Origin of the sequence: Microbacterium sp. HMH0099 (genome assembly GCF_049384025.1) — a bacterium.
In the GTDB taxonomy this organism is placed as follows: domain Bacteria; phylum Actinomycetota; class Actinomycetes; order Actinomycetales; family Microbacteriaceae; genus Microbacterium.
In genome coordinates, this window is record NZ_JBMRJR010000001.1 from 696,229 (window position 1) to 752,695 (window position 56,467).

57 protein-coding genes and 3 tRNA genes (2 of these 60 running past the window's edge) are annotated in these 56,467 nt (G+C 69.6%); 39 read left to right on the top strand and 21 right to left on the bottom strand.

Annotated elements, in window-relative coordinates:
• From ACO03V_RS03090 to ACO03V_RS03105, 4 genes are all read left to right on the top strand, one after another.
• Positions 1-980: the 3' portion of an MFS transporter gene (locus ACO03V_RS03090; RefSeq protein ID WP_423136574.1), read on the top strand. Its footprint begins 262 nt before the window's first position; the window shows 980 of its 1,242 coding nt (coding positions 263-1,242); the start codon falls outside the window, past its left edge; its stop codon occupies positions 978-980.
• A gap of 9 nt (positions 981-989) precedes the next feature.
• A complete protein-coding gene (gene nucS, locus ACO03V_RS03095) occupies positions 990-1,685 on the top strand; it encodes an endonuclease NucS (RefSeq protein ID WP_423136575.1) in 696 nt (231 codons plus the stop codon).
• A 63-nt stretch (positions 1,686-1,748) separates the two neighbouring features.
• Positions 1,749-2,441 (top strand): HAD hydrolase-like protein, encoded by a 693-nt coding sequence (locus ACO03V_RS03100; protein ID WP_423136576.1) that lies wholly within the window; start codon positions 1,749-1,751, stop codon positions 2,439-2,441.
• Positions 2,434-3,567, top strand: coding sequence for a hypothetical protein (locus ACO03V_RS03105; RefSeq protein ID WP_423136577.1), 1,134 nt, complete (start codon positions 2,434-2,436; stop codon positions 3,565-3,567). The genes ACO03V_RS03100 and ACO03V_RS03105 overlap by 8 nt, the downstream gene beginning before the upstream one ends.
• Before the next feature lie 25 nt (positions 3,568-3,592).
• Here the strand turns inward: ACO03V_RS03105 and ACO03V_RS03110 are convergent, their stop codons facing one another.
• A complete protein-coding gene (locus tag ACO03V_RS03110) occupies positions 3,593-3,799 on the bottom strand; it encodes a cold-shock protein (protein ID WP_228162004.1) in 207 nt (68 codons plus the stop codon).
• A gap of 329 nt (positions 3,800-4,128) precedes the next feature.
• Between ACO03V_RS03110 and ACO03V_RS03115 the strand changes: the two genes are divergently transcribed.
• The 8 genes from ACO03V_RS03115 to ACO03V_RS03150 all read left to right on the top strand — a co-directional run bounded on the left by ACO03V_RS03115 (position 4,129) and on the right by ACO03V_RS03150 (position 11,453).
• A complete protein-coding gene (locus ACO03V_RS03115; RefSeq protein ID WP_423136578.1) occupies positions 4,129-4,746 on the top strand; it encodes a GntR family transcriptional regulator in 618 nt (205 codons plus the stop codon).
• A 70-nt stretch (positions 4,747-4,816) separates the two neighbouring features.
• Positions 4,817-5,257 carry a hypothetical protein gene (locus ACO03V_RS03120; protein ID WP_423136579.1) on the top strand — a complete coding sequence of 147 codons (441 nt, stop codon included), beginning with the start codon at positions 4,817-4,819 and terminating at the stop codon, positions 5,255-5,257.
• A gap of 173 nt (positions 5,258-5,430) precedes the next feature.
• The gene (locus tag ACO03V_RS03125) at positions 5,431-6,483 is read left to right on the top strand and encodes a phosphotransferase enzyme family protein (protein WP_423136580.1); all 1,053 of its coding nucleotides are present in this window, start codon (positions 5,431-5,433) and stop codon (positions 6,481-6,483) included.
• On the top strand, positions 6,480-7,772 hold the full coding sequence (locus tag ACO03V_RS03130; RefSeq protein ID WP_423136581.1) for an ABC transporter substrate-binding protein: 1,293 nt from the start codon (positions 6,480-6,482) through the stop codon (positions 7,770-7,772). Before ACO03V_RS03125 ends, ACO03V_RS03130 begins: the two co-directional genes overlap by 4 nt.
• Positions 7,769-8,698 (top strand): carbohydrate ABC transporter permease, encoded by a 930-nt coding sequence (locus tag ACO03V_RS03135; protein ID WP_367733901.1) that lies wholly within the window; start codon positions 7,769-7,771, stop codon positions 8,696-8,698. Before ACO03V_RS03130 ends, ACO03V_RS03135 begins: the two co-directional genes overlap by 4 nt.
• 9 nt (positions 8,699-8,707) lie before the next feature.
• Positions 8,708-9,616 carry a carbohydrate ABC transporter permease gene (locus ACO03V_RS03140; protein ID WP_367733900.1) on the top strand — a complete coding sequence of 303 codons (909 nt, stop codon included), beginning with the start codon at positions 8,708-8,710 and terminating at the stop codon, positions 9,614-9,616.
• Positions 9,617-9,983: 367 nt separating this feature from the next.
• Positions 9,984-10,457 carry a DinB family protein gene (locus tag ACO03V_RS03145; RefSeq protein ID WP_423136582.1) on the top strand — a complete coding sequence of 158 codons (474 nt, stop codon included), beginning with the start codon at positions 9,984-9,986 and terminating at the stop codon, positions 10,455-10,457.
• A gap of 141 nt (positions 10,458-10,598) precedes the next feature.
• On the top strand, positions 10,599-11,453 hold the full coding sequence (locus tag ACO03V_RS03150; RefSeq protein ID WP_423136583.1) for an EamA family transporter: 855 nt from the start codon (positions 10,599-10,601) through the stop codon (positions 11,451-11,453).
• 52 nt (positions 11,454-11,505) lie between these two features.
• Here the strand turns inward: ACO03V_RS03150 and ACO03V_RS03155 are convergent, their stop codons facing one another.
• Positions 11,506-12,669: an ROK family transcriptional regulator gene (locus ACO03V_RS03155; protein ID WP_367733896.1), complete on the bottom strand. Its 1,164-nt coding sequence runs from the start codon at positions 12,667-12,669 to the stop codon at positions 11,506-11,508.
• 140 nt (positions 12,670-12,809) lie between these two features.
• Between ACO03V_RS03155 and ACO03V_RS03160 the strand changes: the two genes are divergently transcribed.
• The 6 genes from ACO03V_RS03160 (at position 12,810) to ACO03V_RS03185 (ending at position 18,181) form a co-directional block, all read left to right on the top strand.
• The gene (locus tag ACO03V_RS03160; protein ID WP_423136584.1) at positions 12,810-13,847 is read left to right on the top strand and encodes a substrate-binding domain-containing protein; all 1,038 of its coding nucleotides are present in this window, start codon (positions 12,810-12,812) and stop codon (positions 13,845-13,847) included.
• Positions 13,848-13,921: 74 nt separating this feature from the next.
• Complete coding sequence (locus ACO03V_RS03165; protein WP_367733894.1) at positions 13,922-14,917, top strand: ABC transporter permease; 996 nt, start codon at positions 13,922-13,924, stop codon at positions 14,915-14,917.
• On the top strand, positions 14,914-15,675 hold the full coding sequence (locus ACO03V_RS03170) for an ATP-binding cassette domain-containing protein (protein WP_423136585.1): 762 nt from the start codon (positions 14,914-14,916) through the stop codon (positions 15,673-15,675). Before ACO03V_RS03165 ends, ACO03V_RS03170 begins: the two co-directional genes overlap by 4 nt.
• A complete protein-coding gene (locus tag ACO03V_RS03175; protein WP_423136586.1) occupies positions 15,672-16,550 on the top strand; it encodes a sugar phosphate isomerase/epimerase family protein in 879 nt (292 codons plus the stop codon). The genes ACO03V_RS03170 and ACO03V_RS03175 overlap by 4 nt, the downstream gene beginning before the upstream one ends.
• A gap of 22 nt (positions 16,551-16,572) precedes the next feature.
• On the top strand, positions 16,573-17,442 hold the full coding sequence (locus tag ACO03V_RS03180; RefSeq protein ID WP_423136587.1) for a sugar phosphate isomerase/epimerase family protein: 870 nt from the start codon (positions 16,573-16,575) through the stop codon (positions 17,440-17,442).
• Complete coding sequence (locus ACO03V_RS03185) at positions 17,432-18,181, top strand: nucleoside/nucleotide kinase family protein (RefSeq protein ID WP_423136588.1); 750 nt, start codon at positions 17,432-17,434, stop codon at positions 18,179-18,181. Before ACO03V_RS03180 ends, ACO03V_RS03185 begins: the two co-directional genes overlap by 11 nt.
• A gap of 69 nt (positions 18,182-18,250) precedes the next feature.
• Here ACO03V_RS03185 and ACO03V_RS03190 read toward each other — a convergent pair whose 3' ends face one another.
• Positions 18,251-19,225, bottom strand: a complete 975-nt coding sequence (locus tag ACO03V_RS03190; protein ID WP_423136589.1) for a DMT family transporter — start codon at positions 19,223-19,225, stop codon at positions 18,251-18,253.
• A gap of 71 nt (positions 19,226-19,296) precedes the next feature.
• Between ACO03V_RS03190 and ACO03V_RS03195 the strand changes: the two genes are divergently transcribed.
• A complete protein-coding gene (locus ACO03V_RS03195) occupies positions 19,297-20,184 on the top strand; it encodes a LysR family transcriptional regulator (RefSeq protein ID WP_423136590.1) in 888 nt (295 codons plus the stop codon).
• Between the two features lie 166 nt (positions 20,185-20,350).
• Here the strand turns inward: ACO03V_RS03195 and ACO03V_RS03200 are convergent.
• A tRNA-Leu gene (locus ACO03V_RS03200) sits at positions 20,351-20,434 on the bottom strand.
• A 150-nt stretch (positions 20,435-20,584) separates the two neighbouring features.
• Here ACO03V_RS03200 and ACO03V_RS03205 point away from each other — a divergent pair.
• From ACO03V_RS03205 to pknB, 7 genes are read left to right on the top strand one after another with little or no spacing between them, the layout of a single operon-like run.
• A complete protein-coding gene (locus tag ACO03V_RS03205) occupies positions 20,585-21,322 on the top strand; it encodes an FhaA domain-containing protein (RefSeq protein ID WP_367733883.1) in 738 nt (245 codons plus the stop codon).
• The gene (locus ACO03V_RS03210; RefSeq protein WP_387054965.1) at positions 21,319-21,849 is read left to right on the top strand and encodes an FHA domain-containing protein FhaB/FipA; all 531 of its coding nucleotides are present in this window, start codon (positions 21,319-21,321) and stop codon (positions 21,847-21,849) included. The genes ACO03V_RS03205 and ACO03V_RS03210 overlap by 4 nt, the downstream gene beginning before the upstream one ends.
• 9 nt (positions 21,850-21,858) lie before the next feature.
• Positions 21,859-23,097, top strand: coding sequence for a PP2C family protein-serine/threonine phosphatase (locus ACO03V_RS03215; protein ID WP_367733879.1), 1,239 nt, complete (start codon positions 21,859-21,861; stop codon positions 23,095-23,097).
• A complete protein-coding gene (locus ACO03V_RS03220) occupies positions 23,094-24,497 on the top strand; it encodes an FtsW/RodA/SpoVE family cell cycle protein (RefSeq protein ID WP_367733878.1) in 1,404 nt (467 codons plus the stop codon). The genes ACO03V_RS03215 and ACO03V_RS03220 overlap by 4 nt, the downstream gene beginning before the upstream one ends.
• A 43-nt stretch (positions 24,498-24,540) precedes the next feature.
• Complete coding sequence (locus tag ACO03V_RS03225; protein ID WP_423136591.1) at positions 24,541-26,001, top strand: peptidoglycan D,D-transpeptidase FtsI family protein; 1,461 nt, start codon at positions 24,541-24,543, stop codon at positions 25,999-26,001.
• Positions 25,998-27,788, top strand: coding sequence for a protein kinase domain-containing protein (locus ACO03V_RS03230; RefSeq protein ID WP_423136592.1), 1,791 nt, complete (start codon positions 25,998-26,000; stop codon positions 27,786-27,788). Before ACO03V_RS03225 ends, ACO03V_RS03230 begins: the two co-directional genes overlap by 4 nt.
• A 56-nt stretch (positions 27,789-27,844) precedes the next feature.
• Entirely contained in the window at positions 27,845-29,548 is a 1,704-nt protein-coding gene (gene pknB, locus ACO03V_RS03235) for a Stk1 family PASTA domain-containing Ser/Thr kinase (protein WP_367733874.1), read from the top strand.
• Here the strand turns inward: pknB and ACO03V_RS03240 are convergent.
• The 3 genes from ACO03V_RS03240 to ACO03V_RS03250 are packed head-to-tail and all read right to left on the bottom strand — an operon-like array spanning position 29,520 to position 31,113.
• Positions 29,520-30,176, bottom strand: coding sequence for an anthranilate synthase component II (locus ACO03V_RS03240; protein WP_423136593.1), 657 nt, complete (start codon positions 30,174-30,176; stop codon positions 29,520-29,522). The genes pknB and ACO03V_RS03240 overlap by 29 nt on opposite strands.
• A complete protein-coding gene (locus ACO03V_RS03245) occupies positions 30,173-30,328 on the bottom strand; it encodes a hypothetical protein (protein ID WP_367733871.1) in 156 nt (51 codons plus the stop codon). Before ACO03V_RS03245 ends, ACO03V_RS03240 begins: the two co-directional genes overlap by 4 nt.
• Positions 30,328-31,113 (bottom strand): class E sortase, encoded by a 786-nt coding sequence (locus ACO03V_RS03250; RefSeq protein WP_423136594.1) that lies wholly within the window; start codon positions 31,111-31,113, stop codon positions 30,328-30,330. Before ACO03V_RS03250 ends, ACO03V_RS03245 begins: the two co-directional genes overlap by 1 nt.
• 53 nt (positions 31,114-31,166) lie before the next feature.
• On the opposite strand from ACO03V_RS03250, the gene ACO03V_RS03255 reads away from it, so the two are divergent.
• Entirely contained in the window at positions 31,167-31,406 is a 240-nt protein-coding gene (locus ACO03V_RS03255; RefSeq protein WP_367733868.1) for a cell division protein CrgA, read from the top strand.
• 71 nt (positions 31,407-31,477) lie between these two features.
• Here the strand turns inward: ACO03V_RS03255 and ACO03V_RS03260 are convergent, their stop codons facing one another.
• Both ACO03V_RS03260 and ACO03V_RS03265 read right to left on the bottom strand, forming a co-directional pair.
• Positions 31,478-32,254, bottom strand: a complete 777-nt coding sequence (locus tag ACO03V_RS03260) for a rhomboid family intramembrane serine protease (RefSeq protein WP_423136595.1) — start codon at positions 32,252-32,254, stop codon at positions 31,478-31,480.
• Positions 32,255-32,419: 165 nt separating this feature from the next.
• Entirely contained in the window at positions 32,420-32,977 is a 558-nt protein-coding gene (locus ACO03V_RS03265) for a peptidylprolyl isomerase (RefSeq protein WP_367733866.1), read from the bottom strand.
• A 99-nt stretch (positions 32,978-33,076) separates the two neighbouring features.
• Between ACO03V_RS03265 and ACO03V_RS03270 the strand changes: the two genes are divergently transcribed.
• The 3 genes from ACO03V_RS03270 to ACO03V_RS03280 are packed head-to-tail and all read left to right on the top strand — an operon-like array spanning position 33,077 to position 35,482.
• Positions 33,077-33,652: a DNA helicase gene (locus ACO03V_RS03270; RefSeq protein ID WP_367733864.1), complete on the top strand. Its 576-nt coding sequence runs from the start codon at positions 33,077-33,079 to the stop codon at positions 33,650-33,652.
• Complete coding sequence (locus ACO03V_RS03275) at positions 33,649-34,128, top strand: aminoacyl-tRNA deacylase (RefSeq protein WP_367733863.1); 480 nt, start codon at positions 33,649-33,651, stop codon at positions 34,126-34,128. The genes ACO03V_RS03270 and ACO03V_RS03275 overlap by 4 nt, the downstream gene beginning before the upstream one ends.
• 58 nt (positions 34,129-34,186) lie before the next feature.
• The gene (locus tag ACO03V_RS03280; RefSeq protein WP_423136596.1) at positions 34,187-35,482 is read left to right on the top strand and encodes an acyltransferase family protein; all 1,296 of its coding nucleotides are present in this window, start codon (positions 34,187-34,189) and stop codon (positions 35,480-35,482) included.
• Positions 35,483-35,487: 5 nt separating this feature from the next.
• Here ACO03V_RS03280 and ACO03V_RS03285 read toward each other — a convergent pair.
• The 9 genes from ACO03V_RS03285 to dnaA all read right to left on the bottom strand — a co-directional run bounded on the left by ACO03V_RS03285 (position 35,488) and on the right by dnaA (position 45,646).
• Positions 35,488-35,560 (bottom strand) — tRNA-Ala (locus tag ACO03V_RS03285).
• 17 nt (positions 35,561-35,577) lie between these two features.
• A tRNA-Ile gene (locus ACO03V_RS03290) sits at positions 35,578-35,651 on the bottom strand.
• 71 nt (positions 35,652-35,722) lie between these two features.
• Positions 35,723-36,127 carry a DUF3566 domain-containing protein gene (locus ACO03V_RS03295; protein ID WP_367733861.1) on the bottom strand — a complete coding sequence of 135 codons (405 nt, stop codon included), beginning with the start codon at positions 36,125-36,127 and terminating at the stop codon, positions 35,723-35,725.
• Entirely contained in the window at positions 36,124-38,745 is a 2,622-nt protein-coding gene (gene gyrA, locus ACO03V_RS03300) for a DNA gyrase subunit A (RefSeq protein WP_367733860.1), read from the bottom strand. The genes ACO03V_RS03295 and gyrA overlap by 4 nt, the downstream gene beginning before the upstream one ends.
• A gap of 32 nt (positions 38,746-38,777) precedes the next feature.
• Positions 38,778-40,811, bottom strand: coding sequence for a DNA topoisomerase (ATP-hydrolyzing) subunit B (gene gyrB / locus ACO03V_RS03305; protein WP_387054944.1), 2,034 nt, complete (start codon positions 40,809-40,811; stop codon positions 38,778-38,780).
• Between the two features lie 119 nt (positions 40,812-40,930).
• Positions 40,931-41,419 (bottom strand): DUF721 domain-containing protein, encoded by a 489-nt coding sequence (locus ACO03V_RS03310; RefSeq protein WP_367733857.1) that lies wholly within the window; start codon positions 41,417-41,419, stop codon positions 40,931-40,933.
• Positions 41,412-42,563 (bottom strand): DNA replication/repair protein RecF, encoded by a 1,152-nt coding sequence (gene recF / locus ACO03V_RS03315; protein ID WP_423136597.1) that lies wholly within the window; start codon positions 42,561-42,563, stop codon positions 41,412-41,414. Before recF ends, ACO03V_RS03310 begins: the two co-directional genes overlap by 8 nt.
• A 48-nt stretch (positions 42,564-42,611) precedes the next feature.
• The gene (dnaN, locus tag ACO03V_RS03320) at positions 42,612-43,763 is read right to left on the bottom strand and encodes a DNA polymerase III subunit beta (protein ID WP_367733855.1); all 1,152 of its coding nucleotides are present in this window, start codon (positions 43,761-43,763) and stop codon (positions 42,612-42,614) included.
• Positions 43,764-44,212: 449 nt separating this feature from the next.
• Entirely contained in the window at positions 44,213-45,646 is a 1,434-nt protein-coding gene (gene dnaA / locus ACO03V_RS03325) for a chromosomal replication initiator protein DnaA (protein ID WP_367733854.1), read from the bottom strand.
• A gap of 289 nt (positions 45,647-45,935) precedes the next feature.
• Between dnaA and rpmH the strand changes: the two genes are divergently transcribed.
• From rpmH to ACO03V_RS03370, 9 genes are all read left to right on the top strand, one after another.
• Positions 45,936-46,073 carry a 50S ribosomal protein L34 gene (gene rpmH, locus ACO03V_RS03330; protein WP_013584598.1) on the top strand — a complete coding sequence of 46 codons (138 nt, stop codon included), beginning with the start codon at positions 45,936-45,938 and terminating at the stop codon, positions 46,071-46,073.
• An 8-nt stretch (positions 46,074-46,081) separates the two neighbouring features.
• A complete protein-coding gene (rnpA, locus tag ACO03V_RS03335) occupies positions 46,082-46,420 on the top strand; it encodes a ribonuclease P protein component (RefSeq protein WP_423136598.1) in 339 nt (112 codons plus the stop codon).
• Complete coding sequence (gene yidD, locus ACO03V_RS03340; protein ID WP_367733852.1) at positions 46,417-46,773, top strand: membrane protein insertion efficiency factor YidD; 357 nt, start codon at positions 46,417-46,419, stop codon at positions 46,771-46,773. Before rnpA ends, yidD begins: the two co-directional genes overlap by 4 nt.
• A 3-nt stretch (positions 46,774-46,776) precedes the next feature.
• Positions 46,777-47,832 carry a membrane protein insertase YidC gene (yidC, locus tag ACO03V_RS03345; protein ID WP_367733850.1) on the top strand — a complete coding sequence of 352 codons (1,056 nt, stop codon included), beginning with the start codon at positions 46,777-46,779 and terminating at the stop codon, positions 47,830-47,832.
• 13 nt (positions 47,833-47,845) lie between these two features.
• Positions 47,846-48,349 (top strand): protein jag, encoded by a 504-nt coding sequence (locus ACO03V_RS03350; protein ID WP_387054932.1) that lies wholly within the window; start codon positions 47,846-47,848, stop codon positions 48,347-48,349.
• 1 nt (position 48,350) lies between these two features.
• Positions 48,351-48,983, top strand: coding sequence for a 16S rRNA (guanine(527)-N(7))-methyltransferase RsmG (rsmG, locus tag ACO03V_RS03355; protein ID WP_423136599.1), 633 nt, complete (start codon positions 48,351-48,353; stop codon positions 48,981-48,983).
• A gap of 1,982 nt (positions 48,984-50,965) precedes the next feature.
• A complete protein-coding gene (locus tag ACO03V_RS03360; protein WP_423136600.1) occupies positions 50,966-51,892 on the top strand; it encodes a ParA family protein in 927 nt (308 codons plus the stop codon).
• Positions 51,892-52,863, top strand: coding sequence for a ParB/RepB/Spo0J family partition protein (locus ACO03V_RS03365; protein WP_423136601.1), 972 nt, complete (start codon positions 51,892-51,894; stop codon positions 52,861-52,863). The genes ACO03V_RS03360 and ACO03V_RS03365 overlap by 1 nt, the downstream gene beginning before the upstream one ends.
• Before the next feature lie 82 nt (positions 52,864-52,945).
• Positions 52,946-53,293: a tryptophan synthase subunit alpha gene (locus ACO03V_RS03370; protein ID WP_387054924.1), complete on the top strand. Its 348-nt coding sequence runs from the start codon at positions 52,946-52,948 to the stop codon at positions 53,291-53,293.
• Positions 53,294-53,444: 151 nt separating this feature from the next.
• Here ACO03V_RS03370 and trxA read toward each other — a convergent pair whose 3' ends face one another.
• The 3 genes from trxA to murJ form a co-directional block, all read right to left on the bottom strand.
• On the bottom strand, positions 53,445-53,768 hold the full coding sequence (gene trxA / locus ACO03V_RS03375; RefSeq protein WP_367733843.1) for a thioredoxin: 324 nt from the start codon (positions 53,766-53,768) through the stop codon (positions 53,445-53,447).
• Positions 53,769-53,830: 62 nt separating this feature from the next.
• A complete protein-coding gene (trxB, locus tag ACO03V_RS03380) occupies positions 53,831-54,817 on the bottom strand; it encodes a thioredoxin-disulfide reductase (RefSeq protein WP_367733841.1) in 987 nt (328 codons plus the stop codon).
• Between the two features lie 72 nt (positions 54,818-54,889).
• Positions 54,890-56,467 carry the 3' portion of a murein biosynthesis integral membrane protein MurJ gene (gene murJ, locus ACO03V_RS03385; protein ID WP_423136602.1) on the bottom strand. Its footprint extends 21 nt past the window's final position, so the window shows 1,578 of its 1,599 coding nt (coding positions 22-1,599); its start codon lies beyond the right edge, outside the window — the gene reads right to left on this strand; its stop codon occupies positions 54,890-54,892.

Consider the following 56,467-nt stretch of genomic DNA (forward strand, 5'->3'; position numbering starts at 1 on the left):
GCGTCGGGGTGATCGTCGTCGGCATCGGGTCGGACGTCGTCCAGCTCTTCGGCGTCGCCCTCATCGGACTGGCCGTCTTCGGCTTCGGCAACGGCGCGGTCGACGTGATGATGAACGTCGAGGGAGCCGCACTCGAGAAGACCACCGGCCGCACGATCATGCCGCTGCTGCACGCCTTCTTCAGCTTCGGCACGGTCATCGGCGCCGGCCTCGGGTTCGTCGCGGTGAGCCTGCAGATCTCCGTCCTCGCGCACTGCACGGCCATCGGACTGGTCATCCTCGCCGTCGCCCTGATCGCCGTCGCGAACGTCCCGGTGCGGGAGGGGACGATGGATGCCGCCTCCCCGGCCGAGCGCGCGCACTGGCGCGAGCGGCTGCACGCCTCGCTGGCCGCCTGGCGCGAGCCCCGCACCTACACGCTCGGCGTCATCATGCTCGGCATGGCGTTCGCGGAGGGGAGCGCGAACGACTGGCTGCCCTCGGCCGTCGTCTTCGGACACGGCGCCCCGGAGGAGGCGGGCCCCGCCGTGCTCGCCGTCTTCTCCGTCGCGATGACGGTCGGCCGCATCCTGGGCGGACCGGTCGTGGACCGGTTCGGCCGGGTCGTCGTCCTCCGGGTCCTCGCCGCCACCGCCGCGGGCGGCCTGCTGCTGTTCATCCTCGCGCCGTTCGGTCCGCTCGTCTTCGTCGGTGCCGCCCTCTGGGGCCTGGGCGCCTCGCTCGGCTTCCCCATCGGCATGTCGGCCGCCGCCGACGACCCGGCCAAGGCCGCCTCGCGCGTGGCCGCCGCCGCCACGATCGGCTACGTCGCGTTCCTCTGCGGCCCGCCCGTGCTCGGCTGGATCGGCGACCACATCGGCCTGCTGCCGACGCTGCTCATCGTGGTCGTGCTGATCGTGGCATCCGGTCTCTTCTCCGGCGCCGCGCGACCCCTCCCCGTCGAGAAGCCGACGACGGCCCAGCCCGTCCGTCGCGATTAGGCTCGTCGGGTGCGCCTCGTCATCGCCCGCTGCTCCGTGGATTACACGGGCCGCCTCAACGCCCACCTGCCCCTGGCCACCCGGCTGCTGGTGCACAAGGGCGACGGTTCGCTGCTCGTGCATTCCGACGGCGGCTCCTACAAGCCGCTCAACTGGATGAGCCCGCCGTGCGCGCTCACCGTCGAGCAGCCCGATGCGACCGACATCGAGGACGGCGTCGTCGAGCGCTGGCGCGTCACGCACGCGAAGAGCGGCGACGCGCTGCTGGTCCGCATCCACGAGGTCATCCACGACACGTCGCATGAACTGGGCGTCGACCCGGGTCTCATCAAGGACGGCGTCGAGGCCGACCTGCAGCGCCTGCTCGCGGAGCAGGTGTCGGTGGTCGGCGACGGTCTGACGCTGGTCCGCCGCGAGTACCCGACCGCGATCGGGCCCGTCGACCTGCTCCTGCGCGACGACGACGGCGGCACGGTGGCGATCGAGGTCAAGCGCCGCGGCGACATCGACGGCGTCGAGCAGCTCACCCGTTACCTCGAGCTGCTGAACCGCGACCCCCTGCTCGCCCCCGTCAGCGGGGTCTTCGCGGCGCAGGAGATCAAGCCGCAGGCGCGGGTGCTCGCCACCGATCGCGGCATCCGGTGCCTCACCCTCGATTACGACGAGATGAAGGGCGTCGACTCGGGCGCCCCCCGCCTCTTCTGACGCGCACCGGCGGACGGCGCCCCGCGCGGCGGGCCGGACGCGGCGGCGGGTAGCGTGGGGTCCATGGCTGAGCGCTCCCCCTGGTCGTGCGTCCTCTGGGACGTGGACGGCACCCTCGTCGACGCGTCGGAGGGCATCCTCCGTCGGTTGACGATCACCCTCGAGCACTTCGGGCGTACCGCGCCGCGCCGCGACGAGCTGTCGCGCTGGATCGGCCCGCCGATGTTCGAGTCGTTCCAGGAGAACGTCGGGATGACGCCGGAGGAGGCCACCGAGGCCGTCGCGTTCTACCGCGGCCTCAACAAGAAGGAGGGCTACACGGTCAGCGCACAGCTCTACCCCGGAGTGGGCGAGATCGTGCGCGACCTGCACGCCGCCGGCGTGCCGCAGTCCACCGCCAGCTCCAAGCCCGAGGTGCAGGTCGTGGCCCTCATGGAGCACTTCGGACTCGCTCCGGTGCTCGAGGCCATGGTGGGCGCCACTCCCGACGAGCGGACGTTGAGCGCGAAGTCGGACATCGTCAAGGAGGCCCTCCGGCGTCTGGATGCCGCCGGCCACGACGTCTCCCGCCCCGTCCTCATCGGCGACCGCCATCACGACGTCGAGGGCGGCGCCATCGCGGGCGTCCCCGTCGTCTTCGTCCGGTGGGGCTTCAGCTGGCCGCACGAGGCGGACGGGTCCGTCGCCGCGGTCGACACCGCCGACGAGCTGCGCGCGGTGCTGCTCGTGTCCGACGACGTCTCCGTCGGTGGCTGAGCTCCCCTGGCTGGTGCCCCTCGGCATCGGCCTCGTCGCGGTCCTCTTCGCCGCCGCCCTGACGATCCTCGTCGTCCGCCTCTCCCGGCGGTCGCCGCGCGCGCGGGAGGCCGCCCGAGCGGCCCGCCGCGAGGCCGAGACCGCGCTGCTGCGCCTCGACGACGCCGTCGACGACCTGGACATCGCCGTCGAGGCATCCGGTGCCCTCATCGATGGTCCGGACGAGCTCCGTCGCGCCCGCGCCGCCGCCGCTCGGACGCGCGATCGCGGATACACGGAGGTCGCGACGCTCCGGGCCCCCAACCGCATCCCCGCGGAGGTGCGCGCGGATGCCGTCCGCATCCGCGGGCGCCTGAGCGACGCCGTGGCGCGGGTCGAGCGGACCCGCGCGGAACTCGACTCCTGGGCCGACGCGCACCGACCCCTCGCCGACCGCCTCGCCGCCGCCCGGGCGCGCCTGGACGAGACGCTCGCCGCCACCGGCGATCCCGCCCCGCTGCAGGAGGCGCTGCGACGCCGGTTCGACGTCGAGGACATCGCCGACGCCGAGTCCGCGGCACGTCAGGCCGCAGACGCCCGCGCCGCGGCGGACGACGCCCTCGCCGCCGGGGAGGCGGACAGCCCGCACCGGGCCACGCGGGCCACCCGCGTCCTCGCGCGGTCGCTGCGCGGCATCGAGGAGATGCACCGCTCGGCGCTGCAAGCGGCCGAGAACGTCGAGCGGGAGATCGCGACCGTCCGCGTCGAGCTGACCGGCCGTCCTGACCTCGCCGACGCGGCCGGCGCCGTGGACCGCGCGGCGGAGACCGCCACACGCCGTCCGCGAGCGGCGATCGCGGCCGTCGCGCGCGCCCGGGAACGGATGGACGCCGCGCCCCTCGGCTCCGTCACGACGCGTCAGCGCATCGAGGCGGCGCGTGCGGCTCTCCCGGGGACGCTCGCGTGCGCGCGGACCGCGCTGACGGCCGCGGAGACCGCCGCGGACGGCGGACCGCTGGACGCGCGGCTCCGCCGGCAGCAGGCGCGGCGGGAGCTGGCCGCGGCGCGAGCGGCCACCGACCCGGTCAGCGCGCTCGTGGCCGCTCGGGCGGCGTGGAGCGACGCACTCGAGGCATCCGCGTCCTGACGGGCGTCGGGACGCGGGACGCGCGTCAGAGCGGGCGGATGTTCTCCGCCTGCAGGCCCTTGGGGCCCTGGGCGATCTCGAACTCGACGCGCTGGTTCTCCTCGAGCGAGCGGTAGCCGCCCGACTGGATGGCGCTGTAGTGGGCGAAGACGTCCTGACCGCCCTCATCCGGAGCGATGAAGCCGAAGCCCTTCTCCGAGTTGAACCACTTGACGGTGCCCTGCGTGCTCATCGATTCGCCGTTTTTCGCTCTAGCCGACGCCGAGCGCGCCGGTCGATGCCCACAAAGGTAGCGGCGAGCGCGGATCGCCCGCGAGCCCGTAATCCAAACGTTGCATCGCGTGACGGTGAACGATCGCGCGAACCCCCTGAAGCCCATACGACGCCCGGGCCGAGCTTCGCTCAAAGGCCCGGGCGTCGACGGATCCCCCCGGATATGCCGCGCAGAAGCGCGACGGCGATCACTTTACAACCGCAGACAGCCGCTGTGCGACATCGAAGCTGTGAATTTCGCCTGTCAGGCGGAATGTTGTGGTACTCCGCCCCCGTAAGATGCCCCTGATGAACACTCGCCGACGCGCTTCCGCTCTCGTCGACGAGGCGTACGCCGCCCTCGGAGACGCGATCGTGGACGGCCGCCTGCAGCCGGGTGATCGGCTGCGGGACGTGGTCCTCGCCGAGCACATGGGCATCTCCCGCACGCCCGTCCGCGAGGCCCTGCAGCGCCTGGAACGGATCGGCCTGGTCGAGGTCGCAGCCAACCGGTACACCCGCGTGTCCCCGGTGTCGGAGCGGGCCCGTTCCGACATGCGCGAGTACGTGGTCCACATGATCGCCACGACGATGTACGTCACCCTGCTCCGCACGGACAACGACGACGACGTGGCCCGCGGAGCGGAGCTGCTGCAGGCCATGGGCCGGGCGGAGACCTCCCCGGAGTACGTCGAGGCCGGACTCGAGGTCCTCACCCACTTCACCCGCGCGAGCCGCAACGGCGTGTTCCGCGAGACGCTGCGTCAGGCCGACCTCGTGGTCCGCCGCAACCTCGAGGGATGGGCCCCCTCCGTCACCGACCCCGTCGCGCGGGCGGACCTGTTCGCAGACCTGCACCGCGCCGTCGGCGAGCGCGACCACCGGCACGCGACGGTCTTCTTCCTCGCCCTGCACGGGCGGTTCTGACCAGCGGACCCGTTCGCCGCCGACTCGCAAGGGTCGCGCGGGTCCTTCCGCAGCCCCCTAGGGTGACCGCATGCCCCGAATCGAGCTGCGAGACGTGACCGACGAGGACCGGGATGCCGCCTTCCCTCTCCTGCAGGACGGGTCGCCGACGTGGCGGCGCGCGGCGTTCGCCGAACGGTCCGCGTTCGACGCCTGGATCGACGAGCAGTTGACCGACGACGCGGTGATGCTCCAGGCGGTCGTGGTCGACGGCGACCCGCGCGGACTCTCCGCCGTGCTGCCCGTCGACGACGACCGCGAGATCGTCTTCGCCCTCCTGCCCGGCACGGACGCGGCCGTCACCGGCGAGGTCGTCCGCCAGCTCACGGCCCGCGAGGCCACCCGGCCCCTGTACGCGTGCGTCTCCGTCGAGAACGACCCCGCGCACGACGTCCTCGCCGGGATCGGCTTCGTGGAGTCCGAGCGCGACGACGACGAGATCGTCTACGTTCTGCCTCCCACCCTGGAGTGAGGGCGGACCCCGTCGCGCGTTTGTCAAGCGCAGTCTGGGCGCATCCCCCCGGGGTCACACTCGGGAGATGACGACCGAATCCCCCGACGCCGAGAACCTCCCCGACGAGCAGGCGGCCCGTCCGTTCGGCTCCTGGCTGACGCTGATCAACGGCGGCGAGTAGCCGCCGAGCCATGACGTCCGGCCCTGACGACGATGCAGCACCGGAGGATCGCGCTTCGCACGAGGCGCGGGCGCTCACGGGGCTCGTCGCCGCGCGGTACGGACTGGCTCTCCGCGAGCTCGTCCCGATCGAGGGCGGATGGGATCCCGCCGCATCGGTCTGGACGGGCCGGGATGCCGCCGGCGCCCAGTACGGGGTCAAGGTGACCACGCGGGACGTGACGTTCGGCCTGACCGTCGCCGGGTCGCTCGCGGGTGAGGGGGCGACGGGCATCGTGCACCCCCGGCCCACCCTGGACGGCGGTCTGTGGACCGTCGACGACGGACGCCTGATCACCGTCTTCGACTGGGTGGACGGCGTCGACGCGGTCGACCTGGGTCCGGACAGCGTCGACTGGCTCTCTCTCGGCCGGATGCTGCGCACCGTGCACGACCACCCCGCCCCTCCCGACGTGCGGCCCCACCGTCGTGGCATCCGTCGGGTCCGGAAGTCCCTGCGCGCACTGGTCGGCGACGTCGACGTCGCGCTCCGGGACGCCCCCGCCGTGCTCGCGGAGAGATGGGATGCCACCCGCCCGCGGCTGCTGCGACTCGTCGAGGCCGAGCGGGCGCTGAAGACCCTCCGCGCACCGTCCGTCCGCGTCACCACCCACGGCGACCCGCACCTGGGCAACGTCCTCCTCGATGCGGACGGCCGCCCCTGGCTGATCGACTTCGACGAGGCCTCCATCGCCCCGCGGGAGCTCGACCTGATGCTCGTCGAGCTCGGCGTGCTCTTCGACACCCCGCTCACCGACGCGCACCGCGCACTCTTCCGCGAGGGCTACGGCACCGACATCGTCGTCGACCGTCAGCGCATCGCCCGGTTCGGCTGCGTCCGAGCCGTCGAGGACGCCACCGCCGCGTTCCTCGCCGCGCTGGACCGCGCGGACCCCGCAGACCCAGCCCCTTCTCGCATGCTCGACGGCGTCCTCGGCCCCCAGGGCCTCGTGACGCTCGTCGAGTCCGAACTCGATCGGCTGCCCCTCAGCCGCGAGTTCACCGACATGAAAGTTGACCGATGAAGACCACACGAATGCTGGGCTCCGCCGCCACGGTGGCGGCGGCCGCCCTCGCCCTGAGCGGTTGCGCCGGGTTCACCGGCGGCGGGAACGACACGACGGAAGGCACCCTGACCTTCACGACCTGGTCCAGCGAGTCCGAACAGGCCGCCTTCGAGCAGCTCGTCGACGAGTTCGAGGCGCAGAACGACGGCGTCACCGTCGAGCTGAACGTCGTCCCCTACGACCAGATGTTCACCAACATCGACGCGCAGCTGTCGGCCGGCAGCGCGCCGGACGTCTTCCGCGTCGACTACGGCAACCTGGGCGTCTACTCCAGCCAGGACCAGCTGCTCGACATGAGCCCGTACGTCAGCGACGAGGAGATCGCGCAGTTCACGCCGGCCATGTGGGAGGCGATCTCCTACAACGGCACCCCGTACGGCGTCCCGCACCAGACCGACGTGTCGGCGCTGCTGGTCAATACCCAGCTGCTCGCGGACGCGGGGATCACCGACCTGCCCACCACGCAGGCCGACGCGTGGACCTGGGACGAGTTCGCCGAAGCGGCCGCGACGCTGAAGGCCTCCCTGCCCGCCGACACCTATCCGTTCGTCTACAACTGGCAGCTCGGCGGCACGCCGCGCTGGCTGAGCTGGCTGTTCCAGGCCGACGGACGCCTGTTGGAGGAGGACGGGGTGACACCCGCGATCGACTCCGCCGCCGGTACCGAGGCGCTCGACTTCACCCGCTCGTTCTTCGAGAACGGCTGGGTGCCCCCGACCAGCTCGGTCAAGGGCGCCACCTACGCCGACGCGTTCTTCACGGAGGAGTCGGTCGCCATGGCGTTCGTCGGCTCGTTCGTCGTCCCCGACATCGAGAACCTCGCCGGGTTCGAGTGGACCGCCCTCCCGATGCCCGTGGACGAGCGCGGGGCCACCGACCTCGGCGGCAACGCCCTCGTCGCGACCAGCGGGACGGACCAGCCCGAGCTGGCGGCCGAATTCCTGAAGTTCATGGTCGAGGCGGACAACATGTCGGCGTTCTGCGCGGCAACGAACGAGCTGCCGACGCGGGTCGACATCGACCCCTCGTCGATCGACTTCGCCGTGCGGCCCGATGTCATGCCCGTGTTCGTCGAGCAGGCGGCGACGATCCAGCCGTCCGATGTCGAGCAGCTGACCTCGCGGTACCTCGCGCCGATCGCGGTCTCGATGCAGGACCAGCTCGAGGCGGCGTTCGTGAACGGGCAGAGCACCGCCGACACGCTGGCGAACCTCACCTCGGCCATCCGCCAGGCGACCGGCTCATGACGGTCGCGTCCGCCGGCGGCCGGTTCGGCGTCGCGCCGGCGACCCGGCCCCGGCGGGCGCGCGTCCGCGAGACGCTGACGGGGTACGGCTTCATCGCGCCGAACATGCTGTTGATGGGGCTGTTCCTCTTCGTCCCCATCGTCTTCGCGGTGCAGCTGTCGTTCACGCGCTTCCAGGGCTTCGGCGATCCGGAGTTCGTCGGCCTCGCCAACTACTCCCGGATGGTGGCGGACCCGGTGTTCTGGCAGAGCCTCGGGAACACCCTCCTCTTCACCGCCATCACGGTGCCGGTGGAGTTGATCGGCGGCCTCGGCCTGGCGGTCCTCCTCAACTCGGTGCTGCCGGCGAAGGGCGTGTTCCGCACCATCATCGTGCTGCCGCTCGTCATCTCCGGCGTCGCGTCCGGCATGATCGCGGTCACGATCTTCAGCGAGGGCTCGGGCATCATCAACAAGACGCTCCAGGCGGTCGGACTGAGCCCGGTCGCCTGGCAGTCCGACGGGACGGCGGCCTTCGTATCGGTGATGATCACCGCCATCTGGCTGCGCATCGGCTTCAACATGGTGATCTATCTGGCCGGGCTGCAGAGCGTCTCGCCCGAGCTGTACGAGGCGGCGCGACTCGACGGCGCGGGGCGGTGGCAGCTGTTCCGCCACATCACGACCCCGCTCGTCGGTCCGTCCACGTTCTTCCTGCTGATCATGAACGTCATCGCATCGTTCCAGGTGTTCGACATCGTCTTCGTCATGACCGGCGGCGGCCCGGGCTTCTCGACCTCGGTGCTCGGCACGTACGCCTACCGGAACGGGTTCCAGATCCGCGAGCAGGGCTACGGCGCCGCCCTCGGCGTCGTGATCCTCCTCATCACCCTTCTCTTCACCTACATCCAGTGGCGCACGAGCCGTTCGCGCGACACCGTCGAGTGAGAGGCATCCATGACCTCCTCCACCCTCACCCAGATCGGCCCGGTCGGTCAGCCGCCCGCGCCGGTCGAGCCGGCGCCGCGGCGCCGCGGACGTCGAGACGGATCCCGGCTCGGCCTCGCCGTGCGGATCGCGCTGGCCGTCGTGGCCTCCGCCGTGGTGTTCTTCCCCCTCTATTGGATGCTCGTCATCGCGTTCTCCCCGCGCGGCGAGGTGTTCCGTCCGGGTGGGGTGCAGTTCTGGCCGAGTCAGCTCAGCACCGAGAACTTCGCCACGGTCTTCGCCCGGTTCCCCGTCGCGGAATGGTTCGTGAACTCCGTCGTCATCGGGGCGTTCGTCACCGTTCTGACCGTGACGGTGAACCTGCTCGCGGGGTATGCCTTCGCGCGCATACGCTTCGCCGGTCGCGGCATCCTGTTCATCCTCGCCCTCGCCACGATGATGATCCCCGTCCAGGCGATCATGGTGGCGCAGTTCCGCCTGGTCACCGGACTGCAGCTGGCCGGCACCTACTGGTCGGTCATCCTGCCAGGCGCCGCGGCCGCGTTCGGGCTCTTCCTGGCTCGGCAGTTCTTCCTCAGCATCCCGCAAGAGCTGATCGAGGCCGCCCGCATGGACGGCGCCGGCCACCTGCGCACGTTCGCGCAGATCGTGCTGCCGCTCAGCAAGCCGCTCATCGCGGTCCTCACCCTCCTGACGCTGCTCGGCAGCTGGAACGACTTCGCGTGGCCGCTCATCGCGTTGAAGGACCCGGCCCTGTTCACCCTGCCGATCGGCCTGCTGTACCTGAAGGGGCAGTCCACCCCCGATTACAGCGCCAGCATGGCGCTCGCGCTCATCTCGGTGATCCCGATGGTGGTGCTGTTCCTGCTCTTCCAGCGCTACTTCGTGCAGGGCTTCGCGCGCAGCGGCATCCGGTGATCCCTCCCGCCGACCGGCGGCGAGCGCACCACTGAACCGCTACCGATTCGAGCGAATACGTATAGCGGCCAGCCGCCGGACGTCGCTAGCTTTTCGGCGAGCGTCGTCCGGCACCGGCGGCGCTCCGCACCTCCTCATCCCGGTCGCCAATCCCGAGGGGGCGCCGTCGGCGGGGGTCCAAGATCCCGGATCCCCGCCGACCGTGTGCGCGCCGCGGTGGAACGCCACCTCGTCCGCGATCGTTCCGGGCTCGGGATGCCGCCGGCGTCTCGTCGCGCACGACGTTCTCGCCCGATGGCAAGGGGCGACTCGTGGGGCCCTCGCGCGGTTGACTGAGCGCAGCAGCGGCATCCACGAGGAGGAGCACATGTCCGGTCACGATCACACCCGGCCGCGGGACATGCGTGCCGACCTCGAAGCGCGGCTGGACGCGGCCCGCGCCCTCGTTCAGAGCTCGCTGCACGGTATCCCGGACGAGACGCTCCGGAAGGAGCTCATCCCCGGCCGCCCGTCCATGCTCGGGATCGCACGGCACACCGCCTTCGTCGAGGCCGTGTGGTTCGGCGAGGCGGTCACCGGCCGGCCGCGGAAGGAGCTCGGCGTCCCGACCTCGACCGCGGCCTCGTGGAACGACCGGAAGACCGACACCGCCGAGTCCGTGGCCCAGCTGTGCCGGGAGGTGCAGCAGCACGGGGACGAGAACCTGCGAGCCGTCCCCCTCGACGAGGTGGCGTCGTCCTCGCGCGAGATGACGACGCACGCGCTCCTGCTGCACGTGCTGGACGAGCTGTCGTGGAACACCGGGCAGCTCGACATGCTGCGCTCGATCGCCGTGCGCTGAGCGGCGACGCCGCGGCATCCGTCGGTCGTCGGGCGACGAGCGCCGTGCGCACCCCGGGACCCGGCGGGCGAGCCCGGCGCTCTCGGCTAGCATGCAGACGTGCCGTCCCGCCCGGGGCGCCGGAGCGGAGAAGGAGGACCCGTGCTGTCGGTCGTCCTCGCCCTCGCCTCGGCCGTCGCGTACGGGGCGAGCGACTTCTTCGGCGGTCTCGCCTCGCGACGGGTCGAGGCGCTGCGGGTCATCCTCGTCAGCTACCCGGTCTCGGCGGTCCTCATCCTCGTCGCGGCACCGTTCGTCGGGGGCGGCCTGTCGCTGCCGGCGCTGCTCTGGGGCAGCGCGTCCGGCGTGGCGACGGCGCTGGCCATCTGGTGGTTCTACATCGCCCTCGCCGAGGGGCCGATGAGCGTCGTGTCGCCCGTGACGGCGGTCCTGGTCGTCGTCATCCCGGTGATCGCGGGGGTGCTGTTCGGCGAGCGGCCGACTCCCCTGGCGTTCGGCGGGATCGCGCTGGCGGTCGTCGCGATCGCCCTGGTCAGTCGCGAGGGCACGCAGGCCCACGTCGAGGACGACGTGCGGCGGTTCACCGCCCGTGTCGCCCGCATCACCGTCGGGGCGGGCGTGCTCTTCGGCCTCAGCTTCGTCTTCACGCACCAGATGCCGGCGGACGGCGGACTGTGGCCCCTCGCCGTGGCCCGCATCGTCGCCGCTCTCGTCGTCATCGGCGTCGCGCTGCGACGGGGACACACCGAGGTCATCCGCGGCAGCACGTTCCGGCTCGCCATCGCCATCGGCCTGCTCGACGTCGTCGCCAACGTGGCGATGCTCTACGCGTTCCAGACCGGTCTGTTGTCGCTCGCCAGCGTGGTCATCTCCCTCTACCCCGCGATCACCGTCGGCCTGGCGATCGGCGTGGTCCGCGAACGCGTCGTCGGCGTGCAGATCGTGGGCATGGTCCTCGCGGTCGCCGCGATCCTCGTCATCGCCCTCGCGGGCTGACGCTCAGTTGGCGGACGACGCGGGGATGCCGCGGCGCGACCGAGCGCGCCCGTCAGACCCGGACGGTCGTTCGAGCCAGGATGCGGTCCAGCGACGAGGGCCGCAGCACCTCGTCGCTGACGATGTAGGCCAGCCCGATGACTCCGGCATGCTCTCCCAGGGTGGATCGGGCAATGGTGAGGTCACGGGTCACGAGCGGCGTCGCCCGCTGGTACACGCGTTCCCGGATCCCCGACATGAGGTTCTCATCGCACTCGGCCAGCATCCCGGACAGGGCGATCACGCGGGGATTCAGGATGCTGACGAGATCGGCGATCGCGTCGCCGACGACGCGGCCCGCCGCGCGAACCCGCCGCACCGTCTCGATGTCGCCGTTGCGGACGAGCTCGACGATGTCCCGGGCGCCGGCGGCGGGGATGCCGACCTCCCGCAGCTCCCGTTCGATTGCCCATCCGCCCGCATAGGCCTCGACGCAGTCGAAGCTGCCGCATCGGCACTCCCGCGGCTCCGGGTCGACGATCGTCGCCCGCGTGTGTCCGATGTCTCCCGCCGCCCCTTTGTCTCCGCGGATGATCTGGCCGTTGAAGACCAGGCCCGCCCCGATCCCGGTGCCGAGCTTGAGGGCGATGACGTTGTCCAGGCGGTGCACGCGCGCTTCGGCGACGGCACGGGCGTTGGCGTCGTTCTCGACCAGCACCGGTGCGTCGTAGTGCGGGGCGAACCACGCCGCGATGTCGAAGCGGTCCCACCCGGTCATGATGGGAGGGTTCACCACGCGGTGCGCCGCGAACTCGACGGGGCCGGGGACGCCGACGGCGATGCCCCAGACCTCGTCGCCGGTGTCGATCGCCCGGAAGGCCTCCAGGACGAGGGAGAGCACCGCCTCGGGGCCGCTCCACACGTCGATGGTGCGCTCGGCATCCGCCAGCGGTGCGCCGGAGAGATCGCACGCGGCCACCGTGAAGCCCGTCGCTCCGATGTCGGCGCACAGGATGACCGCGCGGCGTGCGGAGAAGTCGAAGCGGCTCGAGGGTCGGCCACCGGTCGACTCGCCACCCTCGACCGGGACGAGGAGGCCCGACGCGGTGAGCGTCGACAACCGGTGGTTCACGGTGGTCCGCGACAAGCCGGAGAGGGCGATGACGTCCGTTCTGCTGAGCTGGCCGCGCTCGCGGAACAGGCTCAGAACGTCACTCTCATGCGACCCGCCGTCCATGTCTCCTCCTCGCGTCAGTGCCCTCAGCGTATCTTGCAGGGGGTTGAAAGGCTACCTACTTTTGTGTTGCTAAAACTCAAAAGCGGGTCTACATTGATGCCAACGGCACGCAGCAGTGCCTCCGATCACGAGGGACATTGATGTTCAGCACACACGCTCCGAAGCGTCGGCTTCTTCTCCTCGGCGCACCCGTCGCCGCGGTCGCACTCGCACTGGCCGGATGCTCGACGGGCACCGACGCCGGGGCCGGCGACGGCTCCAGCGCCGTGGCCGCCGTCATCAAGGGCTTGGACAACCCCTTCTTCCAGGCGATGGAGGACGGCATCGACAGCACGGCCGAGGCGGACGGCGTCGACGTCAGCGTGCAGGCTGCCGCCGACATCGGCGACACCACCGGGCAGGCGGACAAGCTCACCACCCTCGCGGGACAGAGCTTCGGCTGCTTCATCGTCAACCCGATCAGCGGCACGAACCTCGTGCAGGCGCTCGCGCCGGTGGCCGCCGCCGGCACGCCGATCGTCAACATCGACCAGCCGATCGACGCCGAGTCCGCCGAGGCGGCGGGCGTCACGCCGGCCACCTACATCGGCACCGACAACGAGGCGGCCGGAGGCAAGGCGGGCGACTTCGTGGTCGGAGCCGTCCCCGCGGGGTCCAAGGTCGCCGTCATCGGCGGCATCTCCGGCGACGTCACCAGCGCCGCCCGCGTCGACGGCTTCACCTCCGCCGTCGACGGCACGCTCGACATCGTGCAGGAGGATGCCGCGGACTGGAAGCGTGAGATCGCGCTCACCAAGGCGACCGACATCATCGCCGCCAACCCCGACATCGCCGCCTTCTTCGCCGCCAACGACGACATGGGTCTGGGCATCGTCAAGGCCGTCGAGAACGCCGGCAAGACCGGTCAGATCGTCGTGGTCAGCGTCGACGGCAACCAGGACGCGCTCGAGTCGGTCCAGTCCGGCGGACTCTCGGCCACGGTCGCCCAGTACCCCTATGCCATCGGGACGCTCGGCGTGCAGGCCTGCCAGGTCGCCCTGCAGGGCGGCGACCTGCCGAAGAACATCGAGTCGCCCACCGCTCTGGTGACCGCGGACAACGCGGCGGACGCCATCGCGAAGTTCCCGCAGCCGTTCGAGGAGTTCGACAACCCCCTCGCCGAGCAGCTCGGCGAGTGACGTCCGGGAGCCCCGCGCGTCCGCGCGGGGCTCCTCCCTCCCCCCAGGTCATCTCTAGGAGAAACAGGTCTGCCGTGACCACGCCCCTCAAAACCACCACCCTCGACGTTCCGAAGAACGGCTTGCGCGGCGTCGCGAACGACGCCCGCAGCCTGAGCTTCTGGGCGGAGAACGCGGCCCCGGTCGGACTGGTCCTGCTGGTGATCGTCTTCGCCGCCCTCAGCCCGACCTTCCTCACTCTCGGCAACATCCAGGCGATGCTGATCGCCGCCGCGATCCTCATCATCCTGGCCGTGGCGCAGTCCTACGTGATCACGACGGGCGGCATCGACCTCTCCATCTCCGCGACGATGACACTCGGCGCGGTCGGCTTCGGCCTGGCCTTCCAAGCCGGGCTGGGCTTCTGGCTCGCCGCCCTGATCGCCGTCGTCACGTCCGGCGCCGTCGGGGTGGTCAACGGTCTCCTCATCGCCAAGGGCAAGGTCACCGACTTCATCGCCACGCTGGGGACGCTGTCCGTGGCCACCGGTCTCGCCCTCATCCTCACCTCCGGCGCTCCGATCTCGGTCACGAGCCCCGAGCTCATCCGCCTGACCACCGGCCGCGTGTGGATCCTCGGCTTCCCGTTCCTCATCGCCGCGGCCATCGCCGTCGTCTTCTGGTTCGTGATGTTCCGGACCCGGTTCGGTCTCCACGTCCAGGCGGTGGGCGGCAGCGAGGAGGCGGCCGTCGCCAACGGCGTGAGCGCGCAGCGCGTGCGCATCATGGTCTACGTGCTGGCCGGCATGCTCGCCGGGGTGGCATCCATCCTGCTCGTCGCCCGGATCGGTGCGGCGGAGCCCGCCATCAACACCGCGTACCTGCTGAACTCCATCGCTGCGGTCGTGCTCGGCGGCGTCGCGCTCACCGGTGGCCGCGGCAAGATCGTCGGGCCCGTACTCGGCGCCCTGCTGCTCACCGCACTCACCAACGGACTCACCCTGCTCGGGGTCTCCCAGTTCTACCAGCCGCTCGCCGTGGGACTCGTCGTCGTCCTCGCGGCCCTTCTCACGAGGTTCCAGAAGAAATGACCACCGCCATCGGGAACGACGTCGTCTTCTCCGCCCAGAACATCACCAAGTCCTTCGGGGGCGTCCACGCCCTCCGCGGCGCCTCGATCACCATGCGTCGCGGCGAGGTCACCGCGCTCATCGGCGACAACGGCGCCGGCAAGTCCACCCTGGTGCGCTGCCTCTCCGGCATCCATCGTCCGGACTCCGGCACCATCACGCTGGACGGCCAGGAGGTGAGCTTCGACAGCCCGCTCGCCGCCCGCGAACGCGGCATCGAGACGGTGCAGCAGAACCTCGCGCTGGTCGAGGACCTGACCGTGTGGCAGAACTTCTTCCTCGGGCGCGAGAAGACCAAGGGCTTCGGCCCGTTCCGCATCCTGGACCGCTCGGCGATGCGCGCCACGGCCCAGGAGATGGTCTCGGATCTCGCCGTGAACGTCCCGCCCGTGACCAGCCGGGTCCGTCGACTCTCCGGTGGTCAGCGTCAGGCGGTGTCCATCGCGCGTGCCGCGGGGTGGGGCGGGTCCATCGTCATCATGGACGAACCGACCGCCGCGCTGGGCGTGCAGGAGACGGCACGCGTCGAGGGCATCATCCGCAAGCTCAAGGAGCAGGGCGTCGCCGTCCTCCTCATCAGCCACAACTTCGATCAGGTGCTCCGCCTGTCCGACCACGTCTGGGTGATGCGCGGCGGTCTCGCCGTGGCCGAACGCCGTGCGGCCGAGACCGCCGGTGACGAGCTGGTCGCGCTCATCACCGGCGCGAAGTCCGCGTGAGCGCGGGCCTTCCCCGTTTCGGGGTGCACGCCGGCCTCTGGGGGTTCGACTGGACTCCGGATGCCGCTGCCCGGACGATCGGCTCGGCGGCAGCCGCCGGATACGACTTCATCGAGATCCCCGCCGTCGACCGGAGCGTCCACCCTCCCGACGACACACGGCGAGCGCTGTCCGCGAATGGCCTCGACGCGGTGGTCTCGCTGGCGCTGTCCTTCGACGACGACATCACCTCGTCGGACCCGGCTGTCGCCGCGCGCGGTGAGCACCGCCTCGCCGAGGCGGTCGCCTTCGCGGCGGAGATCGGTGCGACCTTCGTGGGGGGAGTGGTCTTCTCGGCGATGGGCCGGTACCTGCGGCTTCCGACCGCCGCGGATCGCGACCGGTCGCTGGCCGCCCTGCGGCGGACCGCCACGCTCGCCGCCCGCGACGGGATCACCCTCGGCGTCGAGTACGTCAACAGGTACGAGTCGAACCTGCTGAACACCGCCGCGCAGACCGCGAGGTTCGTGCGCGAGATCGACCAGCCGAACGTCGTCGTCCACATGGACACCTTCCACGCCTCCGTCGAGGAGATCAGCCTCGGCGACGCCGTACGCGACGCCGGGCCGCTCCTCGGCTACATCCATGCGAGCGAGAGCCACCGCGGGCGCCTCGGGACGGGCACGATCGACTGGCGCCGCTTCGCCGATGATCTGCGCGCGGCGGGCTTCGCCGGTCCCGTCACGGTGGAGACGTTCTCGAGCGCCGTCGTGGGGACGGATGCCGCTGTCGACATCGGCCTCTGGCGCCCTCTCTGGGAGGATCCGTCGGCCGTCGCCGCGGACTCCCTGCAGTTCCTCCGCGAGCAGTTCACCCCTGTCGCCGTCACCGTCTGACCCCCCGAAAGAAAGAACCGTCATGTCCCAGAACCCGCTCGGCGTCCACGCACTCGTCTTCGCCGGAGGCACCACGCCCGATGAGATGTCGCTCATCATCGACCAGACGGCGGCGGCCGGGTACGACATCCTCGAGCTGTCGCTGCACGACTCCCCCAACCTCGACGTCGCCGACGCGCGCGGCAAGCTCGAGGCCGCCGGCCTCGGCATCGTCTGCTCCCGCGGTCTGGCCTTCACAGCCGACGTGTCGAGCGACGACGCGGAGGTCGTGGCACGCGGCGCACGGCTGCTCCACGATTCGCTGCAGATCACGCACGATCTCGGCGGCACCCACTTCACCGGTGCGCTGTACAGCGCGCTCGGCAAGTACGGGCACGCGCTGAGCTCCGCCGGTCGCGCCAACGTCGTCGCCACGCTGAAGGACCTCGCGGTCGACGCGCAGGACAAGGGCATGACCCTCGGCCTGGAGATCTGCAACCGGTACGAGACCAACGTCATCAACACGGCGGCCGACGCGCTCCGCCTGGCTGACGACATCGGTCACGACAACGTCGTCATCCACCTGGACACGTACCACATGAACATCGAGGAGGACGACTTCTCCCGCCCCGTGCGCCTGGTGGGGGATCGTCTCGGGTACGTCCACATCGGAGAGAACCATCGGGGCTTCCTGGGCAGCGGTCACCTCGACTTCGCGTCGTTCTTCCATGCCCTCGCCGACATCGACTACACCGGACCTGTGACCTTCGAGTCCTTTTCGTCCGCCGTCGTGTCGCCGACGCTGTCGAACGATCTCGCCATCTGGCGGAACCTCTGGAACGACGGCCCCGCGCTCGCGCGTCACGCGCTGTCGTTCATGACGAACCAGATCGCGACCGCTCGTGCCGTCTAACGCCGTGGGGGCTCCGGCGTGCTCCGGTCCGGCTCCCGCGCAGCCGGCTCCGCCGTCCCCGCACGCCGGTCCGCCGCCCGCGGCGCTGGCCGAGCTGGCGCGTCGGGTGGCCGACGCGGCGGTCCCGGGACGGCGCTACCTCCTCGGCATCGCCGGGAGCCCGGGCAGCGGCAAGACCACCCTTGCGCAGGCCCTGGTGGAGACGATCAACGCGGATGCGCCCGGGACGGCCGTGCACCTGCCGATGGACGGCTTCCACCTCGCCAACGCGACACTCGACCGGCTCGGCCTCCGCGACCGCAAGGGCGCGATCGAGACCTTCGACGGCTGGGGGTTCCTCGCCCTGCTCGACCGCGTCCGCGGCGAGCGCGATCACACGGTGTACGCGCCGAGCTTCCGGCGGGTCGTCGACGAGGGCGTGGCCGGCGAGATCGCGATCGACCCGGATGCCGTCATCGTCGTCGTCGAGGGGAACTACCTGCTGGCGGACGTCGATCCGTGGGCGGGCGTCCGCGACCGCCTCGATGCCGCCTGGTTCTGCGCCACGTCGGCGGAGGAGCGCGAGGCGCGGCTCGTCGATCGGCACACTCGGCACGGGCGCTCCGTCGAGGCGGCGACGGCGTGGGCCCGCGACGTGGACGGCGCCAACGCCGTGCTCGTCGAGGCGTCCCGTTCCCGCGCGGATCTCGTCGTCTCGGGCGTGACCGGTCAGCCGCTGCCGGCCGCCCCGTCCGCCTGACGCCGAGTGTCGAAACGGCCGCCCCGCTCACGGGCGGCCGTTCTGGCATCTCCGATTGAACGGTGCGGCTCAGACCCGGCTACGCACCCGGGGGCTGTTCCGAACGCGTGGCTTGGGTCTGCGGACCGGGACCGGCGGCAAGACGTCCTCACCGGCGGCGCGGCGGTGCCGCCGCTCGATCGCCTGGCCGGCGTACCCTGCGGCGATGATGAGCGCGGCTCCCGCGAACCCGGCGGCGCCGATGGCCTCGCCGCCGATGAGCACACCCACGAGCACGGCCCAGACGGGCTCGGTGCCCATGAGGATGCTCGCCCGCGTCGCCGACGTCCGGCGGACCGCCCACAGCTGCACCACGAAGGCGAACACGGAGCACAGCAGTCCGAGGAAGAGCGCGTCGAGCCACCCGGATGCCGACAGTCCCGCGATCGCCGGGGGAAGGTCGGGGCCGGCCACCGCACACGAGGTCGCCGCGCAGACCACGAGCTGGACGAACACGACCGCCAGGGTGCTGTCCGACCGGCCACGGGACAAGCGGGCGCTCGCGGTGACGTGGACCGCCCGCACCGCCGCCGCGGCCACCACGAGGGCGTCGCCGACCGTCGGCGTGCGCAGTCCCCCGCCCGACACGAGCAGGGCGACGCCGACGACGGAGACCACGGCAGCGACGAAGTACGACCGCGGCAGCCAGGACCGCGCGGCGAGACTCTCCAGCACCGGGGTGAAGATCAGCGCCAGGCTGATCAGCAGTCCCGCGTTCGTCGCGGACGTCAGGTGCACCCCCGCCGTCTCGAGCCCGATCACCGCAGCCTGCGAGCAGCCGAGGAGCGCCGCGATGGCGAGACCGCGACCGCGCGGCATCCGTTCCCTCCTCACGGCGCAGATCACGCCGAGGGCGACCGCAGCCACGATGAAGCGCAGAGCGACGGCGGGCGCGACGCCCATCTCCGTGGCGAGCTCCTTCGCGGCGAGGAAGCTCGCGCCCCAGACCGCAGCGACCGCGACGAGCAAAACGTCGACGACGAGTTCGGGGGTGCGGCGGGTCACTCGTCCAGCATCGGACCCTCGTAACGGAAGAACAACGACGGTTTGCTTCACCGTCCCGTAAGTTCGGACTTATGGATGCCGCCCACCTCCGCGTTCTGCGCGAGCTCCGCGACCGCGGGAGCGTGGCCGCCGTCGCCGCGGCGATGCACGTGTCGGCCTCCGCCGTGTCGCAGCAGCTCGCGGTGCTGCAGAACCACTCGCCGGTCCCCCTCACCGCGCGGCGCGGCCGCGTGCTGGTGCTCACGCCCGCCGGGGAGGCCCTCGCCGATGCCGGCATGCGCGTCGACAAGGCGCTGACCGATGCGCGCGAGGCGGTCGGCGCGTTCCTCGACGACCACCGGCGACCGGTCCGGGTGTCCGCGTTCCACAGCGCGGGACTCTCGTTGTTCGGCCCGCTGCTGCGCGCCCTCGGCGATGCTCCCCCGCTGCAGCTGACGGATGCCGACGTCGCCCACCGCGACTTCCCCGGGCTGACCGCCGACCACGACATCGTGATCGCCCACCGCCTCGCGCACGACGAGCCCTGGCCGGCCGAGCGCGTCGTAAAGACGCCGCTGCTGACGGAGCCGCTGGACATCGCTATCCCGACGGCGCACCCGCTCGCCGACCGCCCGCGCCTGCGCGCCGCGGACGTCGCGGACGAGAGCTGGGTGTCGGTGCACCGCGGGTTCCCGCTCGCCGGCGTCCTGGATCATCTTGCCGCCCACGTCGGTCGTCCTCTGCGCATCGCCCACCGGATCAACGAGTTCTCCGTGACAGCGGAGGTCGTGCGGGCAGGGTCGGCCGTCGCGATCATGCCCCGGATGACGGCCGCCTCTCTCGCGGTCAACGGCCTCGTGCTGCGGCCGCTCGACGACCTCCCCCTCGTGCGCCACGTCGACGCCCTCGCCCGTCCCGACGCGCTGGCCTACGCGTCCGTGCGCACGGTCCTCGCCGCGCTGCGCGACGTCGCCCGCTGACCGGAGCCCGCCGGCCGAACCTCGCAGATCGGGCTCGTCTTCGCAGTTCTGCCGCGGATTCTGCGAGATTCGACGAATTCTGCGAGCTCACGAGCGCCCGTCGCACGCCCCTCCCCCGAAAACAAGAAAGGCCCCCGGGATGAACCCGGGGGCCTTCGTCGTTCTGTGCGCGAGGGGGGACTTGAACCCCCACGCCCTTGCGGGCACTGGCACCTGAAGCCAGCGCGTCTACCTATTCCGCCACTCGCGCGAGGCACGGCACGGGATGCCGCGCACTCAACTTCCCGAGAATATCACGGCCGCGACCCTGCCACGAAACGCGCGAGGTCGAGGCATCCATGACCTGTACAGCCGTGCTGACTACGATGTGCCTACTGGTCTGCCTGCCTGAAGGAGTCTCGTGGGACTACTCGACAGTTTCGAGAAGGGTCTCGAACGCGCCGTCAACAGCGCCTTCGCGAAGACCTTCCGCAGTGGCATCCAGCCGGTGGAGATCGCGTCGGCGCTCCGCAGCGAGCTCGACAAGAAGGCCGTCGTGGTCAGCCGCGACCGCATCCTGACGCCCAACACGTTCACCGTGCGGCTGTCGCCGGCTGACGACGACAAGATGAGCGCACTCGGGTCGGCGCTGTCGACGGAGCTCGACACGCTCGTCCAGAAGCACGCCCGCACGCAGGGGTACTCCTTCGCGGGCCCGGTCGCCATCACGATCGAGCGCGACGACTCCCTCTCCACGGGGACGCTCCGCGTCGACTCGCAGACCACCGAGGGCCGCGTCGCCTGGCGCGGCGTCGTGGACATCGACGGCACGCGGCACCCGCTGACCTCCTCGCGGACCGTCATCGGCCGGGGCAGCGACGCGGACATCACCATCCCCGACGCGGGCACGAGCCGCAAGCACGTCGAGATCCTCTGGGACGGCGAGCGCGCCATGGTGCGCGACCTCGGCTCGACCAACGGCACGACGCTGAATGGCCAGAAGGTGCGCGAGGCGGCCCTGCCGCCCGATTCGACCATCTCCATCGGACGCACGAACATCGTGTTCCGTGTCGTCGCGCAGGCTCAGCCGCCGCGCCGACCCGCGCCGTCCGACGCGACGCGCGTCTTCGACGTGCGGGAACGAGGGCCCCTCTCATGAGTCCGCTGACACTCCTCCTCCTCCAGGGCGGCTTCCTCGTCCTGCTCTGGTTCTTCGTCTTCGGCGTGGTTTACTCGCTGCGCGCCGACCTGTTCGGGGTCAAGGTCCGCAAGCTTCCGGCCCCCGAGGCCGCGCCCGCGGGCCCCGCGCCGACAGCGGCGCCCGACGCCGTGACGACCCAGGTCAAGCGTCCCGCGGCCGCCCCGGCACCGGCGGGCGGCCTGGCCACGACGGCCGCCGTGTCGCGCATCGTCATCACGAGCGGCCCGAAGGCCGGGCTCGAGCTGCCGCTCGGCACCGAGCCGCTCACCATCGGCCGTTCGAGCGAGTCGGGCCTGGTCATCCGCGACGACTACACCTCCAGCCATCACGCCCGCCTCGTTCTGTGGGGCGAGCAGTGGATGCTGCAGGACCTGGACTCCACCAACGGCACGTTCCACGACGGCACCCGCGTCGCGTCGCCGGTGCAGGTGAAGGTCGGCGCCCCGATCAAGGTGGGCGCGACGACCTTCGAGCTGAGGAAGTAACGCGCCTCCATGGTCTTCCAGGGCTCGAGCGCGGCCATCTCCCACACGGGCAAGGTGCGCTCCAACAACCAGGACTCCGGCTACGCCGGGTCCAACCTCTTCGTCGTGGCCGACGGCATGGGCGGTCACGCCGGCGGTGACGTCGCGTCGAGCCTCGCGATCCACCGCCTGACCGAGCTGGACCAGCCGTTCTCGACCACGGTCGAGGCTGAGCGGGCGATCCGCGAGGCCCTCTCCGACACGGCCGCCGAGCTCATCGAGACGGTCGCGCGCAAGCCCGAGCTCGCCGGCATGGGAACGACGGTCAGCGCCGTCGTCATGGTGGACGACTACGCCGTCATCGGACACATCGGCGACTCGCGCGTCTACCTCTATCGCGACGACACGCTCACGCAGATCACCACCGACCACACCTTCGTGCAGCGTCTCGTCGACTCGGGCCGCATCACCCCCGAGGAGGCCCGCTACCACCCGCGGCGCTCCGTCCTCATGCGCGTGCTCGGCGACATGGACCCCGACCCCGAGGTCGACACGTTCATCATGCCGACGCAGGACGGCGACCGGTGGCTCCTCTGCTCCGACGGCCTGTCCGGCGTCGTGGACGACCCGCACACGACCAAGACGATGGCGCTCGGGATGCCGCCCGGCCGCACGGCCGACGCCCTCCTCAAGCAGGCGCTCGACGGCGGCGCCCCTGACAACGTCACCATCGTGCTCGTCGACGTCGGCGGTCAGCACCCCGTCTTCATCGGCACGCCCACCATCGTCGGCTCCGCCTCGAACCCCAGCGGCGTCGTCGTCCCGGCGGCGCGCCCCGGCCGGTCGAACTGGCTGCACCCGGCACGGCAGGCCGCCAACGAGCCCACGCACTTCGAGCCCGCCCCCGAGTTCCTCGAGGAGCTCATCGAAGAAGACCGCCGCCGCTCCCGTCGCCGGCGTCTCGGCTGGCTCGCCGCGCTGCTGGTCGTCCTCGCCGCGCTCGGGTTCGCCCTGTTCGCCGGCTACAACTGGACGCAGACCCGCTACTACATCGGCGCCGACGACGACTCGGTCGTGATCTACCGCGGCATCCAGCAGTCCCTCGGTCCGATCTCGCTGTCGACCGTCTACGAGGACACCGACATCGTGCTCGCCGATCTGTCCGACTTCGACCGCCAGACCGTCGAGGCCACGATCAGCGCCCGCTCGCTCAGCGACGCGGAGCTGATCGTCGACCGCCTCCGACCCGCCGAGGAGGCCAGCGGATGACCGACCAGAAGCTGACCCGGGGCACCGACGCGGTGTCCACCGACACGGCCGTGCTGCGCGCGCTCAAGAAGATCCGCGTGCCCGCGACCCAGCGCAATCGGGAGCTCGGTCTGCTCCTCTTCGCGATCGTCGTCTACGGCGCGGCCGTCGCCCTCGTGCAGCTGGGCGTCGACGGCGTCCTCGAGACCGGCTTCCTCAGCCTCGCGGCCGTCCCCGCCGTCCTCGGTCTCGTGATCCACGTCGTGCTGCGTCTGCGCGCCCGCGACGCCGACCCGTTCGTCCTGCCGATCGCGACCCTGCTGACGGGCCTCGGCATCGCGATGATCTACCGCATCGACCTCGGCCGGAACGTCGAGGGCTGGACCGCCACCGGCAACCGGCAGATCGCGTGGGCCGCGATCGCCATGGTGGTCGCGCTCGTGGTGATCCTCTTCGTCCGCAACTACCGCGTGCTCTTCCGGTACACCTACCTGTCGGGTCTCGTCGGCGTGCTCCTGCTGCTCCTGCCGTTCGTCCCGGGCCTGGGCACGGACCAGAACGCCGACGTGTGGGTCTCCCTCGGCTTCGTGCAGTTCCAGCCCGGCGAGCTGGCGAAGATCTGCCTGGCGATCTTCTTCGCCGGGTACCTCGTCCGCACCCGCGAGAGCCTGACGTCCACCGGCACGCGGTTCCTCTTCATGACCTGGCCGCGCGCCCGCGAGCTCGGACCTCTTCTCATCGTGTGGCTCGTCTCGCTCGGCATCATCGTGCTGCAGCGCGACCTCGGCACCGGACTGCTCATCTTCGGCATGTTCGTCGCGATGCTCTACGTCGCGACCGGCAAGACGAGCTGGGTGCTCATCGGCGTCGTCCTGATCGCGACCGGGGCGTTCTTGGCATCCCGGGTCCTGCCCTACGTGCAGGGGCGCTTCGCGAACTGGCTGGATGCCTTCAACCCCGAGGTGATCGACCGCGACGGCGGCAGCTTCCAGCTGGTGCAGGGGATCTTCGGACTCGCCCAGGGCGGACTCTTCGGCACCGGGCTGGGCCTGGGCCGTCCGGCGATCACGCCGCTCGCGCAGAGCGACTACATCGTCCCGAGCCTCGGCGAGGAGCTCGGCCTCGTCGGGATCTTCGCGATCCTCGCCCTCTACATGGTGTTCACGAGCCGTGGCATCCGCGTCGGCCTCGCCGGTCAGGACGACTTCGGCAAGCTCCTCGCAACGGGACTGTCGTTCATCATCGCCCTGCAGGTGTTCATCATGGTCGGCGGTGTGACGCGGGTGATCCCGCTCACGGGTCTGACGACGCCGTTCCTCGCGGCCGGCGGATCCTCGCTCATCGCGAACTGGATCATCGTCGCCCTGCTGCTGCGCATCTCCGACGCCGTCCGCAGCCGTCCCCGGGTGGTGATCGGCTGATGCTCTCGACCCCTGTCCCGACGCGAACCCCGGAGGAGGCACCGTGACCAAGGAGCTCCGACGCCTCAGCGTCGTCATGCTGGCGATGTTCCTCGCCCTGTTCGTCTCCACGAGCATCATCCAGGTCGTGCAGGCCACGACTCTCGCGAACACCCCCGGCAACACGCGCGCGCTCTACGACTCGTACGAGGTGCAGCGCGGCTCGATCATCGCCAGCGGCGCGGCGATCGCGTCGTCCGTGCCCTCGAACGACGTCTACAGCTGGCAGCGCCAGTACGTGGATGCCGACATGTGGGCGCCCGTGACCGGCTACCTCAACCCGGTGCTCGACTCGTCGACCGGCATCGAGCGCGCCGCGAACGACGTCCTCAGCGGGTCGGACGGGTCGCAGCTCTTCTCGCGCATCGACCGCGCCATCACCGGTCAGGCCCCGCGCGGCTCGAATGTGGAGCTCTCCCTGGATGCCACGGCGCAGCGCGCCGCCTGGGACGCGCTGACGCAGGCCGGCTACCAGGGCTCCGTCGTCGCGATCGAGCCGTCCACCGGACGCATCCTCGCGATGGTCACCACGCCGAGCTACGACACCAACCAGCTTGCCTCCCACGACACGGCGGCGGTGGATGCCATCTACAACCAGCTCATGGCGGACCCGCGGCAGCCGATGGTCAATCGCGCCATCGGCGGCAACCTCAACCCGCCGGGGTCGACGTTCAAGCTCGTCGTGGCGTCCGCGGCTCTCGCATCCGGCCGCTACACCCCGGAGTCCACGTTCCCCAACGTCGCCGAGTACCAGCTGCCGCAGTCGACGAACATCGTCCGCAACGCGGGCGGCGGGACGTGCGGCGGCGGCGACACCGTGACGATCGCCGACGCCCTGCGCCTCAGCTGCAACATCCCCATGGCGGAGCTCGCCGTCGAGCTCGGCGACGACGCCATCCGCGCGGAGGCCGAGAAGTACGGCTTCAACACCTCGTTCGAGATGCCGCTCAGCTCGACCGCCTCGGTCTACCCCGACAGCCTGGACGCCCCGCAGACCGCGCTCAGCGGCTTCGGACAGGGGCAGGTCACGGCGACGCCGCTGCAGATGGCCATGGTCTCGGCGGGCATCGCGAACGGCGGGGTCGTGATGAACCCCCGCATGATCGACCGCGTGATCGCGCCGGACCTGTCCGTGCGGGAAACCAACGACAGCAGCGAGTTCGGCCGGGCGCTGGACGAGGGGCTGGCGGCCGAGATGGTCGCGATGATGACGGCGAACGTCCAGGACGGCGTGGCGTCGAATGCAACAATAGACGGGGTCCAGGTGGCGGGTAAGACCGGTACCGCCGAGAACGGATCCCGTCCCTACAGCCTCTGGTTCTCCGGGTTCGCACCGGCCGACGACCCCCAGGTCGCCGTCGCCGTCGTGGTCGAGGACGGCGGAGGACAGGGACAGAACGGGAGCGGCAACGAGATCGCCGCACCGATAGCGAAGAAGGTCATGGAGGCGGTGCTGGGTAGATGAGACCGACACAGGGTGTGACCTTCGGAGGACGCTACGAACTCGAGTCGCGGATCGCGATCGGGGGGATGGGCGAGGTCTGGGAAGCGACCGATCACGTCATCGGACGGACCGTCGCCATCAAGATCCTCAAAGACGAGTACATGGGCGACCCGGGCTTCCTGGAGCGCTTCCGCGCGGAGGCGCGCCACGCGGCGCTCGTGAACCACGAGGGCATCGCCAGCGTCTTCGACTACGGCGAGGAGGACGGCAGCGCCTTCCTCGTCATGGAGCTCGTCCCGGGCGAGGCCCTCTCGACGATCCTCGAGCGGGAGACGACCCTGTCGACCGACAAGACGCTCGACATCGTCGCCCAGACGGCCGCCGCCCTGCACGCCGCGCACGCCGCCGGTCTCGTCCACCGCGACATCAAGCCCGGCAACCTCCTCATCACGCCGGACGGCCGCGTCAAGATCACCGACTTCGGCATCGCGCGCATCGCCGACCAGGTCCCGCTCACCGCGACCGGCCAGGTCATGGGCACCGTGCAGTACCTGTCGCCGGAGCAGGCGTCCGGCCACCCGGCGTCGCCGGCCACCGACATCTACTCGCTCGGCATCGTGGCGTACGAGAGCCTCGCCGGCAAGCGCCCGTTCACGGGCGAGTCGCAGGTCGCGATCGCCATGGCGCAGATCAACGAGCAGCCCGCACCGCTGCCCGCGACGGTCGCCCCGCCGGTCCAGAACCTCGTCATGGCGATGATCGCCAAGAAGCCCGAGGAGCGCCCCGCGTCCGCGGCCGCCGTCTCGCGCGCCTCCACCGCCCTCCGCCGCGGAGACCTCACGGCCGCAGCCGCCGCCGTCCCCGCGATCGCGGGCGGCGTCGCCGGTGTCGACGACGCGACGCAGCTGCTCACCGCCGGCGCGGCGACCTCGGCGGCCACCCGCCTCATGCCGACCACCGCGGCCCTCACCGAGCAGCACGTCGAGGAGGATCCGGAGCCGCGCAAGAAGAAGCGCAGCCCGTGGACGTGGCCGTTGGTCGCCCTCATCGCCCTGCTCCTGCTCATCCTGGGCGGCACGCTCATCGCGGTGCTGACCAACCAGGACGACCCGGCGCCGGTCGAGACGACCACGACGGCCCCCCAGCCCTCCAACACCTCCACACCGTCGCAGACTCCGACGCCGAGCGAGACGCAGGCGCTGGTCGACGTCGACGCCCTGAACCTCGTGGGGCAGTCGTGCGAGGCGGCCGGAGAGACCCTCCGGGCGAACAATCTCAGCGCGACCTGCGAGCCGGGCAACGCCGCGACGACCGCGGACCAGGTCGGACTCGTCGACACCGTCAGCCCGACCGGGTTCGTGGCGCGCGGCACGACCATCACGCTCCGCGTGTTCGGCGAGCAGACGGCCCTGCCGGCCCCCGGCACTCCGACCCTGCCGAGCTCGTCGGTCCAGGCCGGCAGCACGGTCCAGGTCTCGTGGCAGCAGTACACGTGCCCCTCGGGCACCGGATCGGTCACGGGGTACGACTTCACCGCGGCGAACGGCACCTTCGCCGCGAACGGCTCGTCCACCGCGTCGTTCGGCCCGAACGATCGCAACGCCCAGCTGCTCGTCGGCACCGCCGTCGGCGACAGCCTGCGCGTGACCTACACCGTCACCTGCTCGGGCACCGACCGCACCGCCGGCCCGTCGTCGGAGGCCTCGGCCACCATCACCGCGCCCAACACCCCGTCCCCCGCCCCGTCCGCCAGCCCCACCAACACCGGCGCGTCGAACGGGAACGGCAACGGCAACGGCAACGGCTGAGACCCGCCCCCGGAAAGCACGCACCATCCCCGAAACACCACGCCAGGAGCTCCACCGTGACCACTGAGACGACGCGCGTCCTTTCCGGGCGCTACCGCGTCGACGACCTCATCGGTCGCGGCGGCATGGCCAGCGTGTACCGCGGGTACGACCAGACCCTGGGCCGGACGGTCGCGATCAAGATCCTCAAGGCGGACCTCGCCGGGGATGCCGCCTTCCGCACGCGCTTCCGTCTCGAGGCTCAGGCGGCTTCGCGCATGGCCCACCCGTCGATCGTGCGCGTGTTCGACGCGGGCGAGGACAGCGAGACCGGCTACGACGGCCACGACCGGCCCGTGCCGTACATCGTGATGGAGCTCGTGCACGGACGTCTGCTCAAGGACGTCATCGCGGACGGACCGGTTCCGCTGGACGCGACGCTCCGCTACGTCGACGGCATCCTGGAGGCTCTCGAGTACTCGCACCGCGCCGGTGTCGTGCACCGCGACATCAAGCCGGGCAACGTGATGATCACGGATGCCGGTCAGGTGAAGGTCATGGACTTCGGCATCGCGCGCGCGGTGTCGGACTCGTCCTCGACCGTGGCCGAGACCACCGCCATCATCGGAACGGCCGCGTACTTCTCCCCCGAGCAGGCCAAGGGCGAGTCCGTCGACGCCCGTGCCGACCTCTACTCCACCGGCGTCGTCCTCTACGAGCTGCTCACCGGACGTCCGCCGTTCCGCGGCGACACTCCCGTGGCCGTCGCCTACCAGCACGTCAGCGAGGCACCGGTCCCGCCGAGCGAGCTGAACGAGAGCGTCCCGCGCGCCGTCGACGCCGTCGTCCTGCGCGCCCTCGCGAAGGACCCGTTCCAGCGTCCCCAGGATGCGGCGGGCTTCCGGGAGGCCCTCGACGCGACGGTCGAGGGAAAGGCGCCGAGCAAGCGTCAGGTGTCCGCGCTGTCGAGCGAGCTGTACGGGCCCAACCCCCGCCAGGCCGCGGAGACGGCCCGCTCCCTCCGTCAGCTGAGCACCGACACGACCATGCGTCGCACGCAGCCCGGGCCCCCGGTCGCCTGGATCTGGGCCGGCGTCGCGTTCCTCGCGGTGCTGCTCGTGTCCGTGCTGTTCTGGGTCGTGCAGATCCAGCCCAGCAGCAACGTCCCCAGCACCGCACGCATGGTGCCCGACGTGAGCTCGATGACCTACGAGCGCGCCGTCGAGGCCCTCGAAGAACAGGAGCTCGTCGCCTCGCGCGTCGACGAGACCAGCGAGACCGTCGCCGCCGGCAACGTCATCCGGTCCACCCCCGAGGTGGACACGGCCGTCGTCGCGGGCCAGCAGGTCACCCTCTACGTCTCCACGGGCCCCGACACGGCGACCGTCCCGCCCCTCGACGGGCTCGGCGAGGAGGCGGCGCGCGCGTCGATCGAGTCCGCCGGCCTGACCGTCGGCAGCATCCGCCGGCAGAACGACCCGGCGCTGGAGCGCGGAACGGTCATCGAGGCCAGCGCCGCGTCCGGCGCGCAGGTCGCCCGGGGGACGACGGTGAACCTCACCGTCGCGAGCGGTCGCGTCGTGATCGTCGACTACACCGGGTACACCGTCGACGCCGCGATCCGCGAGCTCGAGTCCGAGCGGCTCCAGCTGACCGTGGTCCGACAGGACGACCCGGGATGCCCGGCCACGAACCCGCAGACGGTGCGCACGCAGTCGCTCGCCCCGGGCGAGGTGCCGGTGCACAGCGAGATCACGCTGACGGTGTGCACGGGGGCGTGACCCCCCGCGGCTGACGCTCTTCCGCCCGACGGGGGGCCTCCGCCATCCCGGCGCTCTCGAGCCACGTCGCGAGCAGCGTGTAGCCGCCCTCGGTGAGGATGCTCTCCGGGTGGAACTGCACGCCCGCGACCGGGGCCGTCCGGTGCGCGACGCCCATGATCACGCCGCCGTCCGTCCGCGCCGTGACCTCGAGCTCGTCGGGCACCGTCGCCGGGTCGATGGCGAGCGAGTGGTAGCGGGTGGCCGCGAAACCGTCCGGCATCCCTCGGAAGACGCTCGCGCCCGAGTGACGGATCCGGCTGGTGATGCCGTGCAGCAGCTCGGGGGCGTGGGTCACGCGGGCGCCGAACGCCGCGCCGATCGCCTGATGGCCGAGGCAGACCCCGAGGAGGGGGATGCCGCGCTCCGCGCTCTCGCGGACGACCGGGATCGACATGCCCGCCGTCTCGGGCGTCCCGGGTCCGGGCGACACCACAACGGCATCCACTCCGGCCACCGCGGCGGACACGTCGGTGATGGCGTCGGACGGGATGAGCTCCGTCTCCGCACCGAGGTCGGTCAGGTACCCGGCGAGGATGTGGACGAAGCTGTCGTGGTTGTCGACGACGCGGACGCGGAAGCCCGTCACCCGACGGTGACCTCCTGCGGGTTCACGATCTCGTTCACCCAGGGGAAGACGTAGAAGAACAGTCCGTAGAGCACCGCCACCAGCAGCACGAGGACGATGAACAGCCGGACGAACCACGGTCCCGGCAGGACCCTCCACAGTGCGCCGTACATCAGGCGACCCCTTCCGTCAGCGCGGCCGGCGGTCCGGCTTCGCGCGGCGTGTACGACTCGAAGACGCCGTACGCGACGATGCGCTCGGCGAGCGAGAACATCGGACTGCAGCTCGTCATGGTGATGTACCGTCCGTCCGCCGGCAGGTCGGGGTGCTGCGGCACGTCGCGGAGGACGTCGACCTCGTCGGGCGTGACATACTCGAGGGTGCGGAACCGGTAGGTGTACCAGCCCGCGGGCGTCTCGACGACGATCGCGTCGTTCACGTGCAGGTCCGCGATGCGGTTGAACGGCTTGCCGTACGTCGTGCGATGGGCGGCGAGGGCGAAGTTGCCGACCTGACCCGGCATGACCGTGTCGTTGTAGTGCCCGATCCCGATGGGGTCGAGGGTGTTGGCGCGCGTGACCCCGCCCGCGATCTTGTAGACGTAGTCGGGGCCGAAGCGCGGGATGTGCATGTTGGCGAAGACCTCGGCGTCCGCCGGCTTCGGCATGTCGGGCGGCTCGATCTCCTGCGGCGCGTCCGGGGTCGGTTCCCCGGCGGGAAGGGAGGGCTGGGATGCCTCGAACTCGGCCTGCCACTCCTCGGACTGCTCCGCGGCCTCGGCGGTGCGCTGTGCACTGTAGATCTCGTCGCCGATCCACAGCTGCCAGGCCACGAACAGGAAGACCAGGACGCCCGCGGTCATGAGGAGCTCGCCGAAGACGCCGATCACCGAGACGCGACGTCGCCGCGGTGCGCGGCGGCGCGTGCGCCGGTTCTCAGCAGGGGGAACGGTGTGCACGACGGCAGTCTAGTTCCGTGGGTCCGGCGGGACCTGAGCATTAGACTGTGCGCATGGCTCGTACAGGCAACGACGAAGACCCGATCGTCGAGCGCAACGAGGGCAACTCGGCCCCGAACCCGGTGTGGTTCCTGCCGATCATGATCGGCCTCATGCTGATCGGCCTCGTCTGGGTGCTCGTCTTCTACCTCAGCAACTCGCAGTTCCCCGTGCCGGGGATCGGTGCCTGGAACCTCGTCATCGGGTTCGGCATCGCGTTCGTCGGATTCCTGATGACGACCCGCTGGCGCTGACACCCGCTCGGTGGGGACGAATTACACGGATGTGATTCATCCCCACCTGTGGATGAGCCTGTGGATAACTTTCAGCTGAAGTAGACCACGGCGGGGATCGCGAGGGCGGCCAGCAGCGCGACGCCGACCGCGACCAGCAGGCCGATCTGCACGGGCTTCTGACGCTGAAGTCGCGTCCGGGCATAGATCAGGCCGACGATCGCGCCCGTCGCCAGCCCGCCCAGGTGGGCCTGCCACGAGACGCCGACGTTGTTCAGCGCGCCGATGAAGTCGCCGGTGCCGATGGAGTTGACCAGCGCCAGCACGAACGGCAGCGCGAAGTTGATGCCGATGATGATCGCGATGAGCCGGATGTCGGCACCGATGTGCCGCCCGATCACGAGCAGCGCCCCGAAGAGGGCGAAGATCGCACCCGACGCACCGACGACCCAGGTGCCGGGCGCCAGCAGGGCCACCGCGACGGAGCCTCCGAGCAGACCGAGCAGGTAGAGCGCGAGGAAGCGCCCGCGGCCGAGCATCGGCTCCAGGTTCCGGCCGATGAACCACAGGGCCAGCATGTTGAGGCCCACGTGGAAGAACCCGGCGTGGACGAGACCCACCGTGAGGAGCCGCCACGGCTGCAGACCCACCTGCGGCAGCAGGTAGACGCTGTTGAACGCGAGCAGCTGCGTGAGCAGCGAGCCCACACCGGGGATCAGACCGATGATGTACGCCAGACCCGTGACGGCGACGATGGCCAGCGTGACCTTCGGACGACCGGATGCCACCAGCGCGACCGGCCGTGACGATGCCCACCGGCGCTGCGCCTTCTTCTGCGCGGGCGTCTCGGCCGCACGCTGCTGCGCCATGCACTCGGGACAGATGACCCCGACAGCCGCGGGAGTGCGGCACTCGGAGCAGACCGTCCGCAGGCAGCGCTGGCACAGCACGAAGCTCTGCCGGTCAGGATGCCGGTAACAGAAGTTCTCGCTGTTGCGACGGAACTCCTCGCTGGTGGACACCGTCGGCGGGGGTCAGACCGTCACGACGTCGACCGACTCGAGCACGACGGGCTCGATGGGTCGGTCGCCCGCGGCGGTCCGGACCTTGCTGATCGCGTCGACGACGGCCTTCGAGTCGTCGTCGGCCACCTCGCCGAAGATCGTGTGCTTGCCCTGCAGCCACGGGGTCGGGTCGGTGGTGATGAAGAACTGCGAGCCGTTCGTGCCCTCGGGCTGACCGGTGATGGCGTTGCGGCGCAGGCCGGCGTTGGCCATGGCGAGCTTGTACGGGGCCGAGAAGTCGAGCTCGGGGTGGATCTCGTCGTTGAACGTGTAGCCGGGGCCGCCGACGCCCTGGCCCAGGGGGTCACCGCCCTGGATCATGAAGCCGGGGATGATGCGGTGGAAGACGACGTTCGAGTAGAGCGGGCCCTGCCCCTTCTCGCCGGTGGCCGGGTCGGTCCACTCCTGCGAGCCGTCGGCGAGGCCGACGAAGTTGCGGACGGTGCGCGGCGCGTGATCGCCGAACAGGTTGACGACGATGTCGCCGTGGTTGGTGTGCAGGGTCGCGACGGCGGAGTGAGTGGCCATGGCTACATTCTCTCAGAGTTATCTGCAAGGGTCCGCGGGCGGCGGCGGTCGTTCTGGCAAGATGACTGGCGTACATCCCATCGATAGGGAGGATGAGTCGTGAGCCTCAGCCGCAAGAGCAAGAAGGAACTGCGCAAGCTCCAGAAGCACGCCGCGAAGGTGTGGGAGTCGCAGCAGGTGCTGCTCGGCGAGAGCGGAAAGGTGGCTCGCGAAGCCGGCCACCAGATTGCTCGCTACAGCAAGGAAGACCTGGTTCCCGCCGTCCAGGACGGGTACGGCAAGTACGCCGCCCCGTACGTCGACAAGAGCGTGAAGTTCAGCAACCGCCTGCTCAGCGACAAGGTGGTCCCCGCGGCCGGTGCCGTCGTCGGCGGCGCCATGTCCGTCTGGGATGCCGCGCACGACACGCGCGACCGCCTCGCGAAGGGCAAGGGCTTCGGCGAGCTCGACACCAAGAAGTACGCCAAGCGTGCCGAGAAGTACGGCAAGAAGACCACCAAGCGCCTGGCCGCCAAGCTCCCGAAGCAGAGCTCGGGCATCGGCGCCGGCGGCGTCATCGCCATCGTCCTCGGTGTCGTCGCCGCAGCGGGCGTCGCGTACGCCGCATGGCAGACGCTCCGTGCCGACGACGAGCTGTGGGTGGCGGACGACCCGCTGCGCGCGCCCGACGCGTGAGCGATCCCACCGAACGAGTCCGAGAGGCCGCGCGCGAGCGCGGCCTCTCTGTCGATCTGCGCGAACGGCCCGAGGCGGGCAGCCTTCACGAGGCGGCCGAGCTCCTCGGCATCGGTCCCGACGCGCTGGTGAAGACGCTCGTGGTCAAGCGCTCCGACGACACGTTCCTCTTCGCCTTGGTACCGGGTGATCGTGCGATCTCCTGGCCCAAGCTGCGGGCGATCGTGGGGGTGAACAAGCTCCGGCTGCCCGAGCCCGAGGTCGCTCTGGCGGCCACCGGATACGAGCGCGGGACGATCGTCCCCATCGGCAGCTCCACGGCGTGGCCGGTGTATGCCGACGAGCGCATCGTCGGGCGGAGAATCGCCATGGGAGCGGGCGCGCACGGGTACAGCCTGTTCGTCGAGGCCGACGACCTGATCGCGGCCTACGACGCCACGGTGGCCGACATCACCACGGAGCTCACCCCTCGCTGAGGTCTCACCCGCCCGACGGGTGAGAGAAGCCGGTCCGGCGGCACCCCATCATGGGCCGATGGTCACCCTCTCCTCCGACGCGACGCCCGACGTTTCCCGTCGCGATCTCACCCTTGATCTCGCCCGCGTCGCGGCCGTCGTCTTCGTGGTCGTGGTTCATCTCCTTCAGGTCGGGGTGGGCTACGGACCGGACGGCGGCGTCGTCACGTCGCGACCGGCGGAGAGCCAGCCGTGGTTCGCCGCGGCCACGTGGTTCGGGCAGATCATGCCCCTCTTCTTCGTGGTGGGCGGGTTCGCCTCGGCCGCCGGCTGGTCGTCGTGGACGGCGAAGGGCGGCGATGCGGCCGGCTTCGTCCGATCGCGCGTGCTGCGGCTCGCTCAGCCCGCTCTGCCGCTCTTCGTGTTCCTCGCGGTCGTGCTCGGGGTGGCATCCCTCCTCCCGATCGACCCGGCGATCGTCGACGCCGCCGCCCTCGGCGCGGGGATGCCCCTGTGGTTCCTCGCCGCCTACCTGCTGTGCCAGGCTGGGGTGCCGCTCCTCGCCCGGCTGCACGCCGTCGCGCCGCGGAGGACGCTCCTGGCGCTGACGGCGGGGGTCGTCCTCGTGGATGCCGCCCGCTACTCCACCGGCATCGAGCAGGTCGGGCTGCTCAATCTGTTGTTCGTCTGGCCGCTCGTGCAGCAGATCGGCTTCTGGTACCACGACGGCTGGTTCGACCGACGGCGACCGTCCGTCCTGGTCGCGATCGCGGTCGCGGCATCCGCCGTCCTGGCGGGCCTGCTGGCCTGGGGACCGTGGGCGCCCGACCTCCTCGCCGATCTCAACCCGCCCACGCTGCCGCTCGTCGTCCTGGGAGTGGCCCAGGCGTGCGTCCTCCGGCTGGTGAAGTCGCCGTTGACGAGGCTCATGCGTACGCGCGTCCTCCGCACGGTCGTCTGGCTCGTCGGGTCACGTCTCATGACGGTCTACCTGTGGCACCTGCCGGTCATCCTCGTGCTCAGCGGGCTGCTGCTGCTCATCCCGGGGGCGGCACCCGCCCCGGCCTCCGAGACGTGGTGGGTGACGCGGCCGCTCCTGTTCGTCGCGACCTTCGCCGTCGTCCTCGCCCTGTCCGTGCTGCTGGTCCGCGTGGAGCGGATCGGCCGGCCGCGCCGGACCGCGGCCACCGGTCCCGTCGCCGTCGGCTGGATCTGCGCCTTCGCTCCCCCGTTCGCGGTGATGGAGTGGGGAATGAGCGCGGCGTTCGCCGTGGGCGGGGCCCTGCTGCTGGCGGCATCCGTCGGGCTCCTGAGATGGAGCAAGAGGACGGACGAGGCCGAAGGAACGGCGACCGGGGAGGCCCGGGGCCGGTGAGACTGTGGAGCCTAGGAGATTCGAACTCCTGACATCCTGCTTGCAAAGCAGGCGCTCTACCAACTGAGCTAAGGCCCCGTGAGGGAGGAGAAGGGTGGGGCTACCAGGACTTGAACCTGGGACCTCTTCATTATCAGTGAAGCGCTCTAACCGCCTGAGCTATAGCCCCGTCTCGCCGACGACTTTTCGTCGTCAACCTCGAAGACTTTACCTGAATCCCAAGGTTTTGACGAATCGACGTCAGTTGGACGTGAAGCCCACGAGCAGACCGCCCGTGACCTTGACCGCGAGGTTGTAGATGCCCGCCACCACGGCGCCCATGACCGTCGTGACGACGAGGTTCAGGATGGCGACGATGGCCGCGAAGGCCATCACCTGGGGCAGACCGACGAAGTCCTGGATGGACGCGCCGCCGTCGCTGAGGGTCTGGAAAAACTCGTCCACGCGACCGATCAGGCCCGTCGCCTCGACCACGAGGTAGACGAGGAAGAACGACACGACGGTCACGATGGCCAGGGCCACCGCCGCCAGGAAGGACAGCTTCACGGCCGACCAGAAGTCGATGTAGACCAGGCGCAGGCGGACCTGCTTGGCCGGGGTCTTGTGCGTCGACTTCTTGGCGAGTTTGTCGGCTACCGTGCTCATGCGTCAGTACTTTCCTCGGGGGTCTCGGAGGAGGAGGCCGAGCCGTCCGCGGGAGTGGCGGCGGCGTCAGCAGGTGTCTCCGTCGTCTCGGCCAGGTTGCGCTCGGTGTTGCGCGCGATCGCGATGATCCTGTCGTCGCCTCCCGCACGAGCGAACACGACACCCATGGTGTCGCGACCCTTGGCAGGGACCTCGGCCACGGCAGAGCGTACCACCTTGCCGCTGGCAAGAACCACGAGGACCTCGTCGCCCTCGGACACCATCATCCCGCCCGCGAGAACGCCGCGATCGTCCGTCAGACGCGCGACCTTGATGCCCAGACCGCCGCGGTTCTGCATGCGGTACTCGGTCACCGCGGTGCGCTTCGCGTAGCCGCCCTCGGTGACGATGAAGACGAACTCGTCGTCCTTGGCGACGGATGCCGAGAGGAGGCTGTCGCCGGGGCGGAAGTCCATGCCCTTCACACCCGAGGTCGACCGGCCCATCGGGCGCAGGGCGTTGTCGGTCGCCGAGAAGCGCAGCGACATCCCCAGGCGGCTGATGAGGAGGATGTCCTCGCCCTCGTCGACGAGCAGCGCGCTGACGAGTTCGTCCGCGCCCTGCTCGGTCTCGTCGCCCTCGTCGGTGGCCTGTCCGCGGAGCTTGATCGCGATCACGCCGCCCTGGCGGTTGGTGTCGTACTCCGTGAGACGCGTCTTCTTGACGAGGCCGCTGCGGGTCGCGAGCACGAGGTACGTCGCGACGTTGTAGTCCCGGATGTCGAGGATCTGCGCGATCTCCTCGTCGGGCTGCAGAGCGAGGAGGTTCGCGACGTGCTGGCCCTTGGCATCCCGCCCGGCCTCCGGCACCTCGTAGGCCTTCGACCGGTACACCCGTCCCTTGTTCGTGAAGAACAGGAGCCAGTGGTGCGTCGTCGTGACGAAGAAGTGCTCGACGACGTCGTCGGCGCGCAGCTGTGCGCCCTTGACGCCCTTGCCGCCACGGTGCTGCGAGCGGTAGTTGTCGCTGCGGGTGCGCTTGATGTAGCCGTCGCGCGTGACGGTGACCACCATCTCCTCTTCGGCGATGAGGTCCTCGACCGAGACGTCGCCGTCGAAGCCGTGCAGGATCTCGGTGCGGCGGTCGTCGCCGAACTTGTCGGTGATGGCACCGAGCTCGTCGCGGATGATCGTGCGCTGCCGGGCGGGCGTGGCCAGGATGTCGTTGTAGTCCGCGATGCGGGCCTCGAGCTCGTTGGCCTCGTCGATGATCTTCTGACGCTCGAGAGCGGCGAGGCGGCGCAGCTGCATGTCGAGGATCGCCGACGCCTGGATGTCGTCGATGTCGAGGAGCTTCTGCAGGCCCTCGTTCGCCTCCTGGGGCGTGGGCGAGCGGCGGATGAGCGCGATGACCTCGTCCAGGGCGTCGAGCGCCTTGAGGAGGCCGCGCAGGATGTGCATCCGCTCCTCCGCCTTACGCAGGCGGTACTGGGTGCGGCGGACGATGACCTCGATCTGGTGGTCGATCCACAGGCTGATGAACCCGTCCAGCGACAGCGTGCGCGGCACGCCGTCGACGATCGCCAGCATGTTGGCGCCGAAGTTCTCCTGCAGCTGCGTGTGCTTGTACAGGTTGTTCAGCACGACCTTGGCGACGGCGTCGCGCTTGAGCACGACCACGAGACGCTGGCCGGTGCGGCCGGAGGTCTCGTCGCGGATGTCCGCGATGCCCGTGATCTTGCCCTCGCGGGCGAGGTCGCCGATCTTGACCGCGACGTTGTCGGGGTTGACCTGGTACGGGAGCTCGGTGATGACGAGGCAGGTGCGCCCCTGGATCTCCTCGATGTTGACGACTGCGCGCATCGTGATCGAGCCGCGACCGGTGCGGTACGCGTCCTTGATGCCGCGGGTGCCCAGGATCTGGGCGGCCGTCGGGAAGTCCGGCCCCGGGATGCGCTGCATGAGCGCCTCGAGGAGCTCGTCACGCGTGGCATCCGGGTTCTCCAGGGCCCACAGCGCGCCGGCCGCGACCTCGCGGAGGTTGTGCGGCGGGATGTTCGTCGCCATGCCCACTGCGATGCCGACGGAGCCGTTGACGAGGAGGTTGGGGAACCGCGAGGGCAGAACGACGGGCTCCTGCGTCTGCCCGTCGTAGTTGTCCTCGAAGTCGACGGTGTCCTCTTCGATGTCGCGCACCATCTCGAGCGCGAGGTTCGCCATCTTCGTCTCGGTGTAGCGCGGGGCTGCGGCGCCCTGGTTGCCGGGCGAGCCGAAGTTGCCCTGACCGAGCGCGAGGGGATAGCGCAGCGACCACGGCTGGACGAGACGGACGAGGGCGTCGTAGATGGGCGCGTCGCCGTGGGGGTGGTAGTGCCCCATGACCTCGCCGACGACACGGGCGCACTTGGAGAACGACTTGTCGGGACGGAAGCCGCCGTCGTACATGCCGTAGATGACGCGGCGGTGGACGGGCTTGAGGCCGTCGCGGACGTCGGGCAGAGCGCGACCGACGATGACGCTCATCGCGTAGTCGAGGTAGCTCCGCTGCATCTCCAGCTGCAGATCGACCTGGTCGATCTTGCCGTGATTGTGCGCGGTCTCGGGACGGGTCTCGTCGTCGCCGGGGGTGTCGTCAGCCATGGAGTCTCAGTTTCGTGGTCAGTCGGCGAGAGTCAGATGTCGAGGAAGCGCACGTCTTTGGCGTTGCGCTGGATGAAGCCGCGGCGCGACTCGACGTCCTCGCCCATGAGGACCGAGAAGATCTCGTCGGCGGAGGCCGCGTCGTCGATCGTCACCTGCTTGAGCGTGCGGGTCTCCGGGTCCATCGTGGTCTCCCACAGCTCGTGGTCGTTCATCTCGCCCAGACCCTTGTAGCGCTGGATGCCGTTGTCCTTCGGGATGCGGCGACCGGCGGCCTGCCCCTGGACGAGCATGGCGTCGCGCTCGCGGTCGCTGTAGGCGTACTCGTGCGCGTGGTTGCTCCACTTGAGGCGGTAGAGCGGCGGCTGCGCGAGATAGACGTACCCGGCCTCGATGAGCCCGCGCATGTAGCGGAACAGCATCGTCAGGAGCAGCGTCGTGATGTGCTGACCGTCGACGTCGGCATCGGCCATCAGCACGATCTTGTGGTACCGCGCCTTGGCCATGTCGAAGTCCTCGCCGATGCCCGTGCCGAAGGCCTGGATCATCGCCTGGACCTCCTTGTTGCCCAGGGCGCGGTCGAGGCGCGCGCGCTCGACGTTGAGGATCTTGCCGCGGAGGGCGAGGATCGCCTGCGTGTGCGGGTCGCGGCCCTGCACGGCGGAGCCGCCGGCCGAGTCGCCCTCGACCAGGAAGATCTCGCTGATCGACGGGTCCTTCGAGGTGCAGTCCTTGAGCTTGTCGGGCATGGCGGCCGACTCGAAGACGCTCTTGCGACGCGCGGTCTCGCGCGCCTTGCGGGCGGCGAGACGTGCGGTGGCCGCATCGATCGCCTTGCGGATGATGTTCTTCGCCTGGCCGGGGTTGCGGTCGAACCAGTCGCCGAGCTTGTCGCCCACGACCTTCTGCACGAACGCCTTCGCCTCCGTGTTGCCCAGCTTGGTCTTGGTCTGACCCTCGAACTGCGGCTCCGACAGCTTGACCGAGATCACCGCGGTGAGCCCCTCGCGGATGTCATCGCCGGTGAGGTTGTCGTCCTTCTCCTTGAGGAGGTTGTTGGCGCGCGCGTACCGGTTCACGAGCGTGGTCAGCGCCGCGCGGAACCCCTCCTCGTGCGTGCCTCCCTCGTGGGTGTTGATCGTGTTCGCGTACGTGAAGACGTTCTCGGTGTAGGCCGTGGTCCACTGCATCGCGAGCTCGAGGGCGATCTTGCGATCGGTGTCCTCCGACTCGACCTCGATGATCTCGTCGTTGACGACGTCGGCCTTGCGCACGCGGTTGAGGTGCTCGACGTAGTCGACGAGGCCGCGCTCGTAGAGGAAGGTGTCGTGACGAGCCTCGGTGACCTCTTCGCCCGGCTCGCCCTCGGTGACGACGGACTGCGGCCGCTCGTCGCGCAGGCTCAGGCGCAGCCCCTTGTTCAGGAACGCCATCTGCTGAAAGCGCGTGCGCAGCGTGTCGTAGTCGAAGTCGATGGTGTCGAAGATGGTGGCATCCGGCCAGAAGGTGATCGTCGTGCCGGTACTGTCGCTCTCCTCGCCCTTCGCCAGCGGGGCCAGGGGCACGCCGCCGTCGCGGAACGACTGGCGCCACACGTGGCCCTGTCGCTTCACCTCGACCTCGAGACGCGTGGACAGGGCGTTCACGACCGACGAGCCGACGCCGTGCAGACCGCCCGACACGGCGTATCCGCCGCCGCCGAACTTTCCACCGGCGTGCAGGACCGTCAGGACGACCTCGACCGTCGACTTGCCCTCCGTGCGGTGCATGTCGACCGGGATGCCGCGGCCGTTGTCGACCACGCGGACGGCGCCGTCGCTGAGGATGGTGACGTCGATGGTGTCGCAGTAGCCGGCGAGGGCCTCGTCGACGGAGTTGTCGACGATCTCCTGGACCAGGTGGTGCAGACCGCGCTCACCGGTCGAGCCGATGTACATGCCCGGACGCTTGCGGACGGCCTCCAGACCCTCGAGCACCTGGATGGCGTCTGCCCCGTACTCGTTGGGAACCTTGGTCGATGCCTTCTCGGGTTCCTCGGAAACGATGTCGGGGTTCTCTGACGTCATGAGTTCGCGCGCTCCAGATGGTTTCGTCGGACTCTCCATCCTACCGCGCGAGGGTCGTTTCGATCGCGTGTACGCCCCGTGACGGGCTGAAAAAGGATCCGATCGATCCGGATGAGGGTCTAGCCGTAGGTATCGCGCGGACCGCGGCCTTGAACGGCTCTCGGCCCCCATTTCCACGAGGGGACGTCCGGCCCCACGAAGCGGATCGCCTCGACCCCCGCCTCGGGGAAGCGCCGGATGATCTCCGAGAGGATGTGCGCGCGCATGAGCTGGAGCTGCTTCGCCCACGCCGTGGAGTCCGCCTGCACGGTCAGCGTGCCGGCGTCGAGGGCGACCGGACGGGTGTGCGCCGCGGTGTCCGCGCCGGCCACGTCGTGCCACGTGCGCACGAGGTCCTCGCGCGCCAGCTGCGGCTCCCACCCCGACGACTGCGTGAGGGCGGAGAGGACGTCGCCGAGGCCCCGCGGGTCCCGACCGGGCGTGAACGGCGCGTTCTCGTCGTCGGTGTTCCGTCGGCGGCGCGTGCGCTTGCGGTAGGGCGACGGCTCCAGGCCCCGGAGACGCAGGTACGTCGCCAGGGTCTCCGGCAGCTCGCCGTCGTCACTCATCGCCGGCCTTGATCTGCCCCGCCTCGACGCGCACGACGTGGGCGCGCAGACCCTCGGGCACGTCCTCCTCGACCGCCGAGGTGACGATGACCTGCTCGTAGCCGCCCGCGAGCTCCGCCAGTCGGGTGCGCCGGCCGGCGTCGAGTTCGGCGAACACGTCGTCGAGGATGAGCACCGGGTCGCCCAGGCGGGACTCGGCGCGCAGGAGCTCGGCGGATGCCAGGCGGAGCGCCAGCGCCACCGACCAGGACTCGCCGTGGGAGGCGTAGCCCTTCACCGGCAGGCCCCGCACCTTCAGGACGAGGTCGTCGCGGTGCGGTCCGACCAGGGTGAGACCGCGATCGAGCTCGGCCGGGCGCCGGAGGGCGAGAGCGGCGCGGAACTGGTCGGCGAGCGGTGCCCCCGAGCCGGCGGCATCCATCGACTCCCCCTCCTCGGGGTCGGCCCCGCCCACGGACAGCGCCCATTCCAGGCGCGGATCGTGGTCGGCGCCGGCGATGGCGGCGTAGGCGTCCGAGACCGGGGAGGCCAGATCGGATGCCAAGGCGAGGCGGGCCTCGATCACCTCGGTGCCGAGGGCGACGAGCTTCTCGTCCCAGACGTCGAGGGTGCCGAGGGCGTCGCCGCGGATCCCGCGCGCGCGAGCGGACTTGAGCAGCGCGGTGCGCTGGCGCACGACGCGGTCGTAGTCGCCGAGCACCCCGGCCATGCGAGGGGTCCGCTGCACGATCAGCTGGTCCGCGAAACGGCGACGCGCGGACGGGTCGCCACGCACGATCTGCAGGTCCTCCGGCGCGAAGAGCACGACCTGCGCGTACCGCGGCAGCTCGGAGGTGCGGACGTTGACCCCGTTCACGCGCGCTTTGTTGGTGCCCTGCCGGTTCAGCTGCAGCTCGAGCAGGACGCTGCGCTCCCCGTGGGCGAGACGGGCCCGGACGATCGCGGCGTCCTGACCGTCGCGGACCATCGGAGCGTCCGAGGACACACGGTGCGAACCGAGCGTGGCCAGATAGGCGACCGCCTCGACGAGGTTCGTCTTGCCCTGACCGTTGCGGCCCACGAAGACGTTCGCCCCAGCCGCCAGCGAGACGTCGGCACCCGCGTAATTGCGGAAGTCCTTCAGTCCCAGCTGCTCCACGATCACCGAGTCAGACTACCCGCCGGCTCCGACACCGACACCGGGGGCGACCGCTCAGCGCAGGAGGAGGTTCGGCTGCAGCAGGTACTTGAACGTGCCCTCGCCGCCCTTGTCGACCGAGGTCTGCGGGGTGACGAGCACGGGGCTGAGCTTGTTCGCGTTGTCGCTCGAGGTGAACGTGATGCGCGTGAACTCGCTGCGGACGGCACCGAGCGACTCGAGCAGGTACTGCGGGTTCAGGCCGAGGGTGACCTCGTCGCCCACGAGCGTCGCGTCGACGGACTCCGTCGCCCGCGCCTGTTCGGTGCCGGAGGCGTCCATCGACACGCCCTCGGGGCCGAAGGTGAAACGCAGCGGCGCGGAGCGGTCGAGGACCAGGGCGACGCGGCGCACGGCCTCGGCGAGCTCGGCGGTGTTGACGACGCTGTGGTGCTCGGTCTGCTCGGGGAACAGGCGGCGCACGGGCGGGAAGTTGCCCTTGATGAGCAGCGACGTGACCGTCTTGTTGCCGGAGGAGAAGGCGATGATCTCGCGGTCGCCGGAGCCGGAGAACGCGATCGAGATGTCACCGCCGTGCGCGAAGGTCTTGCCGACCTCCTGCAGCGTGCGGGCGGGGACGAGGGCCGACGTGGTCTCGTCGCCGGCGGCGGCGCCGCCGTCCCACGGGATCTCGCGCAGGGCGACGCGGTAACGGTCGGTGGCGACCAGGCTGAGGCGCGTGCCGGACACCTCGAGCTGGACGCCCGTGAGGACGGGGGTGACGTCGTCGCGAGAGGCGGCGAACGCGACCTGCGCGATGGCGGTCGCGAACTCGTCGGCGGGGACGAGGCCGGACTCTCCGGTGACCTCGGGGATGGCCGGGTACTCCTGGACGGGCATCGACGCGAGCGTGAACCGTGCGGAGCCGCAGGTGAGCAGGATGCCGCCGTCATCGTCGACCGCGATCTGGATGGGGGCGTTCGGCAGTCGGCTCGCGATGTCGGAGAGCAGACGGCCGTGGACGAGGATCGTGCCGGGCTCGTCGACCGTCGCCTCGATCGTGGTGCGCGCGGAGGCCTCGTAGTCGAAGGCGGCGAGGGAGAGACCCTCGGCACCGGCCTCGATGAGCACGCCCGCGAGGATCGGCTGCGGGTTGCGCTGAGGCAGGAGCTTCACCACGAACGAGACGGCTTCGCTGAACACATCGCGATTGACGTGGAACTTCACGGACGCTCCCTTGACGGCGGGTATGGCTTCCCCATGCTAGCCCCCACGCCGGAACGGCTCGGATGCACGCTCTCGGAACCCCGAGGTCATCGGATGTGCCTTAACAGAGATCTGGATTCTTCATCTTGTTAACGGCTGTGGAATCTGGGGATAAGTCTCACGATCGCTGTTAACAGCAGGGAACGCGGGGGCATCCACCTGTGGACGCGCTGCGGACAGCCGGTGGTGTTAACACGATCGGCGACAGGGAGCGCTCGGCCGGGTTCCACAGTTAACAGCCCGTCGTACACAGGTCATCCGCAGAGATTTCGAGTTATCCACAGGTTTTCCACACTGTGTAGAACCGTGTCAGAAGCGGGTTTCCACAGCCCTGTGAGGCCCGTTCACCGCCGAGAACGACGAAGGGGTTCGTCCGCGGACACGGACGAACCCCTTCGGGAGACGGGCGCTCAGCGCATGCGGCCGAGCTGCGAGGTGATCTCCGACACCTGGTTGTAGATGGACCGGCGCTCCTTCATCAGGTCGCTGATCTTCTTGTAGGCGTACATCACCGTGGTGTGGTCGCGGTTGCCGAAGAGCTGCCCGATCTTCGGCAACGACAGACTCGTGCGCTCACGGCAAAGGTACATCGCGATCTGGCGCGCCGTGGCGACGGCCTGCGACCTGCTCGAGCCGTAGAGATCGTCGACGGACAGCTTGAAGTACTGCGCGGTGGCCGTGATGATGTCCGTCGGTGAGACGACGTTCGCATCGTCCTGGTCGATGATGTCGCGGAGGACGGTCTGCGCGAGCGTCATGTCGAGAGTCGACCGGTTGAGGCTCGCGAAGGCGGAGACGCGGATCAGCGCGCCCTCGAGCTCGCGGATGTTCGACGAGACGACCGTCGCGATGTATTCGAGGACCTCGTCGGGGATGAGCAGCCGCTCGCTCTGCGCCTTTTTGCGGAGGATCGCGATGCGGGTCTCGAGGTCGGGCGCCTGCACATCGGTGATGAGGCCCCACTCGAAGCGGCTGCGCATACGGTCCTCGAAGCCCGTCAGCTGCTTCGGGGGCAGATCGCTCGTGATCACGACCTGCTTGTCGTGGTCGTGCAGCGTGTTGAACGTGTGGAAGAACGCCTCCTGCGTCTCCGCGCGTCCCTGCAGGAACTGGATGTCGTCGATCAGGAGGATGTCGACGTCGCGGTACCGCGCCTGGAAGGCCGAGCCACGGTTGTTCGCGATCGAGTTGATGAAGTCGTTCGTGAACTCCTCGCTCGAGACGTACCGGACGCGGATGCCGGCGTACATGCTCGCGGCGTAGTCGCCGATGGCGTGAAGAAGGTGCGTCTTGCCGAGCCCCGAGTCGCCGTAGATGAAGAGCGGGTTGTAGGCCTTGGCCGGCGCCTCCGCCACGGCGACCGCGGCCGCGTGGGCGAAGCGGTTCGACTGCCCGATGACGAAGTTGTCGAAGGTGTACTTCGGGTTGAGACGGGTGTCCTGGCGCGAGGCCGGTGCCGGCGGCTCGACCGGCGCCTCCGAGATCGGGGAGAGGGATGCCATGCTCATCGGCGCCGCGGGAGCGGGAGCGTCGTCCGCGGTCGAGGGCGAGGAGAGGTGGGAGTCGATCAGCTCGGGGTTCACGACGACCCGGAAGGTGCTGACCTCGGGATCGTGGCCCTGGACCTGCGTGAGCGCCTCCATGATGGGCGCGCGCATGCGCTTGTTCATCTGCGCCGCGGTCAGGTCGTTGGGGACGTCGAGATAAAGGGTCCCGCCCATGACGCCCTGCGGCACCGCGAGGTTCAGGAAGCCGTGCAGCTGCGGGGTGATGCGATCATCGGTCAGGAGGTGGTCCAGCACTGCCGACCAGACCGGGACATCCGGTACTTCGTGCAGTGACATACCCCTCCTGGGTCTTCGGCGCGTGGCAGATCGACGAACGCCGAACCTGTGGATAAGTTCCGCAGACACGCTAGTTCGGGGGCATCGCGGAGCCAAATCCACTGTAGGGCCGCATCGCGTGTCTTTGCCAGGCGTGTGGACAACGGTTGGGGATAATGGGCGGTCGCCCGTCGGTTTGAGTTAACGGCTCGCACGACGTAGCCTTAGTCGGTTGACTTATGCCTTCACGGCAGTCCCGACCCCGTCCCCGGCAGAAGAGCATCGGGCGACACCACCTCCGGAGTGACCCATGAGCAAGCGCACCTTCCAGCCCAACAACCGTCGTCGTGCCAAGAAGCACGGCTTCCGCGCCCGTATGCGCACCCGTGCCGGCCGTGGCATCCTCGCCGCGCGTCGTGCCAAGGGCCGCACCGAGCTCTCGGCCTGACGTACCAGGTGCTCGCGAAGCCGAACCGACTCACCCGCGGATCGGATTACAAAGCCACCGTCCGACGGGGCTCTCGCTGTGCCGGAACGCACACCGTGACCTACGTCGGTCGGACGGGTGACCAGGCCGTTGCCCGATTCGGGTTCATCGTGAGCCGCCAGGTCGGCTCCGCGGTCACACGCAACACCATTCGCCGCCGCCTCAAGGCGGTGTGCGCCGAGGCGCTCCCGTCTGTCCGCGGGGGCGCCTCGATCGTCATCCGCGCGCTGCCCTCCGCGGCGACCGCGGACTTCGCCGATCTCCGCGCCGACGTCATCCGGTGCCTGGAACGCAAGGCCGCCGCATGAGCGCTTCGACTCTCCCGACCTCTGCGACCGGCAGCGGGCGGCTGGAATGGGCCTCGATGATGGCATCCGTCCCGCTTCTCCCCCGGAACGCGGGCCTCGCCCTCCTGCACGGCTACCGTGCGACCATCTCGCACGTTTACGGCGACGTGTGCAAGTACTACCCGTCCTGCTCCGCCTATTCGGTGGGCGCCGTGCAGCAGCATGGACTCGTGAAGGGTATCGCGTTCACCGCGGCCCGCCTCGCACGCTGCCATCCCTGGGCTCAGGGTGGCATCGACGACGTCCGTCCTCACCGGGCCTTCCGTCATGAACTGACTCCGCACGGCTTCGTCGTGCCCTCCCGAAAGGACTGATCCGTGCCGGATCTCATTGGAATTGTCCTCTGGCCGCTGAAATGGGCGGTCGAGCTGGTGCTGGTCGGTTGGCACCAGCTCTTCACCCTGCTCGGCATGGCTCCCGCGGCCGGTATCACCTGGGTGCTGTCCATCGTCGGTCTGGTCCTGATCGTCCGCGCCGCTCTGATCCCGCTGTTCGTGCGGCAGATCAAGAGCCAGCGCAAGATGATGGAGATCGCGCCGGAGCTTCGCAAGGTCCAGGAGAAGTACCGGGGCAAGAAGGACCAGCTGTCTCGTGAGGCGATGAGCCGCGAGACCATGGCGCTGTACAAGAAGCACGGCACGACACCGGTGTCGAGCTGCCTTCCGCTCCTCGTGCAGATGCCGATCTTCTTCGCGCTCTTCAGCGTGCTCAACGACGTGTCCCGTCACGCGGTCGCCGGCATCGGCGGTGTGGGTCTGCTGACCCCAGAGTTGACGCAGGAGTTCTACGACGCACGCCTCTTCGACGTGGCATCCATGCACGTCAACCTCGTCACCGCGTGGACCCAGCCCGACGGCCAGGTCACCGTCATCATCCTGCTCGTGCTCGTCGTGCTCATGATCGCGTCGCAGTTCTTCACGCAGCTGCAGATCATCTCGAAAAACCTGTCGCCCGAGGCCAAGACCGGTCAGGCGTACCAGATGCAGAAGATCATGCTGTACATCCTGCCGCTGGCCTTCATCTTCTCGGGCGTCTTCTTCCCGCTCGGTGTCGTCATCTACTGGTTCGTCAGCAACCTGTGGACGATGGTCCAGCAGTTCGTCGTCATCCGCGAGATGCCGACCCCCGGTTCCGACGCCGCCAAGGCGCGCGAGGAGCGTCTGGCTCGCAAGGGCAAGGCGATCGACGCGCAGGGCAAGGTGGTCCCGATCGAGAAGTACCAGGCGGAGCAGCAGCGTCTCGTCGAGGAGGCCGAGCGCGCTCGCGCGGCTGCCCCGAAGCGCCAGCAGCCCGTGGGCAAGCAGCGCGCCAAGAAGCAGGCCACGAAGAACGGACGTCCCGCCGGCGAGACCGGTACGGCGACGACCTCCTGACGACCCGGAGAACATGATGACGACGTCTGACCAGATCACCTCTGATTCCGCCGCCACCGTGGAGGAGCTCGAGAGCGAAGGCGACATCGCCGCCGACTACCTCGAGGGACTGCTCGACATCGCCGACATCGACGGCGATCTCGCCCTCGACGTGCGTGCCGGCCGTGCCTACGTCTCGGTCGAGGCGGAGGACGTGGCCGCGCTGTCCACGCTGTCGCACCCCGACACGGTGCAGGCGCTGCAGGAGCTCACCCGCCTCGCCGTGCAGAACTCGACCGGTCGCTTCTCGCGCCTGATCCTCGACATCGGCGGCTCGCGCGACGCGCGTCAGCGTCAGCTCGAGAACCTGGTCGACCGTGCGATCGCTCGTCTCGACGAGGGGGCGTCGCAGGCGTCGCTGCCCGCGATGTCGAGCTACGAGCGGAAGCTGGTCCACGACATCGCCGCGGATCGCGGGTACTCGTCGGAGTCGTTCGGCGAGGGTGCGGACCGTCACACCGTCCTGCGCCGCGGCTGAGGTGAGCGACTCCGTTCTCGAGCCGGAGCCGCCGCGCGCGGCCGAGGTGTTCGGCGACCGCATCGAACTCGCCCGTCGATTCACCGCCTCCCTCGCCCGCCACGGGGAGGAGCGCGGCCTCATCGGACCCCTCGAAGTGCCTCGCCTGTGGACCCGGCACATCCTCAACAGCGCCGTCGCAGCACCCTTCTTCGAGAGACGTTCGGCCGACATCGGATCGGGTGCAGGACTGCCGGGCCTCGTCCTGGCCATCGCCCGGCCCGACGTCCAGTGGACGCTCATCGAGCCCATGGAACGCCGAACGGCCTGGCTCTCGGAGCAGGTCGACGACCTCGGCCTCGACAACGTCACCGTCGCCCGCATGCGCGGGGAGGAATGGACGGAGGGCCGCGTGTTCGACACCGTCACCGCCCGCGCCGTCAGCGCTCTGCGTACGCTGCTCCCGTTCACCGCTCCCCTGGTGCGACCGGGCGGTCGTCTCGTCCTCCTCAAAGGCGCGAACGTCGACGCCGAGATCACGAAGGCCGCCAAGCAGATGCGGGCCTTCGGGCTCGAGGACGTGCGCGTCGAGGTCGTCGGCGAGGGCATCGTCGCCGAGCCCACGCGCGTGTTCGTCGCCACCGTCACACGTTGATTCGCGGCGCATGTAAACATGCGTCTTTGCCAGCTCGATGGGTGCGGATGGATGCCGGCGGCTCGCTGCTCTCGCGAGATCACGTGATCCCATCGACCGCACCCCGTTAGCGTGGTCGGGAGCGCGTGATCTCGGCGAGACCGCGTGATCTCGCGTGCAGGTTGCGGGCGTCTGTAGGTGGCGCGGCCCCGTGGCGCGTTAGCTCGGTAGACGTCGAGGTCGCACGTTCGATCCGAGGGCACACCTTCGGACTGTGTCGGAGCGTGTGATCTCGGCGGGTCGTGTGATCTCGCCCGCCGTTGCTGTGACTGGCCGGCGGTGTGCGACGGCCGTGGCTCGCTCGCGGAGGTGTGGTCGCGCAGCCGAGATTACGTGGTCTCGCTGACCGCACATGCTCGCATGTGCGGGAGCGTGTGATCTCGGCAAGATCGCGTGATCTCGCGTGCTGGTGTCGGGCGCGGGTGCCGGGGATGCCCGCCGCCCCGGACTTGCGGGTCGGACGGAATCGAGGTCGCACGCTCGGTTCGATCGCACACGTTCGGTGTGCGTCGAAGCGTGAGATCTCGGCGGCATCGTGTGTCCGCGCGGGCCGTTGGTCGCGTGCTGGCTGCGGGCGTTCCATGATGGTCGCTCCCCCGGATCGCGTGGTCGCGTCGGCTGGCGCAGGTCTTGGCGTTCGAGAGCGTGTTCTCGGTGGGAGGACGTGATCGCAACGTGGTGCGACGGGTGGGCCGAGCTTCTGGAGCTCCCCCGGATAGCCGGGAGGCGATACCGCGAAGGTCACACGTCCGTGTGGAGCGCACAGGAGCCTGCGTCCTCAAAACACGTCTTCTGATTTGAAGGTGTCCTGGCGGCGGCAGTGCTCAGGGTGGCTGCGCTTCGGATCAGCGAGTGCTGATCTCGGGACGGCGAGTACGGACGTGACCCGACATCGCGCGATCACGATGGTTGCACGCGCCTCGGCCGGATCGTGTGCCGTCATGGTCGTATCCGTGCGTCGCCTGTCGTTCGACGGTGGTCGCCAACAGAACGGTCGGGTCGCACTTCCGCCGGTGTGGCTGGTAGCCGTCGTGTCGCGAGCTGATGAAGTGAGAGTGCGCATCTCAGGAATCAGTAGCCGCCGTGAGATGGTCTCGTCCTATGTTTCACGTGAAACATCGCTCCGTCGCCATTTGTCTTCGATCGCGTCCAGGGCGGCGCTACCCGGCTCGGCCGAGGCGTCCGATGGACCCGTTGTGCCATGCCGATCTAGCGGTTCTCCGCGCGAGGGTGGCGGCGAGTGGCGCGATGGCTGGGCGCGGCACTCGCGGTGTACCGCTGCCTACGCCGTCTTCCGTAGAGTCACCGGTTCGACCCTCGCGATGCCAAGGTTGTTGGGATGCCGCCCATGAGACGATTCCGAACCTCGCTCCGCTGACACCGTCACGCGCAGGGCGGAAGCGTGGTCGCCGAGATCGATAGCTCATAGATGTTTCACGTGAAACATCCGGCTGTGGCAGGAGCCCAACGCTCAATCGTGAGCGTTGGGCCGAGCTGTCCTGGGTGCGAAACGTGTGGTGGCCACATTTGGGCAAGGCAACTTTTGCAGCAGTCACGAAGCTCGCCCACTCCCCCATCGATCGATTGCTATCGTTAGCCGGGATACACCGCTCCGTCGCCGTTGTTTCACGTGAAACATGATCCTCATTCGGCCGGCCCCTGGAGTCCCCGACATGTCCTGGGGCCTGCACCATCACGCCGCGCGCAGACGCGCCGGTCGCCAAAACTCGAGCGAACGTTTCACGTGAACCATTGCGTTCCTTGCGAATGCCCCTCGCGCGCGCATCGCTCTATGTTTCACGTGAAACGCGCGCGCCATCGCTCACGTATGCCCACCTCATTCGCCGAGAGGCGGTCGACACGACAACGAACCCCACCCGGCGCGTTGGAACGTCGGTGGCCGCGGCTAGACTGGCGGGAGTGTCCACCGGCGAAGAGGAAGTGTGTTTCACGTGAAACAATCCGGCGACTCCGTGGCATCCGGAGCCCTCGAAGACTCCCCCATCGCCCGTGAGATCGCGGATCTCTCTGCGCGGCGACGCGCCTTGGAAGCCGTGACCGTCGAGCTCAGCGGCCGCACGCGGGTCTTCACGGTCTCGAACCAGAAGGGTGGTGTCGGAAAAACCACCACCACGGTCAACCTCGCGGCCGCGCTGGCGTCTGTCGGAGCGAAGGTCCTCGTCATCGACCTCGATCCGCAGGGCAACGCCTCCACCGCACTCGGTGTCCCCCACAACGCTGACACGCCGAGTGTGTACGACGTCCTCATCGACGAGTTCCCGCTGGCGGACATCATTCAGACCAGCCCGGAGTCTCCGAACCTTCTCTGTGCACCCAGCACGATCCACCTCGCCGGTGCGGAGATCGAGCTCGTGTCGCAGGTCGCGCGTGAGCACCGCCTGCGCGGTGCGCTCCACGAGTACCTGGCGCTCGACGACACGCACCTGGACTTCGTCATCATCGACTGCCCACCGTCCCTCGGTCTGCTGACGATCAACGCCTTCACGGCCGCAGATGAGGTGCTGATCCCCATCCAGTGCGAGTACTACGCGCTCGAGGGTCTGAGCCAGCTGCTCGGAAGTGTGCAGATGATCCAGAAGCATCTGAACCCCGGACTCCACGTGTCGACGATCCTGCTCACGATGTACGACGGCCGCACCCGTCTCGCACAGCAGGTGGCCGAAGAGGTGCGCTCGCACTTCAGTGAGGAGGTTCTCCGCACGGTCATCCCCCGTTCCGTCCGTGTGTCGGAGGCGCCGAGCTTCGGACAGACGGTCATCGCGTACGATGGCCAATCGGCGGGCGCGATCGCCTACCGCGAAGCGGCGGTCGAAATCGTCGCTCGCGACAACTCCACGAAGGACTCCTGATGGCGAAGAGAACTGGTCTGGGCCGCGGTATCGGCGCCCTTATCCCCACGGCGGAGCCTTCCGAGGCACGGCCCGTCGACGTGTTCTTCCCGGACAACTCCGCGAAGGACAATGCGGTCAAGGACGCCACCGGATCCGCGTCCCCCGCGTCGGACGACCTCGTCACGGTGCCCGGTGCCCGGCTCGTGCACATCGACCCGGCATCCATCGTCCCCAACCCGCGGCAGCCGCGCACGACGTTCGATCCCGAGGATCTCGCCGAGCTGGTGCACTCGGTCCGCGAGTTCGGCGTTCTGCAGCCCGTCGTTGTCCGCGACAAGAAGGACGGCACGTACGAGCTCATCATGGGTGAGCGGCGCACCCGCGCCTCGCGCGAGGCGGGTCTGGAGTCCATCCCCGCCGTCGTCCGCGAGACCGAGGATGAGTACCTCCTCCGCGACGCCCTGCTCGAGAACCTGCACCGCTCGCAGCTGAACCCCCTCGAAGAGGCGTCCGCCTACCAGCAGCTCCTCGAGGACTTCGGCATCACGCAGGAGGAGCTCGCGACCCGCATCGGCCGATCCCGTCCGCAGATCAGCAACACCATCCGTCTGCTGCGTCTGCCGGTGCCGGTGCAGCAGCGGGTTGCGGCGGGTGTGCTCAGCGCCGGTCACGCACGCGCGATCCTCTCCCTCGACAGCCCCGAGGCGATGCGGAAGCTCGCCGACAAGATCGTCAACGAGGATCTGTCCGTCCGGGCAGCGGAGGCCGCTGCGAAGATGCCCGGCGTCGCGCCGGTCCGGCAGAAGGCGACCGCAGGATCGCGCCAGGCCGGACTCGACGACATCGCCGGCCGTCTCGGCGATCGATTCGACACCAAGGTGCGCGTCTCTCTCAGTGCTAAAAAAGGCCAGATCAGGATTGATTTCGCGAGCATTCAAGACCTCAACCGCATCCTTGCGGTGCTGGGGGAGGACGGCTACACGGGCTGAGGCGCCGACGGGCCGTTCCGTGTTCGCGGGGCGAGAACGACGCGCCGCCCGTGGTATCCGCCGTCCGGCGTACCCTTGATGGGTGCCAGCGAACGACCCCTCCTCCCGCCGCCGCGCCAGTCTCGAACTGCTGCGTGCCGAGGCGTCCGATGAGCTGTCCGTCCTCATCCACGAGCGTCTGCGCGGTGGTGAAGACCCGTGGGACTTCATGGACGACCTGCCGACCGTCGACGAGCTCGTGGTGCTGACCCTCCGTGCGGAGAACATCGCCGAGAACGGCGGTGTCCGCCCGAACCGCGCGCGCAACTATCGTGTGCTGCGCCAGATCGCGCTCGACTACCCGGCCCTCACGCGCGCCGTGTGGCGCATCCTCGGTGAGGACGAGCAGCACCGCCGGTGGGACGCCAGCATCCGCCTCGACGCCTCATGAGCCCGTCACGGCGCCGCGGAACGGACATCAGCGTCGGCCTCGACGCCGTGAACCCGCTCGCAATGCTCCGGGCTGGATGCCACCGTGTGGCATCCATTCAACGAGAAGACCCCGCCAGCCGGAGCTGACGGGGTCGAATTCTCGTGCGGACTCAGCCGAGGAAGGGCTGGAGGTCCTGCTCGAGCGCGTACTTCGGCTTCGCGCCGATGATCGTCGTCTTGACCTCGCCGCCCTGGAAGACCTTCATCGCGGGGATGGAGGTGATCTGGTACTTCATGGCCAGGTCGGGGTTCTCATCGACGTTGAGCTTCAGGATCGTGATCTTGTCCGGGTTCTCGGACTGGATCTCGTCCAGAACCGGAGCGACCATGCGGCAGGGGCCGCACCACTCGGCCCAGAAGTCCACGAGGACGGGGCCGTCAGCCTGCAGGACGTCCTGCTCGAAGGTCGCGGAGGTCGTCGCCTTGGCGGTCATGTGCATATCTCCTTAGATGGAAGCGTTACAGAGTCGAACAGCGCGGGCCCGAAGTTTGTTCCTCAGACCACCGCTGCGTCGGGGAGGCCCTCGATGAGGCTGTCCGCGGTCGCGGGCGCACCCGCGGCGCCGTGGGCTGCGAGGAAGTGCTCGACGTCGAGGGCGGCGACGGTGCCGCTGCCCGCAGCCGTGATGGCCTGACGGTAGGTCGGGTCGATCACGTCTCCGGCGGCGAAAACGCCGTCGACCGAGGTCCGCGACGAGCGGCCGTCGACCCAGATCGTGCCCTGCTCGGTGAGTTCGAGCTTGTCGTGCACGAGGTGGGTGCGGGGGTCGTTGCCGATCGCGACGAAGAGGCCCTCGAGGGGGAGGTCGCGCTCGGTGCCGTCGACGGTCGAGCGGAGACGCACGCCGTTCACGGCCTCGTCACCGAGGATCTCGGCGACCTCGCTGTTCCAGACGAACTCGATCTTCTCGTTCGCGAACGCGCGCTCCTGCATGATCTTCGATGCGCGCAGGGAGTCCTTGCGGTGGATGACGTAGACCTTCGACGCGAACTTCGTGAGGAAGTTCGCCTCCTCCATGGCCGAGTCGCCGCCGCCGACGACGGCGATCGTGCGCTCACGGAAGAAGAAGCCGTCGCACGTCGCGCACCAGGACACACCACGGCCCGACAGGCGCTCCTCGCCCTCCAGGCCGAGCTTGCGGTACGCCGAGCCGGTCGCGTAGATCACGGTCGCCGCCTCGTGCACCTTGCCGCTGCCGAGGGTGACCTTCTTGACCGGACCGTCCAGCTCGAGCGAGACGACGTCGTCGTACAGGACCTCGGCACCGAAGCGCTCGGCCTGCGCCTGCATCTTGGCCATGAGGTCGGGACCCTGGATGCCGTCGGGGAAACCGGGGAAGTTCTCGACCTCGGTCGTGTTCATGAGGTCGCCGCCGGCTTCGACGGAACTCGCGACGACGAGGGGCTCGAGGTTGGCTCGGGCGGCGTAGATCGCGGCGGTGTAGCCGGCGGGGCCGGATCCGATGATGATGACGTGACGCACGGTAGCGCGTTCCCTTCGTTGATTCCGTCGGATGAAACCCATGCTAGTGCCGCGGTATTCCGCGAGAGGGGGCTAGCGCCGGGGCAGGAAGCGCCGTCCGAGCGCGAGAGCGGGAGCCAGCTCGGGTGCGCGGAAGAGGGCCAGGATGCCGAGATAGACGACGAGCACGACACCCCCGACGAGCGCGGCACCGAGTGCGCCCGTGAGGGCGTTCGTCGACGTCCACCCGAAGTAGCCGCCGGTCAGCACGTACGCGAGGAAGCCGGCCCCGGCCGCGGGGAGGGAGGCGAGGGAGAACCGCAGCAGGGCGGGCAGCCACTCGGCCGTCCCGATGCCGCCGAGGCGACGGTGCAGCAGAACCGCCGCGATCACGACCTGCACGATGCTCGCCAGCGACTGGGTGAGGGCGACGCCGGCGGCGAGGAAGGCAGGGCCCAGGACCGCACCGGCCGCCAGCGCCCCGCCCGTGACGAGCGCGCACTGGATGAGCGTGAAGAAGAACGGGGTACGGGTGTCGTTGTAGGCGTAGAAGGTCCGCTGAACGACGAAGAGCACGGCGAGCGGGACCAGGCAGAGGAGGTAGCAGAGCAGCACCGGAGCGACGGCGGCGGCCTGCTCCGGTCCGTTCGTGAAGATCCTGCTCGCGGGCACGGCAGCGACGGCCAGGGCCACGGCGGCCACGACGATGAACAGGCCCAGGGTGCGGATGCTGCGGACGATGTCGGCCCGCACCTCCTCGTGGCGTCCCGCGGCCGCGTGCTCGCTGAGCTGCGTGAAGTAGGGCGTCCCGATCGAGAGCACGATGATCGAGTACGGGAGCATGAAGAGCAGCCAGGCGTTCTGCGACGCGAAGATCGCGGGGTCCTCGCCGGAGGCGCCGGACAGCACGTTCGTCTGCACGATCCCGGCCAGCTGACCCGCGACGACCATGAGGAAGGTCCATCCGGCCAGGCGCCCGATGTGGCGCAGGCCGACCCCGCGCCACTGGAAGTCGGGGCGGAGCGTCAGCCCCGCACGGCGCCAGAAGAAGGCCAGCACGACGGTCTGGACGACGATGCCCGCCGTCGCGGTGGCCGCGAGGGTCGCGGTCATGAGGGGCGTCCAGGCGGACACCGCGGTCTGGGGACCGCCGAAGAGCACGATGAACCCGGCGAACCCGGCGATGGACACGATGTTGTTGACGATGGGCGCCCACGTGTACGGGCCGAAGACGCGGCGGGCGTTGAGGATCTCGCCGAGGAGCGCGTAGAGACCGTAGAAGAAGATCTGCGGCAGGCACCAGTAGGCGAAGGCCGTGGAGAGCGCCAGCTGATCCTCGGTGAAGCGGCTCGCGTAGACCTGGACGAGCAGCGGTGCGGCGATCATCGCGAGGGCGGTGGAGATGAGCAGCCCCATCGTGCCCAGCGTGAACAGCTTCGAGATGAAGGCCTGGCCGCCGTCGGCGTGAGCGGCGGCCTTGATGATCTGCGGCACCACCACAGCCGTCAGGAGGCCGGTCGAGATGATCGCGTAGATGTTGTTCGGCAGCTGGTTCGCCACCGCGAAGGCGTCACCCGCGGAGCTGATCGACCCGATGGCCGCGACGAGGACGATGGTCCTCAGCAGACCCGTGAGCCTCGACACGATCGTCCCGGCTCCGATGAGGACGCT

Coding starts and splice junctions, on each gene's coding strand:
- ACO03V_RS03230 (WP_423136592.1), top strand. CDS start 25,998: ATGAGACCGACACAGGGTGTGACCTTCGGAGGACGCTACGAACTCGAG.
- ACO03V_RS03245 (WP_367733871.1), bottom strand. CDS start 30,328: ATGTACGGCGCACTGTGGAGGGTCCTGCCGGGACCGTGGTTCGTCCGG.
- ACO03V_RS03125 (WP_423136580.1), top strand. CDS start 5,431: ATGACGTCCGGCCCTGACGACGATGCAGCACCGGAGGATCGCGCTTCG.
- ACO03V_RS03210 (WP_387054965.1), top strand. CDS start 21,319: ATGAGTCCGCTGACACTCCTCCTCCTCCAGGGCGGCTTCCTCGTCCTG.
- ACO03V_RS03265 (WP_367733866.1), bottom strand. CDS start 32,977: ATGGCCACTCACTCCGCCGTCGCGACCCTGCACACCAACCACGGCGAC.
- rpmH (WP_013584598.1), top strand. CDS start 45,936: ATGAGCAAGCGCACCTTCCAGCCCAACAACCGTCGTCGTGCCAAGAAG.
- ACO03V_RS03160 (WP_423136584.1), top strand. CDS start 12,810: ATGTTCAGCACACACGCTCCGAAGCGTCGGCTTCTTCTCCTCGGCGCA.
- ACO03V_RS03100 (WP_423136576.1), top strand. CDS start 1,749: ATGGCTGAGCGCTCCCCCTGGTCGTGCGTCCTCTGGGACGTGGACGGC.
- ACO03V_RS03260 (WP_423136595.1), bottom strand. CDS start 32,254: ATGGCGCAGCAGCGTGCGGCCGAGACGCCCGCGCAGAAGAAGGCGCAG.
- ACO03V_RS03120 (WP_423136579.1), top strand. CDS start 4,817: ATGCCCCGAATCGAGCTGCGAGACGTGACCGACGAGGACCGGGATGCC.
- dnaA (WP_367733854.1), bottom strand. CDS start 45,646: ATGTCACTGCACGAAGTACCGGATGTCCCGGTCTGGTCGGCAGTGCTG.
- ACO03V_RS03135 (WP_367733901.1), top strand. CDS start 7,769: ATGACGGTCGCGTCCGCCGGCGGCCGGTTCGGCGTCGCGCCGGCGACC.
- ACO03V_RS03350 (WP_387054932.1), top strand. CDS start 47,846: ATGATGACGACGTCTGACCAGATCACCTCTGATTCCGCCGCCACCGTG.
- ACO03V_RS03115 (WP_423136578.1), top strand. CDS start 4,129: ATGAACACTCGCCGACGCGCTTCCGCTCTCGTCGACGAGGCGTACGCC.
- ACO03V_RS03145 (WP_423136582.1), top strand. CDS start 9,984: ATGTCCGGTCACGATCACACCCGGCCGCGGGACATGCGTGCCGACCTC.
- ACO03V_RS03155 (WP_367733896.1), bottom strand. CDS start 12,669: ATGGACGGCGGGTCGCATGAGAGTGACGTTCTGAGCCTGTTCCGCGAG.
- ACO03V_RS03170 (WP_423136585.1), top strand. CDS start 14,914: ATGACCACCGCCATCGGGAACGACGTCGTCTTCTCCGCCCAGAACATC.
- ACO03V_RS03310 (WP_367733857.1), bottom strand. CDS start 41,419: ATGAGTGACGACGGCGAGCTGCCGGAGACCCTGGCGACGTACCTGCGT.
- gyrB (WP_387054944.1), bottom strand. CDS start 40,811: ATGACGTCAGAGAACCCCGACATCGTTTCCGAGGAACCCGAGAAGGCA.
- ACO03V_RS03255 (WP_367733868.1), top strand. CDS start 31,167: ATGGCTCGTACAGGCAACGACGAAGACCCGATCGTCGAGCGCAACGAG.
- ACO03V_RS03220 (WP_367733878.1), top strand. CDS start 23,094: ATGACCGACCAGAAGCTGACCCGGGGCACCGACGCGGTGTCCACCGAC.
- ACO03V_RS03365 (WP_423136601.1), top strand. CDS start 51,892: ATGGCGAAGAGAACTGGTCTGGGCCGCGGTATCGGCGCCCTTATCCCC.
- gyrA (WP_367733860.1), bottom strand. CDS start 38,745: ATGGCTGACGACACCCCCGGCGACGACGAGACCCGTCCCGAGACCGCG.
- yidD (WP_367733852.1), top strand. CDS start 46,417: ATGAGCGCTTCGACTCTCCCGACCTCTGCGACCGGCAGCGGGCGGCTG.
- ACO03V_RS03180 (WP_423136587.1), top strand. CDS start 16,573: ATGTCCCAGAACCCGCTCGGCGTCCACGCACTCGTCTTCGCCGGAGGC.
- ACO03V_RS03215 (WP_367733879.1), top strand. CDS start 21,859: ATGGTCTTCCAGGGCTCGAGCGCGGCCATCTCCCACACGGGCAAGGTG.
- ACO03V_RS03130 (WP_423136581.1), top strand. CDS start 6,480: ATGAAGACCACACGAATGCTGGGCTCCGCCGCCACGGTGGCGGCGGCC.
- ACO03V_RS03280 (WP_423136596.1), top strand. CDS start 34,187: ATGGTCACCCTCTCCTCCGACGCGACGCCCGACGTTTCCCGTCGCGAT.
- trxA (WP_367733843.1), bottom strand. CDS start 53,768: ATGACCGCCAAGGCGACGACCTCCGCGACCTTCGAGCAGGACGTCCTG.
- ACO03V_RS03110 (WP_228162004.1), bottom strand. CDS start 3,799: ATGAGCACGCAGGGCACCGTCAAGTGGTTCAACTCGGAGAAGGGCTTC.
- ACO03V_RS03195 (WP_423136590.1), top strand. CDS start 19,297: ATGGATGCCGCCCACCTCCGCGTTCTGCGCGAGCTCCGCGACCGCGGG.
- ACO03V_RS03140 (WP_367733900.1), top strand. CDS start 8,708: ATGACCTCCTCCACCCTCACCCAGATCGGCCCGGTCGGTCAGCCGCCC.
- ACO03V_RS03295 (WP_367733861.1), bottom strand. CDS start 36,127: ATGAGCACGGTAGCCGACAAACTCGCCAAGAAGTCGACGCACAAGACC.